Genomic DNA, 54,526 nt, shown 5'->3' on the forward strand with positions numbered 1-54,526 from the left:
CCCACCTCGGCCCGCCCGGTCGACCTCGAGGCCCTCCCCGACCTCTCCGCCGAGAGCGGACGCGGCCTCTTCCTCATCCACGCCCTCACCGACCACGTCCAGCTCCGCAACCACCCCCTCCGCGGCGCCATCGTGAGCTTCGACAAGGTCCTCAAGTGGCAGGACGACGCCCTGCTGCGGGCTGCTTCCTGAAAACTCCCCGACCTCCCGTCAGCTCCGGCCGTACGCTCGCCGGATGACGAACGCGCAGCTGCCCGAACCCACCGCCACCCTGCACCGGATCGGGGAACGGCTGGCCAGGCTGCCCGGGATCACCGGGGTGGTGCTCGGCGGCTCGCGGGCCAGGGGAGAGGCCAGGCCGGACTCGGACCTGGACATCGGGCTGTACTACGACCCCGCCGCCGTGCCCGACTTCGGACAGGTGCTGGCGGCGGCGGCCGAGCTGGACGACCAAGGAGCCCCGGCCGGGCACGGCGGGTACGGCGAGTGGGGGCCGTGGATCAACGGCGGGGTCTGGCTCGCCGTGGACGGGCTGAAGACCGACGTCCTGCTGCGCGACCACGCGAGGGTGGAGCGGGTGGTCCGCGAGGCGGCCGCCGGACGCTTCACCGTCGACTACCAACCGGGCCACCCGCACGGCTTCGTCTCCACCGTCTACGCGGGCGAGGTGCGGCACAACCTCCCGCTGCACGACCCCGAGGGCCGGCTCGCCGCGCTGCGCGCCCTGGTCGACCCGTACCCGCAGGCGCTGGCGGAGGCCGTGGTGGCCCGTTTCGGCTGGGAGGCCGGCTTCTCCCTCGACGGGGCGCTCTCACCGGCCCGCCGGGGCGACCTGCACCAGGTCACCGGTCTGCTGCACCGCGCGGTGGCCTGCCTGAACCAGGTGGTCTTCGCCCACAACGGCCGCTTCCTGTTGAACGAGAAGGGCGCCCTCGCCGAGGCCGCCGCGATGCCCCGCACCCCGGCCGGCTACCGGCCCCGCACCGAGGCCGCCCTGAGCGGGCTCTCGACCGACCCGCGGACCCTGAGGTCCGCCGTGGACGCCGTGCGCGGGCTGCACGAGGAGCTGACGGCCCGTCGGCCGTGAGGGTCAGGGGGTGTCCTCCCGGAGGACGCCGGTGAGGTCGGCCGTGATCTGACGGGCGATCACCTCGCGGTGCTCGCGCAGGTAGAAGTGGTCCCCGGGGTGGAGGTGCAGGCCGGTGAGGCGGGGCAGCCGTCCGGCCAGCACCGTCACGGCGGCGGCGGGCGTCACGGGGTCGTCCTGGCCGCCGAAGAGGGACTGGGGCAGCTCGGGCAGCGGCGCGCGCAGCCCCGCCGGGGCGGTGTCCACCAGCTGGAAGTCGCCGCGGATCGCGGGGGAGAACAGGTCCCACAGCTCCGGCACGGCCAGCAGCTCGGCGGGTGTGCCGCCCATCGTGGCCAGCAACTCGCGCAGCGCCTCGTCGGAGCGCAGGTAGCGGGGCTCCTCCGCGTCGCCGGGACGGGCCAGGTCGGCCGCCCAGGCCGAGAGGCCGAGCCAGCGCGGCCCCGGCTCCCCGTCCGCCCGTATCCGCCGGGCGAGCTCGGTGGCGACCAGGCCGCCCATGCTGTGCCCGAAGAAGGCGTACGGCCCCTCCAGGCTGCCGCGCAGGTCGGCCCGGAAGCGCTCGACCAGCGCGTCCAGCTCGGTGATGAGCGGCTCGCTGCCGCCGAGGCCACGGCCGGGGGCCTCCATCAGCACCACGTCCCAGTCGGCCGGGAAGAGCGCGCACCACTCCCGGAAGAACAGGTGCGAGCCCCCGGCGTGGTGGAAGAGGAAGAGCCGCACGGCGGGTGCCTCGACCGGCCGGGTGCGGATCACGGTGCGGGCGGGGCGGAACGCGGCGGTCATGCGGGGGTCCTCCGGGGTCGGTCGCTGCATGGTGGGTACCAGTCTGGGGCGGGGCCCCTGGCGGCCGGGAGCCGGGGCGACCGTCCTGACGGGTGCTCAGGAATTGCCGGTCCGGAGCGGGCGGAGCAGCCTTGGGGCATGGAGCACCAGATGCGGGCCGAGTACGGTCCTGACGGTCAGTCCGGTGGCGTGAAGAGCTGGCACATCACCACGGTGGGCACCTCCACCGCGATGTGCGGCCACGAGCTGGAGAGCGGCGCGGAGACCCGGGAGCCGACCCGGTGGTCGGAACAGCCCGACCTCAACTGCCACACCTGCGGAGCCCTCTTCCTCCGCGAGGTGCCGTACCTCCCCAGCGAACACACCTACACCGAGCAGCCCTAGCCCGCCGCGCCCGTGGACCCGACAGGCGCGGACCGGACAGACGCGGACCCGGCAGCCGTGGACCCGGAGGGCGCGGTCGAGGCGCTCTGCGCCCGGATCGACCGGCTCGACCCGATGCTGCGCTCCTTCACCCCGGAGCCCGGCCGCTACGCACGCCTCGCCGCCGAGGCCCGCGCGCTGGCCCACTCCCACCCCGACCGCCCCCCGCTGTACGGGGTGCCGGTCGGGGTGAAGGACGTCCTGCACGTGGACGGACTGCCGACCCACGCCGGCTCCGCCCTGCCGCCCGGCGTCCTGGCCGGGCCGGAGGCCACGGCGGTGCGGCGGCTGCGGCGGGCCGACGCCCTGGTCGCCGGCAAGACCGTCACCGCCGAGTTCTCCCTCGGCGCCCCCGGCCCGACCCGCAACCCGCACGACCCGACGCGCACCCCGGGCGGCTCCAGCAGCGGCTCGGCGGCGGCGGTCGCGGCCGGACTGGTCCCGCTCGCCCTCGGCACCCAGACCCTCGGCTCGGTGATCCGCCCCGCCGCCTACTGCGGCGTCGTCGGCTTCCGCCCCACCTACGGACGCATCCCCCCGGACGGGATGATCGCCTGCGCCCCCTCCCTCGACACCATCGGCGTCCTGGCCGCCGGCCTCGCCGACGCGGAACGGGCGGCGGCGCTGCTCTGCGACGGCTGGGCCCCCGTGCGCGGGAGCCTGCCCGCGCCGGTGCTCGGCGTCCCCGACCCCTACCTCGACCCGGTCGATCCGGCCGCGCTGGCGGTCTTCGAAACGGTCCTCGGCGAACTGGGCCTGACGGTGCGCCGGCTGGCCCCGGCGGGTGGCCTGGATCCGCTGGTCGAGGCCGTGGAGGTGGTCACCCGGTACGAACTGGCCCGGGTGCACAGCGAGTTGTTCCCCCGCTTCGGCCGCCTCTACCGGCCCGAGACGGCGGCGGCCATCCGGCACGGGCAGGAGATCACCACGGCCGAGTACGCCGCCGCCCACCGCGACCTCACCCGCCACCGCCGCGACCTCACCGCCCTCACCACCACCGAGGGCATCGACCTCTGGGCCACCCCCGCGGCCACCGGCCCGCCCCCACCCGGCCTGGAATCCACCGGCGACCCGGTCATGTCCACCCCCTGGAGCGCCCTGGGCTGGCCCGCCCTGACCCTCCCCACCACCCCCGCGGACTCCCTCCCCCTCGGCCTCCAACTCATCGCCCCGGCCCACCACGACGAACGCCTCCTGACCTGGGCCGGGGAGTGCGGCGGACGCAGGCGGTGAGGCCGGAGGCGCGAGGAACCGCGCGAGTGCGGAAGGCGGCCCACCGCTGGATCGGGGCACACGAGCCAGTTGTACGTGCTGCCGTTCCCCCGCGCCTCCGTGGGCGTAGCCGGGTCCCGCCCGTCGCACCTGGGCCGGGGGGTGCGGCGGACGCAGGCGGTGAGGCCGGGGGCGCGAGGAACCGCGCGAGTGCGGAAGGCGGCCCACCGCTGGATCGGGGTACACGAGCCAGTTGCACGTGCTGCCGTTCCCCCGCGCGCAGTTCCCCGCGCCCCTGCGGGCCGCAGCGAAGCCCTACCCTGGAGGGCCTGATGCGGAGTGAGGTGGGAGCAGTGGCCGGAACAGCCACCGACGGGCGGGTGCAGCGGGGCAACGAGACCCGTCGCGCGGTGCTCGGCCGGGCCGTCGAGGTGGCCTCGATCGAGGGCCTGGGGGCGCTGTCGATCGGGCGCCTGGCCACCGACCTGGGGCTGAGCAAGAGCGGGGTGTTCGCCGCCTTCGGGTCGAAGGAGGAACTCCAGCTCTCCACCGTCCGGGCCGCCCGCCGGATCTTCTACGACGCCGTGATCGCCCCGCACGAGCAGGAGGCCCCCGGTCTGCCGAAGCTGCGTGCCCTGTGTGCGAGCTGGGTCGGGTACGCCCGCGACCGGGTCTTCCCGGGCGGCTGCTTCTTCCAGTCGGTCTCGGCGGAGTTCAACACCCAGCCCGGCCCGATCCGGGACGCCCTCGCCGAGGCCGCCCGCGACTGGGAGGGCCTCCTCCTCGACCTGATCCGGGCCGCCCGCGCCGCCGACGAACTGACCCCCGCCGCCGAGCCCGAGCAGCTCGCCTTCCTCCTGGTCGCCGCGATGGAGACCGCCAACGCGCAGAGCCTGCTGCTCGACGACCCGTCCCGCTTCGACCGCGCCGCCGCCGTCATCGACCGGACCCTCACCACCTTCGCCTCCTGACCGACGCACCTCCTCCGAAGGCCCTCCTGTCTCAAAAACTGCACGAACGGTCGTGCTAATATCTCCCCACAGAGAGGCCGCACACCCATGCCGCGGCCCGACCGGGGAGTGCCCATGGACCTGTCCGTCGCCCTGATCCGCACCACCCTGAACGCCACGGCGGCCCTCTCGCCCCTCCTGGCCGGCCGCGCCGCCTTCGCGGTGTTCCGCCGTCCGGTCCGCCGCAGCCGCCTGCGCCCCGAGGAGCGCGAACTGCACGCCGCCGCCGCAGTCGAACGCATCGAGGTGCACGGCACCGCCGTCACCACCTACCGCTGGGGCGACGGCGCACGGCCGGTGCTGCTGCTGCACGGCTGGCGGTCCCGCGCCTCCCGCTACGCCGCCCTGATACCCCGCCTGCGCGTGCTCGGCCTCACCGTGGTCACCTTCGACGCCCCCGGGCACGGCGAGTCCGCGGGCCGGACGGTCACCGTCCTCGACTACCGCGAGGCGATCCGTCAACTGCACGACCGCCACGGGCCGTTCGAGGCGGTGGTGGCCCACTCGCTCGCGGTCCCGGCGGCCGTCCTCGCGCTGCGCGACACCGCCAAGGCCGAGCGCCTGGTGGCCATCGCCGGCCCGGGCGACTTCGACCTCTTCCCGCGGGCCTTCTCCGCCGGCCTCGGGCTCGGCGGCTGGGCGGTCCCCGAACTGCGCCGCCGGATCACCGCCATGCTCCCGCCCGGCCTGGAGTACCCGGGCCTCAGCCCGGTGCACCGCCCGGAGGAGCTCGCCCTCCCCGTCCTCCTGGTGCACGACGAGGACGACCGCGTCATCCCGTACGACCAGTCCGGCCCGCTCCACGCGGCCTACGAGCCCTACGGCGCCCGCCTGCTGACCACCCGTGGGCTCGGGCACAACCGGGTGCTCACCGAGCCGGCCGTACTCGACAACGTGCTCGGCTTCCTCTCCGAACCCCTCCCCGCCGAACCCCTCCCTACTCCCACTCCCTGAACACGGAAAGGGGCGGCCCTCCCCGGAGGGAGGACCGCCCTGCTGCGTCCCGAAGGGTCGTCAGCCGCCGCTCTTGCGGCGGAAGTTCCGCTTGCCGCCGGCCGCCGCGTGGGTGCCGTGGATCTTCGACTCCCCGCCCTGGCCGCCACCGTTGCCGCCCTTGGCCCCCTGCTTGCGGGCGAGCGCGGCGAGGAACTTCGCCTTCTGGTCGTCGGCCTCGGCGACGGTCTCCTCGGCCGCCGCCGTCGGCTCGACGGGCTCGGGTGTGGCGCTCATGTGTGACCTCCAGGAACCGGTACCGGTGTTACGGGGCCACCCTGTCACGCCCGGGCCCTCCTGGCTGGCCATTTCCCGTCGAGCCGACGGCGGCGGCCCGGGTCAGTGCGGCCGGTCGCGGTACTGCGGGCCGCCGATCAGGTAGAGCAGGGCGAGCGTGGGGAAGCCGATCGAGGCGATCAGCAGGACGAAGAACTCCAGCACCATCACGTGAGGCTCCTGAAAAGGTGACAGAACAGGACATTCACGACGCTATCCCGTCGGTCCCCTGTCCGCTCGCCCGCTCCGCCGCCACACTGTCGGGATGCAGGTAGAGCTCGCGGGCGAACCGCAGAAACCGGGCCGGGAGAGCGAGGACTTCGCCGCCGCCAGTCCGGAGGCACTGGTACTGCTGGACGGGTCGAGCAGCCCGGAGGACTTCGAGTCCGGCTGCCGCCACGGCACCCCCTGGTACGTCCGGCGCCTCGGCGTCCACCTCCTGGCCAGACTCACCGACCGGGCCGACCGCTCGATCGCCGAGTGCCTGGCCGACGCGATCGTGGAGACGGCCGCGCTGCACGGCGGCCGCTGCGACCTGGCCCATCCCAACACCCCGGCCGCCATGGTGGTGGCGGCCCGGGTGCACGGCAGTTCGCTGGAGTACCTGGTGCTCGGCGACTCGCTGCTGGTGCTGGACCTCAAGGACGGCCCGCCCCGGGTGATCGGGGACAACCAGCGCTTCCCCGCCGGTGAGCTGCTGCGCCGTCAGATCTGGTCCACCGTCCCGGGCTCGGCCGAACGGGCCGAACTCCACCTCCGCTACGCCCACGCCGTCCGGGCCGCCCGGAACACCGGCCACGGCCCCTGGATCGCCGCCGCCTCCCCCCGCGCGGCCGGCCACGCCGAGACCGGCTTCGTCCGCCTCACCGCCCTGCGCGCCGTCGCCGCCCTCAGCGACGGCGCCTCCCGCTGGACCGAACGCTTCGGCCTCGGCAGCTGGTCCGACGCCGTCCACCTGCTCGCCGAACAGGGCCCAGCCGAACTCATCTCCCAGGTCCGCGCCACCGAACACTCCGACGCCCACTGCCGCCGCTGGCCCCGCGGCAAGGCCCACGACGACGCCTCCGCCCTCTACGCCCGGATCTGACGCAACACCAGAGGCCGGGACCCCGTCCAGGGTCCCGGCCTCCGCTCCGACGGCCTGGCGGCCTGAAGGCCCGCCGGCTTGACGGCGGGTCAGTCCGTCGGCTGCCCGAAGGCGCCCGACTGGAAGTCCCGCATCGCCTGCTCCAGCTCGCGGTGGCTGTTCATCACGAACGGCCCGTAGTGCGCGACCGGCTCCCGGATCGGCTGCCCGCCCAGGATGATCACGTCCAGGTTGGGGTGCCGGGAGTCCTGCTTGGCGTCGGCCGCGATGGTGAGGGTGTCGCCCTCGCCGAAGACCGCCGACTGGCCGGTGCGGATCGGCCGGTGCTCGGCGCCGATCGTGCCGTCGCCGTTGAGGACGTACGCCAGGGCGTTGAAGTCCTTGCGCCACGGGATGGTGATCTCCGCGCCCGGGGTGACGGTGGCGTGCAGCAGGGTGATCGGGGTGTGGGTGATGCCGGGACCCTCGTGGCCGTCCAGCCGGCCCGCGATCAGGCGGAGCACCGCGCCGCCGTCCGGCGTGGTGAGCAGCTTGACGTGGCCGCCGTGGATGTCCTGGTACCGGGGCTGGGTCATCTTGTCCGCGGCCGGCAGGTTCACCCAGAGCTGGATGCCGTGGAACAGGCCGCCGGTCAGCACCAGCGACTCCGGCGGGGTCTCGATGTGCAGGATGCCCGAGCCGGCCGTCATCCACTGGGTGTCGCCGCCGCCGAGGTGGCCGCCGCCGCCGTGCGAGTCCTTGTGGATGAACTCGCCGTCGATCAGGTAGGTGACGGTCTCGAAGCCGCGGTGCGGGTGCCACGGGGTGCCCTTGGGCTCTCCGGCGGCGTACTCCACCTCGCCCATCTGGTCCATCATGATGAACGGGTCGAGGTACTTGGTGTTGATCTTGGCGAAGGCCCGGCGGACCGGGAAGCCCTCGCCCTCGAAGCCCTCCGGGGCGGTGACCACCGCGAGCACCGGCCGAGGGGTGTTGGTCGCGGCGTCCGGGGTGGCGACGCGCGGAAGGGTCAGCGGGTTCTCGACGGTCACGGCGGGCATGTCGGCCTCCTTCTTCGGTTTCTCTGGCCTACGTCGGCCAATGTAGTTCAACTCTCAACAACAATCAAGTTGAAAGTTGAACCATTGGGTCATGGGTCGCCCCTGAGGGGTCCCCGGAGGGGCTCAGCCGTACATCCGCCGCATGGTGAAGTCGACCATCTGCTCCACGGCCTTGGCGTCGAACACCATCCGGTGCTCGCCCTCCATGTCCAGGGCGAAGCCGTAGCCGGTCGGCAGCAGGTCGAGCACCTCGGCGCCGGTGACGCTGAAGTGCTTGGAGTCCTTGCCCGCGTACCGGCGCAGCTCCTTGAGCGAGCTGAACATCGGGATCACCGGCGTCGGCGTGTTGTGCAGCGCCAGGAAGCCGGGACGGTCGCCGCGCGGGCAGTGCACCTTGGAGGTGATGAAGATCGCCTGGAAGTCCTCGACCGGCATGGCGCCGGTGGTGAAGGCCCGGACCGCGTCCGCGAGGGATGGCGGCGAGGGTTCCGGGTAGAGAGACTGCTGGGGGGCGGCCTGCGGAGGCTGTTCGCTGTACTGGCCGGGGCCCGGCATGCCGTTCATCCCCTGCTGCTGGGCGTGCTGCTGCTGCGCCTGCTGCTGGTAGGGGTCGCCCTGGTACCCGGTCTGCTCGTAGCCGTACACGGGGTCAAGGTTATCGGCGGACGTGACCCTCTTCATAGCCCCTTGGGCTCCAGGGGCTTGTGCATGTTACTTACGGGTAGCATCATGGTGCCTACTGGTGGGTAAGTGGGGCGCTCGAAGGTGGCGGACCCGCGGAAGCGACGAACCGGAGAAACGGTCATGGGTCACTACAAGTCCAACCTGCGCGACGTGGAGTTCAACCTCTTCGAGGTGTTCGGTCGTGACCAGGTCTACGGCACCGGTCCGTACGCCGACATGGACGTCGAGACCGCGAAGAACATCCTCAGCGAGATCTCCCGGCTGGCCGAGAACGACCTGGCCGCCTCCTTCGCCGACACCGACCGCAACCCGCCGGTCTTCGACCCGGAGACCAACACCGCTCCGATCCCGGAGACCTTCAAGAAGAGCTACCAGGCGTACATGGACGCCGAGTGGTGGCGTCTGGGCATCCCGGAGGCGATCGGTGGCCAGGTCACCCCGTCCTCGCTGATCTGGGCCTACGCCGAGCAGATCCTGGGCTCCAACCCGGCCATCTGGATGTACTCCTCCGGCCCGGCCTTCGCCGGCGTCGTCTACGACGAGGGCACCGAGGAGCAGCACAAGGTCGCCAAGCACATGGTGGACCGCCAGTGGGGCGCCACCATGGTGCTGACCGAGCCGGACGCCGGTTCGGACGTGGGCGCCGGCCGCACCAAGGCGATCAAGCAGGAGGACGGCTCCTGGCACATCGAGGGCGTCAAGCGCTTCATCACCTCGGGCGAGCACGACATGTCCGAGAACATCATCCACCTGGTGCTGGCCCGCCCCGAGGGCGGCAAGCCGGGCACCAAGGGCCTGGGCCTGTACATCGTCCCCAAGTTCGACTTCGACTGGGAGACCGGCGAGCTGGGCGAGCGCAACGGCGCCTACGCCACCAACGTCGAGCACAAGATGGGCCTCAAGGCCTCGAACACCTGCGAGATGACCTTCGGCGCCAAGCACCCCGCCAAGGGCTGGCTGGTCGGCGAGACCGTCGACGGCATCCGCCAGATGTTCAAGATCATCGAGTTCGCCCGGATGATGGTCGGCACGAAGGCCATCGCCACCCTCTCCACCGGCTACCTGAACGCGCTGGAGTACGCCAAGGAGCGCGTGCAGGGCGCCGACATCTCGCAGTTCCTGGACAAGACCGCGCCGCGCGTCACCATCACCCACCACCCGGACGTGCGCCGTTCGCTGCTGACCCAGAAGGCGTACGCCGAGGGCATGCGCGCCCTGGTGCTCTACACCGCCTCGGTCCAGGACGACGTGATGGCGGCCCGCCTGCGCGGCGAGCACGACGACGCGGCCGAGCGCCTGAACGACCTGCTGCTCCCGATCGTCAAGGGCTACGGCTCGGAGAAGTCCTACGAGCAGCTCGCCCAGTCCCTGCAGACCTTCGGCGGCTCCGGCTTCCTGCAGGAGTACCCGATCGAGCAGTACATCCGCGACGCCAAGATCGACACCCTGTACGAGGGCACCACCGCGATCCAGGGCCTGGACTTCTTCTTCCGGAAGATCGTCAAGGACGGCGGCCAGGCGCTCACCGTGGTCTCCGAGATGATCAAGAAGTTCCTCGCGGCCAACGAGGGCGGCGCGGCGCTGGAGGCCGAGCGCAAGCTGCTCGGCAAGGCGGCCGGTGACCTGGAGGCGATCGTCGGCAAGCTGCTGGCCGACCTCTCCGCGGTCGAGCAGGACGTCAAGAACATGTACAAGGTGGGCCAGAACACCACCCGCCTGCTGATGGCCTCGGGCGACGTGGTGGTCGGCTGGCTGCTGCTCCGTCAGGCCTCCGTGGCGCTGGCCAAGCTGGAGGCCGGTGCCACCGCCAAGGACGTGCCGTTCTACCAGGGCAAGGTCGCGGCCGCGAAGTTCTTCGCCCGCAACGTCCTGCCGACCGTCACCCCGCAGCGCCTGATCGCCGAGGGCATCGACAACGAGCTCATGGAGCTGGCGGAGGAGGCCTTCTAGGCCTCCCGCAAGACTGCCTGACACACCCTCAGTACCCGGGGCCCGGTCCGACTGGACCGGGCCCCGCGGTGCGTCCGGGGCCGGGCGGGGCCCCGGCTCAGCCGCTGCCGCGCAGGGCCTTCAGCGGGTCGGTGCGGGCCGCCCGCAGGGCCGGGTAGAGCCCGGCCAGCAGACCGGTCGCGGAGCCGATCAGCGGGGCCGGCAGGGTGGCGGCCGGGTGCATCACCGCCGTCCAGTCCCGGGCGGCCGCCACCGCCAGCACCGTCAGCACGCCGAGACCGGTGCCGACCAGGCCGCCGAGGGTGCCCAGCACCGTCGACTCGGTGAGGAACTGGGCGGCGACGTGCCTGGTCCGGGCGCCCAGCGCGCGGCGCAGGCCGATCTCCTCGGTGCGCTCCAGCACGGCCACCAGGGTGGTGTTGGCGATGCCCACCGCGCCCACCAGCAGGCAGAGGGCGGCCAGGGCCAGGAAGAGCCCGGTCAGGTCGGAGGTCACCCGGTCGCGCAGGCCGTGCGGGTCGGTCGGCGGGGTGACGGCGAAGGAGCCGGGGGAGTCCGGGCGCAGGGCGGTCGCGACCTGCGCGGCCACCACGGGGGCCGCGCCCGGCCGGGTGGCGACCAGGCCCTGGGCGGCGCGGTCGGGATCGGCACCGGGGTTGCCGTACCGCTCCAGCGCCGTACTGGCCGGGACGATCGCCCCGAGCAGGGTGGCGGGCAGCCGCCGGACGTCCGAGTAGATCCCGATCACGGTGTACGGCAGCCCGTCCAGGAAGACGGCCGGCCGGACGTCCAGGCGGCTCACCCCGAGCCTGCGGGCGGCGGCCTGACTGAGCATCACCACCGGCTGCGCGGTGCGCTGCGCGAAGGCGTCCATGGTCACGCCGCCCACCAGGACGGGGGCCATCGCGGCGACCGCGCCCGGGGTGGCGGCGAAGACGGTGAGGCCGGTGCCGGCCTGCTGCCCGCCGGTGGGCCGGGCGGAGAGCACCGGGTCGGCGGGGAGCGGCCACCAGACGCCGGCCGCGGTGACGCCGTCGATCCGGGCCAGCCGGGCGTCCGCGTCCTCGGGGAAGCTCGGCGGGGGGTTGGTGCCGGGGCGGACGCCGTCGGTCCTCGGGCGGTCGGCGAGGTGCACCGTGGTGGCCTTGGTCAGGTCGAACCGCTCCCCGATCCGGCCGGCCGCGGTCGCGGTCAGGCCCAGCACCGCCACGAAGGCGCCGATGCCCAGCACCGTCCCCAGCACGGTCAGCGCGGACCGGCCGGGCCGCTGGAGGACGCCGGCCAGCGCCTCGGAGCACAGGTCCCGCAGGCCGAGCCGGGAGCCCGGCCCCGGCAGCACGCCACGGGCCATCAGAGCACCGCCCCGGCGGGTTCGGAGAGCACGCCGTCCCGGATCGCCACCCGCCGCCCGGCCCGGGCCGCGACCGCCGGGTCGTGGGTGATGACCACCAGGGTGTAGCCGAGGCCGTGCAGTTCGTCGAACCGCGCGAGCACGGCCTCGGCGTTGGCGGAGTCCAGGTTGCCGGTCGGTTCGTCGCAGAGCAGCAGGCTGGGCCGGTTCACCAGGGCCCGGGCGATGGCGACCCGCTGGCGCTCGCCGCCGGACATGGTGGCCGGCAGCGCGTCCAGCCGGTGGCCCAGCCCGACCGTCCGCAGGGCCTCCCGGGCCGCCCCGGCCCGCTCGGCCCGGGGCACCCGGTGGTAGACCTGGGCCAGCACCACGTTCTCCTCGGCGGTGCGGTGCGGCAGCAGGTGGAAGGACTGGAAGACGAAGCCGATCCGGCGCCCGCGCAGCGCGGACCTGTCCCGGTCGCGCAGCGCGCCGGTGTCGATGCCGTCGAGCTCGTACCGGCCCCGGGTGGGCGTGTCGAGCAGGCCGAGCAGGTGCAGCAGGGTGGACTTCCCCGAGCCGGACGGGCCGGTGACCGAGAGGTACTCGCCCCGGTGGACGGTCAGATCGGTCGGTCGGAGGGCGGGCACGGGCGGCTGGCCGGGGAAGCTGCGGCCCACGCCGGAGAGCCGGATGACGGGCGTCCCGGTCACGTGCCCACCACCACCCGGTCGCCGGCCTTCAGCGCGCCCTCGACGTCCGGGACGACGCCGACCAGTCCGTCGGCGGTGACCCCGGTGGTGACCTCCACGTCGGCCCGCCGGCCGTCCGCGGCCACGGTGGTGACCGAGGTCCGTCCGTTCGCGCCGGTGAAGACCGCCGCCACCGGGACGGCGGTCACCGGGGGGCCGGCGGCGTCCTTGAGGACGGTGATCCGGACGTTCCGGCCGCTCAGCGCGGCCGGCGGCGGGGCGTCGGGGGTGACGGTGACCGGGACGTACGAGGGCCCGGCCGGTGCGCCGCCCGGGGCCTGGCCGGGGGCGGGCGCCGGGGCGGCCCCGCCCAGCGGGACCACCCTCCCGGCGGGCGGGGCGGTGGTCGGCGCGCCCAGTTCGGCGACCCTGCCGGTGAGCCTGGTGCCGGTCTCCTCGTCCAGGAGCTCCACCGCCATGCCGGGCCGGACCGCGGCCGCCTGGGCCGGCGTCAGCTGGCCGGTGACGGTCAGTCCGCCGCTGGTCAGCGAGAGCAGGGTGCCGGCCACCGGCAGGCCGACCGAGCTGTTCACCGCGGTGACGGCGGCCGGCAGCGCGGGCAGGAAGACCACGTGGGCGGCCGGCACCATCGGGCCGTTCACCGCGACGGCCCGGGCCAGCGCCGCGCGGTCGGCGGTCAGCTGGCGGCCGGCCGCCCTGAGCTGCTCGTCGAGGTCGGGCGCGCCGTCCGGCTGCTCGGCCGCGGGCGCGGACGGGAAAGCGGACGGAGGAGCGGTGGACGGGGGAGCGGCCGGCCGGCCGGAGTTCTTCCGGGCGGTCAGCGCCTCCACGGTCCGGCGTCCGGCGTCCACCGCCTTCTGCGCGGCGTCCACCGCCTGCTGGGTCGCGGCCCCGGTGAGCGGCACGGGGTGGCCGAGGGCGCGGTAGAAGGAGGCCACCGCCTGTTTCGTGCCCGGTCCGAAGCCGCCCCGTTCGTCCTCTCCGCTGGAGTGCCCCAACTCCCGCAGTGCGTCCTGTAGTTCGGCCACGTCGGGCCCGGTCGAGCCCGGCTTGAGGTCGCGGTACGCGGGGACCGGGCCGCGCAGCACGTAGAGCGGCTGGCCGGAGACCTCGGCGAGCAGCCGGCCGGCGGTGACCGCCTCGCCGGTCCGCACGTGCAGCCCGGACAGGAAGAGCTGGGTGATCTCGGTCGAGGCGGCGGACGGCACCACGTCGTACCTGGTCGGCGGGTAGACCGAGGCCCGGGCCGTCACCGAGGGGCTCAGCACCCGGCTGACCACCGGGGCGGTGAGCAGGGTGCGCGGCGGCGGCGCGGCCCCGGCGGCGCGCTCGGCCGGGGACCTGACCAGCGCGGTGGCGGCCAGCCCGCCGGTCGATAGCAGGGCCGAGGCCACCGCGACCACCAGGACGGCCCGTTGCCGGCGGGCGGTCCGCGACCGCCCGGGCCGGGGTGTCCGTTCGGGCCGGGGTGCCCCTTCGGGCAGTTCGCCGGCGTCCGGGCCGGGCCGGTCGTTCCTGCGCGTCACGAACACCGTCGTCCCCCCGTGCGGCCCCGCGGCCGTGTACGCGGGCCGCTCCGGGGGAATTGTTGTTGATGCGCGGTCAGTTGGAGGGGGGAACGGGGTGATTGCGTCCGGCGGGCCGGACGGGCCCGGGCGTCACCACTGTCAGGACGCCGATGGGACGATGTAGGACACGGCCGCTTCACCGTTGTGTCACCGTTGTTGAGTTCACAGCGTCATGTCCGTGTACGGGCATATGCTCAGGTGCGAAGACCGGTCCCCCATCGGGCTTCAGCCCTCCCTCGACCCAGGAGCAGCATGTCGACCGCCGTCCGCCCGGCCTCCTTCGACCGAACGCACACCGACGACCTGATCGCCTTCCTCAGCGCATCGCCGTCGCCGTTCCACGCGGTGGCCAGCGCGGCCGAGCGGCTGGAGAAGGCCGGCTTCCGCCGGGTGGCCGAGACCGACGCCTGGGACGCCTCGGCCGGTGGCCGGTACGTGGTCCGGGGCGGTGCGCTGATCGCCTGGTACGTGCCGGAGGGCGCGGGCCCGGAGACCCCGTTCCGGGTGGTGGGCACCCACACCGACTCGCCGAACCTGCGGGTCAAGCCGGTGCCGGACACCGGCTCGGCCGGCTGGCGCCAGGTCGCGGTCGAGATCTACGGCGGCGTCCCGCTGAACACCTGGCTGGACCGTGACCTCGGCCTCTCCGGCCGGCTCGCCCTGCGCGACGGCAGCGTGACGCTGGTTCAGCTGGACGAGCCGCTGCTGCGCGTCCCGCAGCTCGCCATCCACCTGGACCGCCAGGTCAACGACGGCATGAAGCTCGACAAGCAGCGCCACCTCACGCCGATCTGGGGGCTCGGCAAGGTCACCGAGGGCTCCCTGATCGAGTACGTCGCCGAGCGGGCCGGCCTGGCCGCCTCCGACGTGATCGGCTGGGACTTGATGACCCACGACGTCCAGCCGCCCGCCTACCTGGGCAAGGATCGCGAGCTGCTGGCCGCGCCCCGGCTGGACAACCTGCTCTCGGTGCACGCCGGCACCGCCGCGCTGGCCGCGGTGGCCGCGGCCGGCGGCGAGCTCGGCTGCATCCCGGTGCTGGCCGCCTTCGACCACGAGGAGACCGGCAGCGAGTCCGACACCGGCGCCCAGGGCCCCCTGCTGGGGAACGTGCTGGAGCGCAGTGTCTACGCGCGGGGAGGCACCCCGGAGGACCGCGCCCGCGCGCTGGCCGGCACCGTCTGCCTCTCCTCCGACATGGGCCACGCCGTCCACCCGAACTACACCGAGCGCCACGAGCCCGGCCACCAGCCGATGCCCAACGGCGGTCCGATCCTCAAGGTCAACGTCAACAACCGGTACGCCACCGACGCGCTCGGCCGCGCCGTCTTCACCGCCGCCTGCGAGAAGGCCGGCGTGCCGTGGCAGACCTTCGTCTCCAACAACTCGATGCCCTGCGGCACCACCATCGGCCCGATCACCGCGGCCCGGCTCGGCATCACCACCGTGGACTGCGGCATCGCCGCGCTCTCCATGCACTCCGCCCGCGAGCTCTGCGGCGCCGACGACCCGTACCTGCTGGCCGCCGCCCTCAAGGCCTTCCTGGAGGGCTGACGGAACGACAGAACCCCCTGGAGCGCGGCTCCAGGGGGTTCTGTCGTTCCGTCGTGCCGGGTCAGGCGATCGAGGCGGCGATGATCGCGGCCACCGCGATGTTGCAGCTGGCGGTCACCCAGACCGCCGGGTGCGGCTCCGGGTCGACCAGGATGGCGCCGAGCTTGCCGGGCGTCAGGATGTCCAGCAGCCAGAAGGCGACCGCCATCAGCACCAGGCCGAGCACGCCGTAGACCGCGGTGGAGGCCAGGCCCTTGCCGAAGTCGTCGTAGGTGTACTTGATCGCGCTGAACACCACGCCGCCGGTGCCGAGCAGGGCCGAGGAGAGCACCACGGTGGCGTTCCGGTTCCGCTCCACCCAGATCTGGTGGCCGAGCTTGCCGGGGGTGAGCAGGTCCACCAGGCCGAAGCCGAGGAGCAGCAGCAGCACACCGACCCCGCCGAAGACGGCGGCCGGGCCGAGGCCGTTGACGATGTCGCTCACGTGTGAACCCCCTGTGCGGAACGGGTCGGTGCTGCCCGAGGTCCGGCAAAAGATATCCCATCGGGTCGGTTTTCAGCCCTACCCCAGTAGCATCGTCGGCCATGACCACCTCTCCGCCTCCCGCGCGCCGTAGATCGGGCTTCGTCGCCCTCGGCATGGTCGGCACCCTGGCGCTGGCCCTCTCCGGCTGCTCCTCCAGCGGCAGCACGCCCCGCCGCTGTGTCGACCCGGGCAGCCTCAAGGTGCTGGACAACCACTCCTGCACCGACAGCAAGACCTCGGCCGGCCGCTGGTACTACTGCGGCTCCGGCTCGCTCAGCGCCACCGGCGGCACCTTCGTCAAGGCCGACACCAAGCGCGGCGGCTTCGGCTGCCCGTCCGGTTCCTCCGGCTCCGGCGGGGGCTGAGCAGCCGATGCGCCGTCACACCATCACCCCGCGCCCCGACTGGCAGCCCACCGTGGAGTCCCAGGGCCTGATCTACGCCGTCTGCCAGGACCCCTGCAACCAGGGCGGCCCGCACGCCTACTGGGACGAGAGCGCCTACTACGAGTTCTCGCTGCCCGAGGTGGAGGCGCTGGAGGAGGTGGTCGAGGAGCTGCACGAGCTCTGTCTGGAGGCCGCCGACCACGTGGTGCGGACGGAGCGGTACGCCGACTACGGCCTGACCGACCCCCGGGTGACCGCGATGATCGCCGAGTCCTGGCGGCGCCGGGACGAACAGCCCTCCGTGTACGGGCGGTTCGACCTGGCCTACGACGGCACCGGCCCGGCCAAGCTGTTCGAGTACAACGCGGACACCCCGACCTCGCTGATCGAGGCGGCCGGCCCGCAGTGGTTCTGGATGGAGCAGCTCTTCCCCGGAGCCGACCAGTGGAACTCGCTGCACGAGCGCCTGGTCGCCTCCTGGGAGCGGCAGAAGCACCTGCTGCCGCCCGGCCCGGTGCACTTCGCCCACTCCCGGGGCGACACCGAGGGCGAGGACTGGATGACCACCCTCTACCTCCAGGAGACCGCCGAGCAGGCCGGCCTGGAGACCGTCGGCATCGCCATGGAGGACATCGGCCTGGACGGCCTCAGCGGCCGCTTCGTCGACCTGGAGCAGCGCTACATCCGCTCGCTCTTCAAGCTCTACCCCTGGGAGTGGCTCACCGAGGAGGAGTTCACCCCGGCCATGCTCTCCGGCATCGACCTGGGCGGCTCCACCGGCAACACCCTGTGGATCGAGCCGCCGTGGAAGATGCTGCTCTCCAACAAGGCCCTGCTCGCGGTCCTCTGGGAGCTCAACCCCGGCCACCCCAACCTGCTCCCCGCCTACCTGGACGGCCCGCGCGAGCTGGCCGCCACCGGCTACGCGATGAAGCCGCTGCTCGGCCGGGAGGGCGCGGGCGTGCGGATCGTCGAACCCGACGGCCACGAGACCAGGCTGGCCGAGTGGGCCGGAGATCCGGACCGCTACGGCAAGGAGGGCTTCTGCTACCAGCAGCTCTGCCCCCTCCCCGACTTCGACGGCAACCGCCCGGTGCTCGGCACCTGGGTGGTCGACGGCGAGGCCGCCGGCCTCGGCATCCGGGAGACCGACGACTCCCCGATCACCCACCAGGGCGCCCGCTTCCTCCCCCACCTGATCCGCTGACGCGGCGTCAGAAATGGTCAGAGGGAGGGGACTTGCTGCCTTGCGTCGCAGGGATGCGTCGGCTCCGTCGGCCACGACGCCGGGGGCTCCGGTCCACCGGTACTTCCGGGAACTGGTGAAAAGCCACCCCCTGCCCACGGTTCTGTCCTGGCCGAGGTGTATGAATCATGGGCTCACGGACGTCCGTGAGCCCATGATTCGAGGGGCACCCACACATGCGCAAGAACGTCCTCAGACGGGCCACCGCGGTCCTGCTCAGTGCGGCGGCCATCGCCCTGGCGGCCCCGGCCGTGACGGCCTCGGCCGACGGCGTGCAGGCCGCGTTCCTGCAGTCCGGGCAGCGCCTCAACCCGGGCGAGAAGCTGGTCAGCGGGGGCTCCGCCCTGGTGATGCAGTGGGACGGCAACCTGGTCGTGCGCCTGGTCAACGACCAGGGCGACCTCGGCCCGGAGCTCTGGGCCAGCGGCACCTACAACAACTGGGCCGCGTACGCGTACATGCAGCCCGACGGCAACTTCGTGATCTACCGTCAGAACGGCGGCCCCGACCAGGGCGGCGCGATCTGGCACACCGGCAGCTGGGGCCACCCGGGCAGCTACATCAGCCTCTACGAGGGCAGCCTGCGCGGCAACGGCTTCTCCTGGGAGACCCAGTCCGGCATGGCCATCGCGGTGTCGAACGGCGGCTGGCACCCGGAGAGCGTCTTCAACTCCGGCCGCGGCGTGGCGCCCGGCTACTTCCTCCGCTCGAACTCGGTCTGGCTGGTCAACCAGCGGGACGGCAACATGGTGCTCTACCGCAAGCGGGACGGCGCCGCGCTCTGGTCCACCGGCACCTGGAACCAGCCGGCTTCGACCTTCTACGCCGCCGACGTCTACGGCGGCAGCCAGATGTACCTTCGGGTCCCCAACAGCACCAGGATGACCTGGTCGGTCTCCTTCCGGGGCCAGACCAACGTCCAGGGAAAACTGCAGGACGACGGTAACTTCGTGATCTACAGTCAGGGCGGCCAAGCCCTCTGGTCCACCGGGACTTACGGCAACTGGTAATCAACAAGACCATCACAAGGGGGAGTTCGGGAATGCGCAAGACCATGCTCAGACGGGCCGCGGCTCTGATCGGCGCGGCAGTGTTCGCCTGTGCGGTGCCCGCGGTGTCGGCCACCCCGGCCGCCGCCGCGGACTCCGCCTACCTGCGCGGCGGGGAGCAGCTCGATCCCGGCGCGAGCCTCACCAGCGGCCGGTCCCGTCTGGTGATGCAGTGGGACGGCAACCTGGTGCTGTACCTGGTCAACGACCAGGGCGCCAACGGCCCGGCGCTCTGGAGCAGCGGGACGTACAACAACTGGGGTGCGCACGCGTCCATGCAGGCCGACGGCAACTTCGTGGTCTACGACGCCTCGGGCCGCGCGCTCTGGTCGACCTGGACCTGGAACGACGCCGGTGCGTACATCCAGTTGCTGGACGGCTCGCTCTACCTGAACAGCCCTCAGCGCGGCCCGGCCACCTGGCAGAGCAACACCGGCTCGGTCCTCCGCTTCGACAACATGTCGGGCCTGGGCTCCGGCTACTGGACCGAGTCCAACTCGGTCTGGCTGGTGATGCAGCACGACGGCAACCTGGTGCTCTACCGCAAGCGGGACGGTGCCGCCCTCTGGTCCACCGGCACCTGGGGCCACCCGGGCGCGGTGGCGACCGTCAGCTCCACGGGCGAGCTCCGGGTCTTCGAGAGCCGTGGGCCCGCCACGTTCTTCTCGAACCACGTCACCAACCGCACCGGCGCCCAGCCGAAGGTCCAGGCCGACGGCAACTTCGTCATCTACGACGGCCAGGGTCGCGCGGTCTGGGCCACCGGCACCTACGGCAACTGGTAATCGAGGAAAGATCCACCACATGCGCAAGAACGTTTTCAAGCGGGCCACCGCGGTCCTGCTCAGCGCGGCGGCCATCGCCCTGGCGGCCCCGGCGGTCACGGCTTCGGCCGCCCCTGCCGAGGAGTTCGTCCACCTGAAGTCCGGCCAGCGCCTCAACCCGGGGGAGACGCTGCGCAGCGGCGACGCCGCCCTGGTGATGCAGTGGGACGGCAACCTGGTGCTGCGCCTGGTGAACGACCAGGGGCAGCTCGGCCCCGAGGCCTGGGCCAGCGGTACGTACAACAACTGGGCCGCGTACGCGTACATGCAGCCCGACGGCAACCTGGTGATCTACCGTCAGAACGGCGGCCCGGACCAGGGCGGCGCGGTCTGGCACACCGGCAGCTGGGGCCACCAGGGCGCCGAGCTGACGATGCTGGGCGGCCAGCTCTCGATCAGCGACCCCTCCTCCTACCAGCGCCTCTGGTCCCTCGACGCAGGATTCAACCCGGTCAGGATGGGTGACGGCGCCTCCCAGGAGAGCTTCATCAACCAGAACCGCGGCGCCCTCACGGCCGGCCAGTGGCTCCGGTCGAACTCGGTCTGGCTGCTCATGCAGCAGGACGGCAACCTGGTGCTCTACCGCAAGCGGGACGGCGCCGCCCTCTGGTCCACCGGCACCTACGGCAAGCCGGACCAGGCCCTGTTCGTGGCCAACACCAAGGGCAACATGTACCTGCGCGGCCTCAAGAACGGCGTCCTGACCTGGACCCTGTCCGTCCCGCAGTCGGACGGCGCCTACGCCAGGCTCCAGAACGACGGCAACTTCGTCCTCTACACCGGGGGCGGCCAGCCGCTCTGGTCCTCCGGCACCTACGGCAACTGGTAGGACGCCCCGCACCACGAGGAATGCGGCCGTGCCCCCATGCGGTTGGATGGGGGCATGGCTACTCGTGCTCGTGTCCGCGCCCCCGAACTCGTGGGGAAGGGCGGCTGGCTGAACACCGGCGGCAAGGACCTGTCGCTGGCTGACTTCCGCGGCAAGATCCTGGTCCTCGACTTCTGGACCTTCTGCTGCATCAACTGCCTCCACGTCCTGGACGAACTCCGGGAGCTGGAGGAGAAGCACCGCGACACCCTGGTGATCGTCGGCGTCCACTCGCCCAAGTTCGTCCACGAGGCCGAGCACCAGGCCGTGGTGGACGCGGTGGCCCGGTACGAGGTGCACCACCCGGTGCTGGACGACCCGGAGCTGGTCACCTGGAAGCAGTACGCCGTCCGGGCCTGGCCGACGCTGGTGGTGATCGACCCCGAGGGGTACGTGGTCGCCCAGCACGCCGGCGAGGGGCACGCGCACGCCATCGCCCGCCTGGTCGAGGAGCTGGAGCAGGAGCACGCCGCCAAGGGCACCCTGCGCCGCGGCGACGGCCCGTACGTGGCGCCGGAGCCGGTGGCCGGGGACCTGAAGTTCCCGGGCAAGGCCGTCCTGCTGCCGAACGGCAACTACCTGGTCGCCGACTCGGGCCACCACTCGCTGGTCGAACTGGCCGAGGACGGCGAGACCGTGGTGCGCCGGATCGGCGACGGCGAGCGCGGCTTCACCGACGGCACCGCGCCCCGGTTCAGCGAGCCGCAGGGCCTGGCGCTCGCCCCCGAGGGCCTCGGCTACGACGTGGTGGTGGCCGACACGGTCAACCACGCGCTGCGCGGGGTGCGGCTCTCCGACGGTTCGGTGACCACCCTGGCCGGCACCGGCAAGCAGTGGTGGCAGGGCTCGCCCACCTCCGGCCCCGGCCGCGAGGTCGACCTCTCCTCGCCCTGGGACGTGGCCTTCTTCGACGGCCGCGTCTGGATCGCGATGGCCGGCGTGCACCAGCTCTGGGCCTGGGACCCGGCCACGGGCGAGGTCGCGGTGGCGGCCGGCACCACCAACGAGGGCCTGGTGGACGGCCCGGTGGCCGAGGCCTGGTTCGCCCAGCCCTCCGGTCTGGCGGTCTCCGCCGACGGCGAGCGGCTCTGGGTCGCCGACTCCGAGACCTCGGCCGTCCGCTGGGTCTCGCGCGGGACGCGGACCGTGCACACCGCCGTCGGCACCGGCCTGTTCGACTTCGGCCACCGCGACGGCGAGGCCGGCCAGGCCCTGCTCCAGCACCCGCTCGGCGTCACCGTGCTGCCCGACGGCTCGGTGGCGATCGCCGACACCTACAACCACGCGCTGCGCCGCTTCACCCCGCCGACCGAGGAGGGCGCCACCGGCGAGGTCACCACCCTGGCCACCGACCTGCGCGAGCCCTCCGGCGCGGTGCTGGTCGGCGGCGACATCGTGGTGGTCGAGTCGGCCCGGCACCGGCTCACCCGGCTCCGCCTGCCCGAGGAGGCCGTCCGGGTCGAGGCGGTGGCCCACCGTACCCAGCGCGCCGCCACCGAGGTGGCCCCCGGCCCGCTCCGCCTGGACGTGGTCTTCCAGGCCCCCACCGGCCAGAAGCTGGACGAGCGCTACGGCCCGTCCACCCGGCTGCTGGTCTCCTCCACCCCGCCCGAGCTGCTGCTCTCCGGCGCCGGCGCGGAGAGCGACCTCACCCGCGAGCTGGTGCTCAACGGCGAGCTCACCGAGGGCGTGCTGCACGTCTCGGCGATGGCCGCCTCCTGCGACGACGACCCGGAGATCGAGTACCCGGCCTGCCACGTGCACCAGCAGGACTGGGGCGTCCCGGTGAAGCTGGTGTCCGGCGGCGCCACCCGGCTGCCGCTGGTGCTGGCCGGGATGGAGTAGCGGCGCCCTCGACGGACCGTCAGCCCGCGAGCAGACGGTCCGTCAGCCGGTCCTTCGCCGCGGGCCACTCGTCCGCGAGCATCGAGAAGTACACGCTGTCCCGCCAGCTGCCGTCCCGGCGGCGGCGGGCCCGGCGGAGGGTTCCCTCGTACTGCGCGCCCAGGCGGCGGATGGCGTTCTGCGAGCGCTCGTTGAGGTGGTCGGTCTTCCAGCAGACCCGGCCCATGCCGAGCTCCTCGAAGGCGTGGGTCAGCAGCAGCAGCTTGGACTCGGTGTTCACCGCCGTCCGCCAGGCGGACCGGGCGTACCAGGTGCCGCCGATCTCCAGGTGCTCGTCCTCGGCCGAGGCGTCGAAGTAGCAGGTCATGCCGATCGCCCGGCCGGTCTCCGGCACGATCACCGCGAACGGCACGCAGTCCGGGTCACCGGTCCGCGTCTCCACCGTCCCCACCATCTCCGCGGGCGTGCCCGGCACCGGGCCCGGGAGCCAGCGGAACACCTCCTCGTCGCCCCCGGCCGCCTCGAACAGGTCGGCCGCGTGCGCGGTGGTGAGCGGCTCCAGCCGGACGTGACGGCCGGTCAGGACGGTGGGGGAAGGCAGCTTCGCGGTCATGTACCGGTACGTTAGCCCCGCTTTGCACTAGCAGCAAGGCTGCTATGTACTAGTGCAAAAGCAAAGGGCCCCACCCGGAGGTGGGGCCCTGCTCTCAACTACCCGATCAGATGAAGGAGTTGATCTGGATCGTCTCGGTCCGGCCGGGGCCGACGCCGATCGCGGAGATCGGGGCGCCCGACATCTCCTCCAGCGCCTTCACGTACGCCTGCGCGTTCTTCGGCAGGTCGGCGAAGGTCTTCGCCTTCGAGATGTCCTCGGACCAGCCGGGGAAGTTCTCGTAGATCGGCTTGGCGTGGTGGAAGTCGCTCTGGTTGTACGGGAGTTCCTCGACGCGCTTGCCGTCGATCTCGTACGCGACGCAGACCGGGATCTGCTCCCAGCCGGTCAGCACGTCCAGCTTGGTGAGGAAGAAGTCGGTCATGCCGTTCACCCGGGTCGCGTAGCGCGCGATCACCGCGTCGAACCAGCCGCAGCGGCGGTCACGGCCGGTGGTGACACCGCGCTCGCCACCGATCCGGCGCAGCGCCTCGCCGTCGGCGTCCAGCAGCTCGGTCGGGAACGGGCCCGAGCCGACGCGGGTGGTGTACGCCTTCAGGATGCCGATGACCCGGTCGATCTTGGTCGGGCCGATGCCCGAGCCGGTGCAGGCGCCGCCGGCGGTCGGGTTCGAGGAGGTGACGAAGGGGTACGTGCCGTGGTCGACGTCGAGCAGGGTGCCCTGGCCGCCCTCCAGCAGGACCACCTTGTTCGCCTTCAGCGCCTCGTCCAGGACCAGGGTGGTGTCGGCCAGGAAGGGCTTGATCTTCTCGGCGTAGCCCAGGTACTCCTGCACCACCAGGTCGGCCGGGATGGCGCGGCGGTTGTAGAGCTTGACCAGCAGCTGGTTCTTGTCGTGCAGCGCGGCTTCGACCTTCTGGATCAGGATCGACTCGTCGAAGAGGTCCTGGACCCGGATGCCGACGCGGTTGATCTTGTCCGCGTAGGTGGGGCCGATGCCGCGGCCGGTGGTGCCGATCCGGCGCTTGCCGAGGAAGCGCTCGGTGACCTTGTCGAGGGTCCGGTGGTACGGCGTGATCAGGTGGGCGTTGCCCGAGATCAGCAGCTTCGAGGTGTCGATGCCGCGCTCGTTCAGACCGTTGAGCTCGGAGAGCAGCACGCCTGGGTCGATCACGACGCCGTTGCCGATCACCGGAACGACGTTCGGGCTGAGGATGCCGGAGGGCAGCAGGTGCAGGGCGTACTTCTGATCGCCGATGATCACCGTGTGACCGGCGTTGTTACCACCCTGGTAGCGGACGACGTAGTCGACGGAGCCGCCGAGGAGGTCCGTCGCCTTCCCCTTGCCCTCGTCTCCCCACTGGGCACCAACGATCACGAGTGCCGGCACAGGCGTACACCCCTTCGGGTTGGGGCATCCTGCGTAGGCCGCAGTCTGCCCCGAGATAGACGAAGCCCCTGGCGCAATAGCGCAAGGGGCTCTTGCACCGAGAGATTACCTGAGGAAGGACGGGTCGTGTCGTCTGTGTCCACGCCCGAGGGCCGTGCCGTCGACCCGGGCGCGCCGGGCCAGTTGCTGCTCCTCCTCGACCCGGCCGCCCGACGGGCCGACGGCGAGTCGGTCCGGATCGCCCGGGACGTGCTGGCCGGCGGGGCCGACGTGAAGCTGGCACTGCCCGAGAGCCCGTCCGAACTCGACCGGGTGCTGGCGCACCGTGGCCGCCGCCGACCGGTGGTGATCGGTTCCGATCTGGCCCTGCAACGGGTGCTCCAAGCCCTGCACCGCCAGCGGGACCTGGGGTCCGACCCGCTCGGCGTGGTCCCGGTCGGCCGCCCCGAGGCGGTGGCCTCGGCCCGCGCGCTCGGCGTCCCGGCCCAGCCGGTGGCGGCCGCCCGGGCGGTGCTCTGCGGCAGTGCCCGCAAGCTCGACCTGCTGGTGGACGACGGCGGCGGAGTGGTGCTCGGGGAGGTCAGGGTGCACGGCGGCTGGTCCGGCCGCCCGGGGGCACTGCGTTCGCTATGGGCGAAACTGGCTGCGGCCGAGCAGGGGACCCCTCCCGTCCCGGACGCCCACCGCCTGCGGATCGAGGCCGACGGCCGCCTGCTGGCCGACCTCCCGCACGCCGTGCACCGCCTCCGGGTCAGCCTCCCCGCCGGGGCCGGCGAGATGGAGCTCCGCCTGCACACCCCCGACGGCCCGCGCACCCTGCGCGCCGCCCGCCTCACGGTGGCCGGCCGCGGCTTCGGCTACGAGGCCGACGGTTACCGGGTCGGCCCGGTCCGCACCCGGGTCTGGACCCTCCATCCGGGCGTCTGGCAGCTCCTCGTCCCGGCCGCGTGAGCAGCGTCACGTCCGACCCCGCGGCCGGCTGTCCCGCCGAAGATCGGGAATGGCCGGAGTCCGCGTACGCCAAGGCGAGCCGCGCATTCAACGAATTGTGTCCGGGAAAAGCCCCACCCCGGTAAGGGGTTTTGTCTACGCGCGTTGCTATTCGATCGCCCAATACCCGTACGGTCCCCCGTTCGGGAAGGCGTACGGAACTGCCCTAGACTCGTTGACGTGCCACGTGGTGACGGAAGACTCAACCACGATCTTCTTCCCGGCGAGAAAGGCCCCCAGGACGCTTGCGGCGTCTTCGGGGTCTGGGCTCCCGGCGAGGAGGTCGCCAAGCTCACGTACTTCGGCCTCTATGCCCTGCAGCACCGCGGTCAGGAATCCGCGGGCATCGCAGTGAGCAACGGCTCCCAGATTCTCGTCTTCAAGGACATGGGGCTCGTGTCCCAGGTCTTCGACGAGACCTCCCTGGGGTCGTTGCACGGGCATATCGCCGTCGGACATGCCCGCTACTCGACCACCGGGTCCTCGGTCTGGGAGAACGCCCAGCCGACCTTCCGGGCGACCGTGCACGGCTCGCTCGCGCTCGGTCACAACGGGAACCTGGTCAACACCGCGGAGCTCGCCGCGATGGTCGCCGAGCTGCCCGGTGAGGAGCACGTCTCGCGCTCCGGCCGGTCCGCCGCGACCAACGACACCGACCTGGTGACGGCGCTGCTCGCGGGCTACCCGGAGCTCTCCATCGAGGAGACCGCCAAGCAGGTGCTGCCCAAGGTCAAGGGCGCCTTCTCGCTGGTCTTCATGGACGAGCACACCCTCTACGCGGCCCGCGACCCGCAGGGCATCCGCCCGCTGGTGCTCGGCCGCCTGGAGCGCGGCTGGGTGGTCGCCTCCGAGACGGCGGCGCTCGACATCTGCGGCGCCTCCTTCATCCGCGAGGTGGAGCCCGGCGAGCTGATCGCCATCGACGAGAACGGCATGCGGACCTCCCGCTTCGCCGAGGCCAAGCCCAAGGGCTGCGTCTTCGAGTACGTCTACCTGGCCCGCCCGGACACCACCATCGCCGGCCGCAACGTGCACCTCTCCCGCGTGGAGATGGGCCGTCGGCTGGCCAAGGAGGCGCCCGTCGAGGCCGACCTGGTGATAGCCACCCCCGAGTCCGGCACCCCCGCCGCGATCGGGTACGCGGAGGCCAGCGGCATCCCGTACGGCTCCGGCCTGGTGAAGAACGCCTACGTGGGCCGCACCTTCATCCAGCCCAGCCAGACCATCCGGCAGCTCGGCATCCGCCTCAAGCTCAACCCGCTGCGCGAGGTCATCCAGGGCAAGCGCCTGGTGGTCGTGGACGACTCGATCGTCCGCGGCAACACCCAGCGCGCGCTGGTCCGGATGCTCCGCGAGGCCGGCGCGGCCGAGGTCCACATCCGGATCTCCTCGCCGCCGGTGAAGTGGCCGTGCTTCTTCGGCATCGACTTCGCCACCCGCGCGGAGCTGATCGCCAACGGCATGACGGTGGAGGAGATCGGCCGCACCCTCGGTGCGGACTCGCTCGCCTACATCTCGATCGACGGCATGATCGAGGCCACCACCATCCCCAAGGACCGGCTCTGCCGGGCCTGCTTCGACGGCGAGTACCCGATGGAGCTGCCGGACCCGGCGCTGCTCGGCAAGCTCCTGCTGGAGGCGGAGATCGCCGGCAGCAAGCAGCAGCCCGCCGTCCGGGGCAAGTCCACCGGCTCCGACCTGGACGGCGTCCAGTCGCTGCTGGGCGGCCACGGCGCGGCGGACGCGCTCCGTCGCCCCTGATCCACCCGCCGCCCCGGCCCCCAAGGCCGGGGCGGTGCAGTTCTCGTACCCCCACCCCTGACCCGAAAGGGCCACAGCACGTGACCAGCAACCAGAGCGGTGCCACCTACGCCGCCGCAGGTGTCGACATCGAGGCCGGCGACCGCGCGGTCGAGCTGATGAAGCAGTGGGTGAAGAAGGCCGACCGCCCCGAGGTGGTCGGCGGCCTCGGCGGCTTCGCCGGGCTCTTCGACGCCTCCGCCTTCAAGCGCTACGAGCGTCCGCTGCTGGCCTCGGCGACCGACGGGGTCGGGACCAAGGTGGCCATCGCCCAGGCGATGGACAAGCACGACACCATCGGCCACGACCTGGTCGGCATGGTCGTCGACGACCTGGTGGTCTGCGGCGCCGAGCCGCTCTTCATGACCGACTACATCTGCGTGGGCAAGGTCGTCCCGGAGCGGGTCGCGGCGATCGTCAAGGGCATCGCCGAGGGCTGCACGCTGGCCGGCTGTGCGCTGGTCGGCGGCGAGACCGCCGAGCACCCGGGCCTGCTCGGGCCGGACGACTACGACGTCGCGGGCGCCGGCACCGGTGTGGTGGAGGCCGACAAGCTGCTGGGCGCCGACCGCGTCCGGGCCGGCGACGTGGTGATCGCGATGGCCGCCTCGGGCCTGCACTCCAACGGCTACTCGCTGGTGCGCCACGTGCTGCTGAACCAGGCCAAGTGGTCGCTGGACCGCCAGGTCGAGGAGTTCGGCCGGACCCTCGGCGAGGAACTGCTGGAGCCGACCCGGATCTACTCGCTGGACTGCTTGGCGCTCACCCGGGCGACCGAGATCCACGCCTTCTCGCACGTCACCGGCGGCGGCCTGGCGGCCAACCTGGCCCGGGTGATCCCGGCCGGCCTGCACGCCCGCCTGGACCGCGGCACCTGGTCCCCGCTGCCGGTCTTCCAGACCGTGGCGAAGGTCGGCAACATGGCCGCCCTGGAGATCGAGAAGACCCTGAACATGGGCGTCGGCATGGTGGCCGTGGTGCCGCCGGAGTCGGTCGACGTGGTGCTCTCGGTCCTGGCGGACCGGGGCGTCGAGGCCTGGCTGCTGGGCGACGTGGTGGACCGCACCGACGAGCACGCGGACGGCGCGGCGCTGTACAACTCCTACGACGGCTTCGAGCTGGTCTGACCGTAGGTCCGAGGGGCCCCTCCGGGGGCCCTTCGGCGTGTCCGGGGCAGGCCGGTGCCGGGGAACGCCGAAGACCGGCCCGTCACCCTGCGGGGTGGTCGAGCCGGTCTTCCGAAGGCGTGGTCAGCGACGACCGGGCTGACTGCCCGAGTCCGCTTCCTCGTCGTCGTAGTCGTTGTAACGATCCGCGTACGCCGCGTACGGGTCGTCGTCCTCCTCGATGGGCTCCGGCTTGACCGGAGCGGGAGGCGGTGTTGATACGCCCAGCTCGCTGGAGAGACGGTTTGCGTCGAACCCGCCGCTGTTGTACTTCAGCTCGCGGGCGACCTTCGTCTGCTTGGCCTTGGCCCGGCCGCGCCCCATGGGTCGACCCCCTCAACGATGGGGCTCACGGCCCCGAGTCTGACACGTATCCATGATCAGGTGCGGTCCTACCCGAAGTGGGAGAACCGTCCCTTGGAGCATTAACGGTACCTGTTTCCGTCGCCGAACGGTACGTCGCCCGTGTGACGTGGCGCGCACCGACACCCCCCGAAACCAGGTCCTTCCAGGTCACACGGGGGTTTTCGGGCTTTCACAGGCCGTTCAGAGCCTGCCCAGGTCCGTTGTTCCGTGACCGATTATCCCCCGGCGGGGGGCCCAGGATCGCCCGATCGGGCTACCGAACGAGAATCCGGTTCCACATCGTGACCCTGGGCCCGGGGGCGTCAGCCCCGGCGCGCGCCGGGCAGCAGCACCGAGCGGAGCGCGCTGATCTCGCGCATCCGCTTCTCGGCCAGGCGGTCGGCCGCGACGGCCGGCGGGACGCCGTCGGCGGCGGCCCGGGTGAAGATCTCCAGGGTGGTGTCGAAGATCTTCGTGGCCTTGTTCTTGGCACGCTCGAAGTTGAAGCCCTCGATCTCGTCGGCCACCTGGATCACGCCGCCGGAGTTCACCAGGTAGTCGGGCGCGTAGAGGATGCCGCGGCCGGCCAGGTCCTTCTCCACGCCCGGGTGGGCCAGCTGGTTGTTGGCCGCGCCGCAGACCACCGAGGTGCCGGCCTCGCCGAGGGCGGCGACGGTGTGGTCGTCCAGCGCGCCGCCGAGCGCGCAGGGGGCGTAGACGTCCAGCCGGGAGCCGAGCAGGGCCGCGGTGTCCGCGACCACCTCGACGTCCGGGTGGGCGGCCCGGACCCGGTTCACGGCGGCCTCGGAGACGTCCGTGACGACCACGGTGGCGCCGTCCGCGACCAGGTGGCCGACCAGGTAGTGGCCGACCTTGCCGACGCCCGAGACGCCGACCCGCTTGCCGCGCAGGGTGGGCTGGCCCCAGCGGGCCTGGGCGGAGGCGCGCATGCCCTGGAAGACGCCGAAGGCGGTGAGGATGGAGGAGTCGCCGGCGCCGCCGTGCTCGGGCGAGCGGCCGGTGACGAACTCGGTCTCGCGGGCGATCACGTCCATGTCCTGGACGTAGGTGCCCACGTCGCAGGCGGTGATGTAGCGGCCGCGCAGCGACTCGACGAAGCGCCCGTAGGCACGGAGCATCGCCTCGTTCTTGACCTTGTTCGGGTCGCCGATGATGACGGCCTTGCCGCCGCCCAGGTCGAGGCCGGCCAGCGCGTTCTTGTAGCTCATCCCGCGCGAGAGGTTGAGCGCGTCCTCGAGCGCCGCCTCCTCGGAGGCGTACGGGTAGAAGCGGGTGCCGCCGAGGGCCGGGCCCAGGGCGGTGGAGTGGATGGCGATGATGGCCTTCAGGCCGGAGGAGCGGTCGTGGCAGAGGACGACCTGCTCGTGGCCGTCGCCGGGGGCGCCGTCCTGCTCGGTACGGAAGATCCTGCTCAGCACACCGGGTGCGGGGTGCGTGGCGGACGAGATCTGTACGTCGGTCACTGTGGTGACTCCAGTATCTGTGGCCCACTGCTGTGGTGTGGGCGCCTGCCGGAATGCTAGCTCCGGCGGGGGTGCCCGAGCTGCCCCCCTGCGGCGGTCCGCCGTGCGACGATGCGAGGCGTGACCGCTGTGCGCACATCAGTGCTCCCGCCCTACGCCGCGCACCTGCGCGTGTACGAGCCGTTGGCCGCCTACGAGGGGCCGGAACGGGCCCGCTGGCAGTCCTACGCGGCCCGCTACGGGCCGGACGCGGCGGAACCGGGCCAGGCGGTGGCCCCGGCGGTGCTGGCCGAGCAGCGCGCGGCGCTGGCCGAGCTGCTCTCCCGGACGCCCCGGCCGCTGCCGGAGCGGGAGAGCGAGCGGGCCTTCGTGCGGGTGGTGGACGGGGTGACGTACGTCTGCCCGTGGGCCACCCGGCTGCGCAGCTGGCAGGCGTTGGAGGAGCTGGCCGAGGAGCTGCCGGCCTCGCTGCTGGACACCGTGCTGCCACCCGCCGTGCGGGCCGCCGCGCAGGCCGACCGGGAGCGCTGGCGGGCCGGGCACCCGGACGCCCGGCCGTGGATCCTGACGAGCCGTTGGGAGGTGCCGGTGCGCTGGTTCCTGCCGCTCGGCACCGAGGACCGCTGCCACCTGCCGGCCGAGCCGGGCGGGCCGCCGGCCGCCCTCTTCTACCTGACCCCGATGGCGCAGGCCCGCCGCCGGGTGGCCCGGGGGTACCGGGCGCTGCGCGAGCGGGTGCCGAGCGCGGCGCTGGCGGGAGGGGTGGAGGAACTGGGGCGCTGGCTGGAGGAGTTCCACCCGCGCTCGCTGGTGGAGCTGGACTACGGCGGCCTGGTGCACCTGCTCGGCGCGGCGGCGCTGGCCGAGGAGGACTCGGTGGGGGAGATCGAGGCCGGGGTGGCCGCGCTGCGGGCCGGCGACGGGCGCGAGGCGGCCCGGATGTACGAGTCGGTCACCGATCGCTGGCGGCGGGTCCACGCACTTCGGTACGCCAGCTGACGGTAGGTCAGCCCCCGGAGCGGGCAGGGGTGTCAGCAGGACGGGTGATGATGGTTGGGACCTTTGGTGTCGATGGTCGGGACCTAGGTCCCGGTTCGGGTCAATACCCCTCGAACGTGACACTACTCACCGTTGACGCTTACTTACGCCTATGTGTAAAAATGGGACAACCAGCCCAAGTTCACTCGGGTGTGTCCACTTTTGGGTGGATCTGACGGCAGTGCGCTCTTTGCGGGGAATCAGTTGGGTCTGGTCCTCCATAACCGCTTGTCACCATTTGGTGACTGTCCGTTATGGGGTGGTCCATGGCCATCCGTCGCGCTTGAACCCGTGAGGGGTCAATTTTGGCGGTTTGGCCGATGGGGCTGGACGAATGGTGTAGTTGTAGACACCAGGACAAGCCGTTCGTCCTATTACCGACTCGGCCCGTCTATGCCATTTCGGGCATCGCGGGTCAAGGTGCAGAATTTGAAGGATAGAACCGCCCTGGTTCGGTTCTCCCGAGGAGGCCGCTCATGACCGCTCGTACCCCTGACGCCGAGCCCCTGCTGACGCCGGCAGAGGTCGCCACCATGTTCCGCGTGGACCCGAAGACGGTCACCCGCTGGGCCAAGGCGGGCAAGCTCACGTCCATCCGCACCCTCGGCGGCCACCGCCGGTACCGCGAGGCGGAGGTGCGTGCCCTGCTGGCCGGTATTCCGGCGCAGCGTACCGAGGCCTGAGAGGGGCCCTCAGGGGCCTTTTAAGACGTTCACCGCAAGGGGCCGTGTGCCTGACTCCGCCGGGTCAGGGATGCGGCCCCTTCGGCATGTCCGGAATGCAGTGTTCCTATTGGGGCGTGTGGGGGTGGGGGGAAATAGGGGTAATTACATGTGCAATTTTACATATTAAATTAGACGACCCTCGGAGGGGGGCTGGAGTGTCCGGCCTCAAGAAAAGATAAGTGACGACGGTCACAGGCCCGTTACCTTGTGGTCTAGACCTTCCTGACGTACCGGCCAGGGCCGCTGCGAGGGCAACGCGAAGAGGCCCGGAACCTGACGGTTCCGGGCCTCTCCTGCACTGCGATCCTGACGGGACTTGAACCCGCGACCTCCACCTTGACAGGGTGGCGAGCTAACCAACTGCTCCACAGGACCAGGATGTTGCTTGGTCGATCTGTCTTGTTCGCCTGCTCCCGCTTGCGAACAAGACAGATCGTACTGCATGCCTGGGGTCCAGGTAAAACCGGCTCTAGAGCGTGCTCGCCGCGGCCTCCATCGCCTTGAGGATCCGCTTCTCCGAGACGGGCGTCGGAGTGCCCAGGCCCTGGGCGAAGAAGCTGACCCGGAGCTCCTCGATCATCCAGCGGACCGCCCGCAGTTCGGCCGAGGGCTCCTGGCCGGCCGGGACCTTGGCGAGCAGGTCGCCGTAGGCGTCCTGGAGCTGCTGGACCTTGGCCAGGTGCTGGAGGTCGCGCTGGGGGTGGTTGGGCAGGGCCTCCAGGCGGCGGTCGACGGCCAGCAGGTAGCGCTTGAGGTCGGGCAGGCGCTGCCAGCCGGTGTCGGTGACGAAGCCGGGGTGGACCAGCGAGGCCAGGTGCAGGCGGACGTCGTTGACGGCGCTGAGCAGGACCGGGCTGGAGACCGACTTGAGCCGGGTGGAGGCCTTGTGGAAGGCGATCAGGGCGGTGGCGGTCTTCAGGGTGGTGTCGGCGGCCAGCTCGTACAGGTCGGCGCGGACCTTGTCGTAGAGCTTGGTGAAGGCCGCCTCGTCCCAGGCCGGCCCGCCGTGAAGGGTCATCAGGCGGTCGGTGGCGGCCGAGACGATGTCCTCGAACAGCGCCGGGATCGAGCCGTGCGGGCTGTGCGAGAGGGCCAGCTTGGCCTGGTTGCCCAGACGGCCCTGGATGGACTTGGCGGGGGAGTTGACGGTCAGCATCAGCAGCCGCCGGGTGCCCGCCCACATCGCCTGCTGCTGGGCCTCGGGGGTGTCGAACAGCCGGATGGCCACCGAGTCCTTCTCGTCCACCAACGCCGGGTAGGCGCGCAGCGAGTGGCCGCGGGAGCGCTGCTCGAAGGTGCGCTGGAGCACCGGCAGGCCGGCCGGCCAGGAGGTCAGGCCGGTGCGCTCGATGCCCTGGCCGGAGGCGGCCGAGGAGAGGGTCTCCTTGAGCTTGGGCTTGAGCTTCAGGCGCAGGTCCTCGAGGTCCTTGGACTCGGCCAGCTTCTTCTTGCCGTCCACCACCCGGAAGGTGATCCGCAGGTGGTCCGGGACGCGCTCGTCGTCCCAGGCCTCCGGCGGGATGGTGATGGCGGTCATCCGCTTGAGGATCCGTTCCAGGGTGGGCAGCAGCGGCTCCTGACGGTCCTTCACCTGGCGCAGCGCGGCGGCGGCGAAGTCCGGGGCGGGCACGAAGTTGCGCCGGATCGCCTTGGGCAGGGCCCGGATGTACGCGGTGACCAGCTCGGCCCGCAGGCCGGGGATCTGCCAGTCGAAGCCCTCGGCGGTGACCTGGTTGAGCACCGGGAGCGGGATGTGGACGGTCACGCCGTCGGCGTCGCTGCCGGGCTCGAACTGGTAGGTCAGCTTGAACTTCAGCTTCCCCTGCTGCCAGTAGTCCGGGTAGTCCGCCTCGGTGACGCCGTCCGCCGAGTCGTTGATGAGCATCGACTTCTCGAAGTTGAGCAGGTCCGGCTGCTCGTGCCGGGCCTTCTTCCACCAGGAGTCGAAGTGCCGGGTGGAGACGATCTCCTCCGGCAGCCGGGCGTCGTAGAAGTCGAACAGGGTCTGGTCGTCCACCATGATGTCGCGGCGGCGGGCCCGGTTCTCCAGTTCCTCGACCTCGCTGAGCAGCGTGCGGTTCTCGCCCCAGAAGCGGTGGTGGGTCTCCCAGTCGCCCTCGACCAGGGCGTTGCGGATGAACAGCTCGCGGCAGAGCTCGGGGTCGATCCGGCCGTAGTTGATCTTGCGCTGGGCGACGATCGGCATCCCGTAGAGGGTGACCTTCTCGAAGGCCATCACCGCGCCGGCCTTCTTCTCCCAGTGCGGCTCGCTGTAGCTGCGCTTGATCAGGTGGCCGGCCAGCGGCTCGACCCACTCGGGCTCGATCTTGGCGTTCATCCGCGCCCACAGGCGGGAGGTCTCCACCAGCTCGGCGGACATCACCCAGCGCGGGGGCTTCTTGAACAGGCCCGAGCCGGGGAAGATCGCGAACCGGGCGCCGCGGGCGCCGCCGTACTCGCGCTTCTCCACGTCGTACAGGCCGAGGTGGGAGAGCAGGCCGGTGAGCAGCGCCTGGTGGATCCGGTCGGCGTCCGGCTCCTGGTCGTCGTGCGGCTCCTCGAAGGTGACGCCGAGCTGCTTGGCGACGGTGCGGAGCTGGGTGTAGAGGTCCTGCCACTCCCGTATCCGCAGGTAGTTGAGGAACTCGGTCTTGCACATCCGGCGGAACGCGGAGGAGGAGAGCTCCTTCTGCTGCTCCCTGACGTAGCGCCACATCGCCAGGTAGGCCAGGAAGTCGGAGGTCTCCGAGTTGAACCGGCGGTGCCGGTCGTCGGCGGCCTGGCGCTTCTCGGCCGGGCGCTCGCGCGGGTCCTGGATGGAGAGCGCGGCGGCGATCACCATGACGTCCCGGACCACGCCCAGGCGGTCGGCCTCCAGCACCATGCGGGCCATCCGCGGGTCCACCGGGAGCTGGGCCAGCTTGCGGCCGAGCGGGGTGAGCCGCTTGCGGTGGTCCTTCTCGTCCGGGTCGATGGCGCCCAGCTCGTGGAGCAGGTTGACGCCGTCCTTGATGTTGCGCGAGTCCGGCGGGTCGAGGAACGGGAAGGCGGCGATGTCGCCGAGGCCGGCCGCGGTCATCTGGAGGATGACCGAGGCGAGGTTGGTGCGCAGGATCTCGGCGTCGGTGAACTCGGGGCGGGAGAGGAAGTCCTCCTCCGAGTAGAGCCGGATGCAGATGCCGTCCGAGGTGCGGCCGCAGCGGCCCTTGCGCTGGTTGGCGCTGGCCTGGCTGACCGCCTCGATCGGGAGGCGCTGGACCTTGGTGCGGTGGCTGTAGCGGGAGATCCGGGCGGTGCCCGGGTCGATCACGTACTTGATGCCGGGGACGGTCAGCGAGGTCTCGGCGACGTTGGTGGCCAGCACGATCCGGCGGGAGTTGGAGCGCTGGAAGACCCGGTGCTGCTCGGCGGAGCTGAGCCGGGCGTAGAGCGGGAGGACCTCGGTGAACTTGAGCTTGAGCTTGTTGAGGGCGTCGGCGGTGTCGCGGATCTCGCGCTCGCCGGAGAGGAAGACCAGGATGTCGCCGGGGCCCTCGGCCTGGAGCTCCTGGGCCGCGTCGCAGATCGCCTGGACCTGGTCCCGGTCGCGGTCGATCTCCTCGCCGTCCTCGTCCTCCTCCAGGACCGGGCGGTAGCGGACCTCGACCGGATAGGTGCGGCCGGAGACCTCGATGATCGGGGCGTCGTCGAAGTGCTCGGCGAAGCGTTCCGGGTCGATGGTCGCGGAGGTGATCACGACCTTGAGGTCGGGGCGGCGGGGGAGCAGCTGCTTGAGGTAGCCGAGCAGGAAGTCGATGTTGAGGCTGCGCTCGTGGGCCTCGTCGATGATCAGGGTGTCGTACTGGCGCAGGTCCCGGTCGGTCTGGATCTCGGCCAGCAGGATGCCGTCCGTCATCAGCTTGACCAGGGTGTTCGGCCCGGCCTGGTCGGTGAACCGGACCTTCCAGCCGACCGCCTCGCCGAGCGGGGTGTCCAGCTCCTCGGCGACGCGCTCGGCCACCGTGCGGGCCGCGATCCGGCGCGGCTGGGTGTGGCCGATCAGGCCCTTCACACCGCGGCCGAGCTCCAGGCAGATCTTCGGGATCTGGGTGGTCTTGCCGGAGCCGGTCTCGCCCGCGACGATCACCACCTGGTGGTCGCGGACGGCCGCCAGGATGTCGTCCTTCTTCTGACTGACCGGCAGCTCGGCGGGGTAGCGGATCACCGGCACCGAGGCGCGGCGCTGGGCCATCCGCTGCTCGGCCCGGTCGATCTCGGTGGCCAGCTCGGCCGCGATGGCCTCCCGGGCCTCGGGCTTGCGGACCCGGCGGGCGCCGTCCAGGCGGCGGCCGATCCGCTGCTGGTCACGCAGCGTCAGCTCGGGCAGCCGGGCGGCCAGCTCCCCGATGCTGGGCGCCTTCGGGGCCTCGGCGGGCTGGGCTACGGGAGAACTCACTGCGGACATCCCTCTAGGTTCGCAAGGAGGAGCGGGCGGGCGCACCTCGGTTTTCGAGCCCCTCCAGTGTCACAGACCGCCCGCCGCACCCTCCGCCCGCAGGGCGTTCCTGCTGTTCGGCCGGCCCGGGAGGGAGCCGGACGGCGTCCGGCTGCGTCCTCTTCCGGTGGACCATCGATCGACGGCAGGAGCGGGTGTGCAGGACTTCGACGTGCACGAGCGGCGGATGTGGGGCGGCGACGGGGTGGCGCAGGCGTACTCCCGGGGGTTCGCGGGGCTCTGCGCCGGGTCGCTGCCGGCCCTGCTGGCGGCGGCCGGGGCCGGCCCCGGGGTGCGGCTGCTGGACGTCGGCACCGGCACGGGCAACGCGGCGGCGGCCGCGCTGGCCCTGGGGGCCGAGGTGACGGCGGTGGACGCCGAGCCGCAGATGGTGAAGGTGGCGGCCGAGCGGCTGCCCGAGGTGCCGGTCTCGCTCGCCCAGCTGCCGGAACTCCCCTTCGGGGACGGTGAGTTCGATGCGGTGGTGGCCAACTTCGTGGTCAACCACGTGGCCGACCCGGTGGCCGCGCTGGCCGAGCTGCGCCGGGTCGTGCGCCCCGGCGGGCGGGTGGCCGTCACGCTCTGGCACGCGACCGGGAACCACGCGATGGACCTGTTCAACCAGGCGCTGGAGGCCGGAGAGGTGGAGCGCCCCGCCTTCCCGGCGGTGCCGGTGGCCTTCGAGCGCACTCCGGAGGGGCTGGCCGGGCTGCTCGCGGAGGCGGGCTGGGCGGAGCCGGCCGGCCGGGAGCTGGCCTGGACGTACGAGGTGGACCCGGAGGACTGGTGGGCCGGCCCGGCCGGCGGGGTGGCCAACATCGGTCTGGTGGTGGCCGGACTGCCGGCCCAGCGGGCCGCCGGGCTCAAGCGGGAGTACGACCGGCTGGCCGCGGCCCAGGCCGGGCCGGACGGGCGGCTCGCGCTGGAGGCGGTCGCCGTGCTGGCGTCCGGGGTCCGCTCGTTGTAGCAGTGCCGTGCGGCTCGGGCCACCCCTGCGTGCTCCGCACTGGCAGGGCGGTCCGATAGCCTTTTGACGGATTGTCATCCTTTTCTTTTCGACGTGAGGTTCCGGGGGAGCGGCTTTGAACTTCTTCAGTGCGGCATGGGACGACGCCGTGGGTCTGGTGACCTCGGGCGCCAAGCTGGTCAAGGACATCGTGATGGCCCCGGCCGAGATCGCCCGGTGGGCGCTCGGCGAGATGTTCGGCGGCGGCGAGGACGAACTGAACCAGATCGCCGCCGAACTGGCCGAGCTGGGCAAGGAGTTCGACAAGCTCGGCAAGGACGTCAACACCGCCCTCGGCCACCTGACCTGGCACGGCCCGGCGGCCGACGCCTTCGTCAACCACGCCCAGGGCCGGGTCCGCGAGATCTCCGGCGTGGCCGACGAGCTCGAAGGACTGAGCCAGGCGGTCAAGCGGCTCGCCAGCTTCTGACCGACAGCGCATTCACCAGGACGACAAGGGGTACGGGGACCATGGCCGGTGAGCAGTTCGGCGTCCAGTTGCAGGAGCTCGGCAGGATCCAGAAGGACTGGCAGGAGACCAGTCGGAGGATGGCGGAGCTCCAGGCGAAGCTCGGGAAGATCCAGTCCACCCTGGCCAAGGCGGTCGCCGTCGACCTGTCGGTCAGCCCGCTGGCCGGCATAGCCGGCTTCGCCATCGCGTACGACGTGCTGAGTGACGCGAAGGAGGTGGAGAAGCGGGCTCGGCACCTGATGGAGACCAAGGAGAAGCTCAGCCAGGGCATCGCCCAGGACGCCGAGAAGATCAAGTCGGTCATCAAGGAGTACACCGAAGCGGAGCGGAAGGTGCACGACGAGATGAAGGACAAGGAGAAGCAGCAACCCCCCGCCCCCACCGAGATAGCCGGCAACGGCAATGGCAAGGGCAGCGGGAACGGCGGTGGCGGCGGCCACGGCAGCGGCGGTGGCGGGGGCCACGGGACCGGTGGCGGGGACGGCGGCGGTGGCGGCAGCACCCGCCCCGACGGCAACGGCGACCACAGCAAGTACAAGGACCACACCACCGGGGACAAGAACGTCCGCTACATCAACGGTGACAGCTGGGAGGACTGGGCCCGCGGCAAGGACTCCTACGGCAAGCACCCGCACAACGGCGAGGGCAAGGGCGCCCTGGTCCGCCCCCAGATGGACGGCCTCTCGGACGAGCGGCACGACATCCTGGAGCGCGCCATGAAGCGCGTCGACATGAAGCTCGGCTACAGCCAGGGCGCCATCACCGACCACTACCGGGTCGACTGCTCCGGCTTCGTCAGCGCCGCCTGGGGTCTCGACCCCGGCTCCTACGGCGGGCTCAACACCACCGCCCTGATGGACCCGAGCGTCTCGGAGAAGATCTCCAAGAACGACCTCAAGCCGGGCGACGCCCTGATCAACGACGGCCACACCATCCTCTTCGGCGGCTGGGTGGACGAGTCCCACACCAAGTACATCGCGATCGAGAACGCCAGCCGCTCCGGCACCGTCTCGCGGGTGGCCACCATGGGGACCGAGTACGGCTTCTACCGCCGCAAGGACCTCTGACGCACCCTCAGCGCCCCCGGCACGCCGGCCGGGGCCCTGCGGGGCCCCGGGTCGGAGCGGGGTGACGGGGCGCCAGGAGCCGGGAAACAGAAGAGCCCCGAAGCTTCCGCTTCGGGGCTCACGCTGTGGCCAGGGCCGGGGTCGAACCGGCGACCTTCCGCTTTTCAGGCGGACGCTCGTACCAACTGAGCTACCTGGCCGTACTGCACCGTCCCTCGCGGGACGAGCGATCCTGACGGGACTTGAACCCGCGACCTCCACCTTGACAGGGTGGCGAGCTAACCAACTGCTCCACAGGACCTTGGTCGGACTTGCGTCCGGTCTTGCTGCACTGACTGTACTACGGGTACTGCGTGCCCCCAACGGGATTCGAACCCGTGCTACCGCCTTGAAAGGGCGACGTCCTGGGCCACTAGACGATGAGGGCTTGCGGCCCGTCCGGGTGACTCGCACCGGTCGGGGACGTGAGAAGCATATGGGATGCCGGTCGGGAACGCCAAAACGGTTACGGCGGAGGTGGGCGGGTCGCGGGCTCAGGACCAGCCGAGTTCGTGCAGCTCGTGGTCGTCGAAGCCGAAGTGGTGGGCCACTTCGTGGATCACGGTGGTGCGGACCTCGGCCACCATCTCCTCCCGGGTGTCGCACATCCGGAGGGTCGGGCCCATGTAGACGATGATCCGGTCGGGCAGCACCCCGGCGTACCACTCGCCGCGTTCGGTCAGCGGCGTGCCCTCGTAGAGCCCGAGCAGGTCGGGGTCGGAGGGGTCGGGCTCGTCCTCGACGAAGACCGCGACGTTGTCCATCATCGCCGCGAGCTGCGGCGGGATCTGGTCCAGGGCATCGGCGACCAGCGTCTCGAACTCGTCCCGGGTCATGTCCACCGGTCCATTGTCGGGCGTGGGGTGACGGTGTGCCAGATCATCGGCGACGGTGGTTCGCCGGACGGTCGGCGTGTCGGTGCTTCACTGGGGTGGTGCGGGTGAGGGCGGAGCGGCGGGAGTGGCGGCAGGGCGAGGGCCCGGTCGTCCTGGTGGTCGCGCTCGGCGGGGTGCTCGGGGCGCTGGCGCGGTACGGGGCCGGGCTGCTCCGGCCGGCGGCGGCCGGGGCCTTCCCCTGGTCCACCTGGGCGGTCAACGTGCTGGGCTGCGCCGCGATGGGCGTGCTGATGGTGCTGGTCACCGAGGTGCGGCAGCCGCACCGGCTGGTCCGGCCGTTCCTCGGCACCGGGGTGCTCGGCGGCTTCACCACCTTCTCCGCCTACGCGCTGGACGTGCACCGGCTGGCCGACGGCGGCCGGCTGCCGCTCGCGGCGGCGTACGCGGCGGCCACCCTGCTGGGGGCGCTGGCGGCGGTGTGGGCGGCGGCCGCGGTGACCAGGCGGCTGGCGGGGCGGGGGAGGGCGGGGTGAACTGGCTGCTGGTGGCGGCGGGCGCGCTGGCCGGCGCCCCGCTGCGGTACCTGACGGACCGTACGCTGCGGGCCCGCTACGGGGCGGCGCTGCCCTGGGGCACCTTCGCGGTGAACGTGGCCGGCTCGCTGCTGCTCGGGCTGGTGGCCGGGGTCTGCGGCGCCCGGGGGCAGTTGCTGCTCGGCACCGGGTTCTGCGGGGCGCTCACCACGTACTCGACCTTCTCCTGGGAGACGCTGCGGCTGGCCGAGGCCGGGCCCCGGCGGGCGGCGCTGCTGAACGCGCTCGGCACGGTGGCGGCCGGGCTGGCGGCGGTCTGGGCCGGGGCGGCGCTGGCCGGGGCGTTCTGACCCGGCGCCCGGGCGTCCGTCCCGTACGGGCGTTCGTCCGGTGCGGGGGCGGCGGCGGCCTTGGCGCACGGGTGTTCTGACGGTCGGTCGGATGCCGGTGCCCTGGTGGGGCGTTCGGGGGACGCCCGTGTCCTGGCCGACCGGTGCGCGTTGGTCACCGCAGGTGGACCGGGCGCGGCGGGTGCCGCGTCGGCGCGTGCCGCCGAGCAGGGGAGGTGCCCAGGTGACGGCGGATCAGATGGCGGGCCAGGGTGCGCGGATGGCACGGGTGGTCCGGGCGGCCCGGGCCGGGGCGGTGCTGGCGCTGGCCGGGGTGGGCATGGCCGGCTGCATGTCGGTCGGCGGCTCGCCCTCCTCGGACGCGCAGGTGAGCGGCCGTCCGGTCGGCCAGACCGGCGCGCCGGGGAAGGGCACGGGCGGGACGCACGCCCCCGGGAAGACGGTGACCGGCCAGCGGGTGGAGCGTGCGGGGGGCGCGAGCGCCTCGGCGCAGGCCGGAGCGCCCGGGGCCACGCCCGGCGCGGAGGTGCCCGGGGCCGGCCAGCCGGCGCCCGTGCCGGTGATGGTGGGAAGCGCCCCGGCCAGCCCCGGCGACCCGGTCGCCTCGGCCTCCCCCTCGCCGTCCAGGGGCTCGGGCGGCGAGCACGGTCAGCCCAGTCCCTCGCCCACGGCCGCCGCCTCCCCGACCCCGGAACCCACCTCCAGCCCCACCCCGCCGGCCGCCTCGCCGACCCCGGACCCCACCCCGATCGACCCCGGAACCACTGCCCCGAGTGCCAGTCCGGCTGGCTGATAACGGCCTGGCCAGCAGGTTTGCCTTTGATCCGGAGGTTCCCGTATGGTGGTAGATCGTTAGTTTGATCCATTTGATTGGCGCCCTACTCCCATCTGGCGCCCTTGGCGCGTTCCGGCGATCCGTGGCTGACCGCATAGAGGCGGTTGTGAACAGAACCCCGGACTTTGGCGCGTGCCACTTCCGGAAGGTTTTGCATGTCTCTCGTTGACGACGACCGCTTCAGCATGCCCGCGAACGGTTCGGACGCCGCCGACACCGCCTCCCTCGAGACCGAGGTCGAGGCCACCGACTCCATCGACACCCCCGAGGCCGTCGAGACCGAGGCCACCGAGGCCGAGGCCGCCGAGCCCACCCTCACCTTCGGTGACCTGGGTCTGCCGGACGACGTCGTCCGGGCGCTCGCCAAGCGCGGCGTCACCACCCCGTTCCCGATCCAGGCCGCCACCATCCCGGACGCGCTGGCCGGCAAGGACGTCCTCGGTCGTGGCCGCACCGGCTCCGGCAAGACCCTGAGCTTCGGCCTCCCGCTGCTGACCCGCCTGGCGGACGGCGAGCGCACCAAGCCCAAGCACCCGCGCGGCCTGATCCTGGTCCCGACCCGTGAGCTGGCCATGCAGGTCGCCGACGCCCTGGAGCCGTTCGGCTCGGTGCTCGGCCTCAAGCTCAAGGTCGTCTGCGGCGGCACCTCGATGTCGAACCAGATCTACGCGCTGGAGCGCGGCGTCGACGTGCTGGTGGCCACCCCCGGCCGTCTGCGCGACCTGATCAACCGCAACTCCGCCAAGCTCGACGACGTCCAGGTCGCGGTGCTCGACGAGGCCGACCAGATGGCCGACATGGGCTTCCTGCCCGAGGTCACCGAGATCCTCGACCAGGTGCCGGCCGGCGGCCAGCGCCTGCTGTTCTCCGCCACCCTGGAGAACGAGATCGACACCCTGGTCAAGCGCTACCTGAACAGCCCGGTCACCCACGAGGTCGACCCCTCGGCCGGCGCGGTCACCACCATGACCCACCACATCCTCGTGGTGAAGCCCAAGGACAAGGCGCCGATCACCAACGCGATCGCCGCCCGCAAGGGCCGCACCATCATCTTCGTCCGCACCCAGATGGGCGCCGACCGCGTCGCCGAGCAGCTCATCGAGGCCGGCGTGAAGGCCGACGCGCTGCACGGCGGGATGACCCAGGGCGCCCGTACCCGCGTCCTCGGCGACTTCAAGGACGGCTACGTCAACGTGGTCGTCGCCACCGACGTCGCCGCCCGCGGCATCCACGTCGACGGCATCGACCTGGTCCTCAACGTGGACCCGGCCGGTGACCACAAGGACTACCTGCACCGCTCCGGCCGCACCGCCCGTGCCGGCCGCTCCGGCACCGTCGTCACCCTGGTGCTCCCGCACCAGCGCCGCGGCGTCTTCCGCCTGATGGAGGACGCGGGCGTCGACGCCTCGCGCCACATCCTCGACCACGCCTTCGACGCCGAGGTGGCCCGGATCACCGGTGCCCGCTCGCTGGTCGAGGTGCAGGCCGAGTCGGCCTCCGGCATCGCCGGTGCCGCCGAGCGCGAGGTCGCCGAGATGACCCGTCAGCTGGAGCGCGCGCAGCGCCGCGCCACCGAGCTGCGCGAGGAGGCCGACCGCCTGGCCGCCCGTGCGGCGCGCGAGCGGGCCGAGCTGGGCATCGAGGACGAGCCGGCCGCCGAGGCCGACGCCGAGGCGCCGGAGGGCGCGGCCGTCGAGACCGCCGCCCCGGTGGCCGCCGAGGCCGCCGCCGAGCGGACCCCGTCGTACCGCGAGGCGCGCAACGAGCGTCCGTCCTTCGGCGACCGTGACCGGGACCGCGACCGCGGCTTCGGCCGGGACCGTGACGACCGTGGTGGCCGTTCCTTCGGCGGCGACCGCGACCGTGCCCCGCGCACCGGCGGTTTCAACCGTGACGACCGTGGCGGCCGTTCCTTCGGTGGCGACCGTGACCGCGGCTTCGGCCGGGACCGTGACGACCGTGGTGGCCGTTCCTTCGGTGGCGACCGTGACAACCGTTCGGGCGGCTTCAACCGTGACGACCGTGGCGGCCGTTCCTTCGGTGGCGACCGCGACCGTGCCCCGCGCACCGGTGGCTTCAACCGTGACGAGCGTTCCGGTGGCTTCAACCGCGACCGTGACAACCGTTCGGGCGGCTTCAACCGTGACGACCGTGGTGGCCGTTCCTTCGGTGGCGACCGCGACAACCGCTCGGGCGGCTTCAACCGCGACGACCGCGGCGGCCGCTCCTTCGGTGGCGACCGTCCGTCCTTCGGTGACCGCGACAACCGTGGCGGCGGCAGCCGTCCGTTCGCCCGCCGCGACGACCACCGCTCCGGTGGCCGTCCGCAGGGTGGCTTCAACCGTGACGACCGTGGCGGCCGTTCCTTCGGCGGCGACCGCGACCGCGGCTTCAACCGCGACCGCGACAACCGCTCGGGCAGCTTCAACGGCGGCGACCGCAAGCCGCGTTGGAAGAGCTGACGCTCCGTAGGTTCCCGACGGGCCCGTTCCACTCCGGTGGGGCGGGCCCGTCCGCGTTTATCCGGGTGACGGGGGGTCGGACGTCCCCTAGCGTCGGGCGGTATGAGTAGCAGACTGCACCAAGTCGCCGTCGTGAACGAGGAGATCGCCGCAGCGGGCGAGTACCGGCTGCCCGGGAGCGGGCAGGGCGTCGGGATCGGGGAGGCGCTCGCGGCCGCGCGGGCCGGCACCGTCTCGTACGGGCCGGAACAGGACTTCGACGGGGAGGGGTCGTTCACCGGGGCGGTGGAGGTGACCGCCGAGGGCAGCATGGCCGCCGCCGAGCGGCTCTCCGTGCCGGGCGGCGGCGGCCCGGTGGCGGTGCTCAACTTCGCCTCGGCCCGCAACCCCGGCGGCGGCTACCTGCGCGGCGCCCGCGCCCAGGAGGAGGACCTCTGCCGGTCCGCCCTGCTCTACCACTGCCTGCTGGCCGCCCCCGACTACTACGAGGCGCACCGGGCCTCCACCGACCTGCGCTACAGCCACCGGGTGATCTGGTCGCCGGACGTGCCGGTGATCCGGGACGGGCACGGCGCCCTGCGCGCCCGGCCGTACACCGTCTCCTTCCTCACCTCACCCGCCCCCAACGCCGGCCAGCTGGCGCGGCGGGCGGAGGGGGCGGGGCAGAAGGTGGACGTGCGGGAGGTGCTGGTGGAGCGGGCCCGGCGGGTGCTCGGGGTCGCGGCGGCGCACGGGGTGCGGGAGCTGGTGCTCGGCGCCTGGGGCTGCGGCGTCTTCGCCAACGACCCGGCCGAGGTCGCCGAGGCCTTCGACCAGGCCCTGGCCACCCACGGCGCCCCCTTCACCCGGGTGGTCTTCGCCGTCTGGGACCGTACCCCGGTCTCCGCCAACCGCGCCGCCTTCGAGGCCCGCTTCGCCTCCTGACGTTCCTTCAGCGGCAACCGGCTCCCAGCGGCTCCTGGCAGCCGCTCCGGTACGTGCTCAGCGGCGCCCGGCCGCCGCCCCGGCCACGGTCGAGGCGGCGGCCACCACCCCGGTCACCGCGAACACCGACGGCCAGGCCCCGATCCTCTTCGCCAGCGGGTGCGAGCCGCCGAAGGCCGCCACGTACAGCCCCGTCAGCCCGGCCGCCACCGCCGCCCCCGACTGCCGCTTCCACCCCACCGCCGCAGCCGCCCCGGCCGCCGCCAGCACCGCCCCGCCCAGCTCCCGCCGTCCGCTCCACCGGGCCGCCCCGTAGCCGCCGATCAGACCGGCCGCCGCGACCGCCGTGCTGGCCGTACCGGTGGGGAAGTTCGCCATGCCGCTCAACTCCTGGGTGCTGGAAGGGTGCTACGCCGTTCCCAACGTCCGGGGGCCGGGCGGGGTGCCCGGCCGTCCGGGTCAGGCGCGCAGCAGGGCGCCGACGGTGGTGATCTCGGCGGGGGTGACGCCGTGGGATTCGAGGTAGGCGGGGAGGGAGCCGTGGGTGGTGCGGAGGTGGTCGAGGGCGAGGTGGAGGAGTTCGGGGGCGACGGGGAGGGAGCGGTGGCGGGTGCCGTGCTCGTCGTAGTAGTAGACGGGCTCGTCGGTGTCGAGGCCGAGGTGGGGGTTGGAGCGGACGAAGTCCTCGAGGATGTCGGCTTCGGAGAGGCCGGCCAGGGACTGGAGGACGGCGATGGTGAGGCCGGTGCGGTCCTTGCCGACGGCGCAGTGCACGAGGGTGGGGCCGGATTCGGCGGCGGCGAAGTGGCGGACGGTGGCGGCGATGGAGGGGCCGCCGAGTTCGGCCATCGCCCGGTAGGTGGCCTCCATGGTCTTCGGCCAGGTGAAGGCGGAGTCCTGGTCGGGGAGGAGGGGGTGGTGGAGGTCCTCCAGGTCGAGGTGGTGGTGGAGGTCGGGCCAGGCGGCGCGCTCGGCGGTGGTGCGCAGGTCGATGACGGTGCGGATGCCGAGCCGTTCGAGCTGGCGGGCGCCCTCGGGGGTGAGGGTGTTGAGGGAGGCGGAGCGGTAGAGCAGGCCGGGGCGCAGGCCGGCGATGCCTGCGTCGCGGAAGTTGCGGACGTCGGAGACGGTGAGGGCGGGCGGGGCGGCGTCGAACTCACGAGCGGTCATGAGTCGTACGGTAGCGGCCGGGTGGCACCTGGTAGCGGTGCTATCCGGGTGGCGGTGGTGGTGGCGGGGACGGGGCTCAGCGGCCGCCGGCCACGTCGATGAAGGCGCCCGTGACGTACGAGGCGACGGGGGAGAGCAGGTACAGGATGGTCTCGGCGACCTCCTCGGGCTGACCGCCCCGGCGCATGGGGAGCTGGGGGCCGACCCGGTCGACCCGGCGGGGTTCGCCGCCGAGGGCGTGGATCTCGGTGTGGATCAGGCCGGGGCGGACGGCGTTGACCCGGATGCCCTCGGCGGCGACCTCCAGGGAGAGGCCGGTGGTCATGGTGTCCAGGGCGCCCTTGGAGGCGGCGTAGTCGACGTACTCGTTGGGCGAGCCGATCCGGGAGGCGGCGGAGGAGACGTTGACGATGGCGCCGCCCTTGCCGCCGTGGCGGGTGGACATCCGGCGGACGGCGGCGCCGGCGCAGAGGAACGGGCCGGTGATGTTGGCGGTCCAGATCCGGGCCAGGCGCTCCTCGTCCAGGTCCTCCAGGCGGCACTGCTTCTCGAGGGTGCCGGCGTTGTTGACCAGGGAGGTGAGGGTGCCGAGCTCGCGGTCCACGGTGTCGAAGAGCCGCTCGACCTCGGCGGTGCGGGTGACGTCGGCCCGGACCGCCAGCGCGGTGCCGCCGCTGGCGGTGATCCGCTCGACCACGGAGGCCGCGGAGGCCTCGTCGGAGCGGTAGTTGACGCAGACCCGGTAGCCGCGTTCGGCGGCCAGCAGGGCGGTGGCGGCGCCGATGCCACGGCCGGCGCCGGTGATCAGGATCACGTTCTCGTCGCTCATGGGGCGACGGTAGTCCACGGGGCGGGTACGGAGCACCGGCGGGTCAGCCGGTGGACGCGGCGGCGCGGAGGGCGGCGATCCTCGGGGCGCGGCTCTTGGGGGAGTCCAGGCCGAACCCCCGGGCGTCGCCGAGCTGTTCGCGGATGAACCGTTCGGTGCGGTCGACCGCCTCGCGCAGCGGCTCGTCGGCGGGGACGAAGAGCTGGTGGACGATCTCCTCCCGCTCCGGGTCGTACTCCCAGAGGCCGACGATCCGGCCCCGGTCGAGGACGAGGTGGCTCTGCGGGTCGGCCTCGGTGCCGAAGCCGCGGCCGTCCTTGGCGGTGGGGGAGGGGCGGGCGGCGTCGGCCGGGTCGAGCAGCCGGGGGAGGTCGCGGTGCAGCAGGTGGATGCCGTCGATCCCGGCGAGCAGGGTGGGGTACGGGTCGGCCGGGACGGCGAACTCCCGGAACTCCTCGGCGAGTTCGGTGGGGAGGAGGAGGTCGGTGCCGGGCAGCGGGGTGAGGTCGAGCGGGGCCAGCGCGGCCTTGGCGGTGGCGGCGGTGAAGCCGGAGAACCAGCGGAAGTGCTTCACCGAGGCCGGGGCGGCCCAGGAGAAGTACCGTTCGGCCAGTTCGGCGGCCGAGCCGACCACCGGTTGGTCCCAGGCCGCGTAGGCGTAACGCTGTTGGTCCAGGCGGCCGTTGAGCGGCACCCGGCGGATCAGTCCGCGCGCCTGGAGCAGGCCCAGGGCCAGCGGGAGGGTGGTGGACTGGCCGCGCTTCCGCCCCGCCTCGCCCAGGCTCCGGGAGGCGTCGCCGACCCCGGAGCGGATCGCCGACGGCTCCGACGGACCTTCCCGGGTGAGGAGTTGGGAGATCGCCAGGCAGAGCTTCTCGATCTCGTGCCTGGTCACGCCCAGGTGCTTCTCGGCCGCCGCCAGCTCGCCCTCCGGGGCGCCCGCGCCGGCGGCCAGGCCGAGCGCGAAGTCGGCGGCGGGCAGCAGGTAGGCGCAGCCCCGGGCGGAGGGCAGCTCGTGCACCTCCAGCGCGGCGACCGCCCCGTCGACCGCCTCCCGGCCCAGCCCCGCCCGGGCGAACAGGCCCAGGTACGGGGCCGCGCCGCCGACCGAGCGGGCCCAGCCGGTGGCCGTCAGCACCTCGGCGGGCGTGGCTCCGGTGTGCGCCCCGTCCAGCCACTGCCGGTGGGCCCACCAGGCGCGGAGCTTCTCGATCGGGACGGGCGCGGGCTCGGGGTTCGCCATGGGGTCAGTATCGGCGCGAGGTGCGGCGACGGCGCGGAGCGGCCGCCCGGGCGGGTCGTGGCGGGACGGCCGGTACGGACGGTCGGCCGGATAACCGTTCGACTCGACGGGCCGGCCGCCCCCAGACTGAACGGGTCCCGCGAACCCGCCGCCGAGGAGGCGACACCCGTGAACGTCCTGCTCTCCGGCATCGTCGGTTCCACCGCGTACGGCCTGGCGCACGCCGGCTCCGACCTCGACCGGCTCGGCCTGTTCGCCGCGCCCACCGAGGAGTTCCACGGCCTGCACCGCCCCGCCGAGTCGCACGTCACCACCACGCCCGACCGCACCCTGCATGAGGCCGCCAAGTGGTGCCGCCTCGCGCTCGGCGGCAATCCGACCGCCTCCGAGCTGGTCTGGCTGCCCGAGGAGCTCCACGAGGTGCGCACGCCCCTCGGCGAGGAGCTGATCGGCATCCGCACCTCCTTCCTCAGCGCCCGGGCGGTCCGCAACTCCTACCTCGGCTACGCCACCCAGCAGTTCCGGAAACTGACCACCCGTGACCCCTCCGACACGGCCTCCCGCGCCCGGGCCGCCAAGCACGCCCGCCACCTGATCCGCCTGGTCCGCCAGGGCGTCACCCTGCACGAGACCGGCCACCTGGAGATCCGCCTCCCCGACCCGGACGCCGTCCGCGCCCGGGCCGAGCGGATCGCCGACGATGCCTCGCTGGCCACCACCCTGCTCTCCGACGCCGAGGACCGCTTCTCCCGCCCCGGCGTCCTCCCCGAGGCACCCGACGAGGCGCCGGCCGAGGCCTGGCTCCGCCGCGTCCGCGCCGCCCACCTCACCCCCGCCTGACCACCCCCGCCTGACGGACCACCAGCGCGAACCGCCCGGAGGCAAACGGGTGGCCGCCGCCGAGGGATCACCGGGTAGGATCACCGTGGCAGCGCCCAGGCACCACGGTGGCGCAGGCCGAACGGGCCGCTAGCTCAATTGGCAGAGCTGCGGACTTTTAATCCGTAGGTTCAGGGTTCGAACCCCTGGCGGCCCACCCGACAAGGATCCAGCTCAACGACGTTGAGCTGGATCCTGTCATTCCGGCGGGAGTCAGGCGTCCTCGGCCCGGATTCTCGCGGCCTCGTGCTCTCGAGCCCCACCGGTGCACCGGTCAACCGGCCTTGTCGACGCAGGAGAAGCGTGTGATGTCCAGCCGGTGTGGACGGAAGCGTTCGGGGTCCTCGATGTCGGGCATGACGGACTGCAGGTCGCGGGTCCAGTCGCTGCCGGGCACGTAGTCCTCGAAGAAGTCCCTGATCCGCCGACAGTCCTCCGTACGGTCCTTGCGGATGCCCACCCCGTAGTAGTTCTTCGCGCCGATGGTCACCTTCGGAACGACCTTCAGCCCGGGGTCGCGCTGGGCCAGTCCGTACAGCAGCAGCTGGTCGGTGGATACCGCGAAGGCCCGGCCGGCCATCAGTTCCACCCGGCACTGCTCCACGTCCGACATCTCCATCACCTTGATGAACCCGCCGCTCGCCAGGATCTTGAGCTCCTCCAGGGAGGTGGTACCGGTCCAACTGCAGACGGTCTTGTCCTTGAACGCTTCGAGGTTGTCGATCCCGCCGTTCTCCGCCCGGACCATGAAGCCCTGCCGGGTGACCGCGTACGGTCCGACGAAGTGGACCACGTCCATGCGGGCCGGTGTGATCGAGTAGGTGGCGACCACCAGGTCGTCGGCCCCGCTGACGAGCACCTGCTCCCGGTCCGCCGAGGCCACGTCGTTGAAGAAGGGTGCCGACCCGAGCGCCTTGGTGATCCGGTTCGCGATCTGGACGTCGAAGCCCTCCCAATTGTGATCGGTGTTCAGCATGCTGGTGCCCGGCTGGTTGTTCTTGGTCCCCACGTGGACGACCTTCTGCTCGAACATTGACTCCTGCTGCTCCGAGCAGCCGCTCAGTGCCAACAGCCCCACCAGCGCACCGGCAAGGAGCAGCCTGCCTTTCCCCCGCACCGCATCCCCCTCTAGTCGTTGGTGAGGACCATCCGCGCGACACCTACGTCGATGTGGCACCCCGGGCCGCCCTTCACCGTCAGCAGCAGGCGGGGCCGGTCGCTGACGGCGAGCGGGATGACCACCGGCTTGCCGTTCAGCGCGGTGGCGACCTCCTTCGTCGTCAGTGCGGTCTCCGGTACCGCCGTCCCGTCGTCCGACCGGATGGCCACGGAGGCGTCCGGCAGGCAGAGTTGACTCTTCGGACGGCCCTCGGCCAGTGCCAGGGTGAGCCGGAGGTGACTGCGCTTCGGCGGCCCGTCCAGCCGGAGCGTGAGCACCCCGTCGACCGGTGTCGGACGATCGCCTTCGAGCCGCGCGAGTGAGGTGACGTCGAGATCCCGGTTGGCTTCCCACCAGATCCGGCCGCCCCAGACGGCGGTGGCCAGGAGCAGGAGTACGGCCAGCCCGACCAGCAGCCTGTTCCAGTGCACCGACATCCTGACGGAGTCGAAATGCAGGTGGACCGTGCCCTCGTTGACGTCTATGCCGGCGCCTTGGGTGATGCCGAACTCGTTCCTCGGACCGGGGGCTCCCAGGGTCAACTCAGGTGCCCTGGGAGAAGTTCAGCGTGACCTGGCCGTGGTTGGTGCCCACCGCCATGCCCTGTCCGACGTTGAACACGTTCCCGCCCCGCATCAGCGCTTCCAACCGCCCCAGCAGGGCCGGGTCCGCCAGCAAGGCCTGCCGGACGGCCTCCCTGACCAGTTCGTGGGCCTCCGGCGACAGGGAGGCCGACGAGGCAGGTACGACCTCGCCGGACCTCGCCCCGAACAGCCGCTCCAGCAGGCGCCGTCCCAGGTCGGCGCTGGTCCGGGTGACCGCCTCGCCGGCCCCCGCCAGGACCGGCCCCGCCACGGCGAGCAGGGCCGGCATCGCCGCTTCCACCGTCTGTGCCACGTCCATCGTGTTCCCCCTAGATCACGATCGCTCGAATCGAGCCGGTACGGCGTGCAGGTGTGATCCGGCCGGCCCCCGATCCCGGCACGGCACCCGCCCCCGCGCCCGAAGGTAGCGGGGTGCGGCCGTGTTCGGATTGGACGAATGTGACCTCGGATCAGAGGTCGAGGGCTTCGTCGACCGGGCGGGCGGCGGTCGCCATCCGGCCGGGGGTGAGGCCGGCCAGCGCGCGGAACTCCCGGGTGAGGTGGGCCTGGTCGTAGTAGCCGCAGTCGGTGGCGAGTGCGGCGAGATCAACCGGCCCGTGAGCGAGCAGGTCGGCGGCGCGGCGGAACCGGAGCACCCGGGCCGAGGTCTTCGGGGTGAGTCCGACCTGCTCGGTGAACCGGCGCACCAGGTGGCCGCGGCTCCAACCGACCTCCTCGGCGAGCCGGGCGACGGGGAGCGTCCCGGCCGAGCGGGCGAGCAGGTGCCAGGCGTGTGCGACCTCGGCCGCCGGCTCCGGGCCGTGTTCGAGCCGCGGCAGCAGCACGGCGTCGAGCAGGTCGAACCTGGCGGCCCAGCCAGGAGTGGCTGCCAGGCGCTCCACCAGCAGGCCGGCCGCAGGGCCCAGGACGTCGACCAGCTCGACCGCGAGGTTGGTCAACTCCCGCATGGGCAGGGCGAGCAGCCGGTAGGCACCGAGCGGGGTGAACTCCAGGCGGATCACCTCCTGCAGGCCACCCGCATGGGCGCAGCACGCGGGCCGGTCCTCCATGCCGACCACCATCGAACCGATCCGCCCGGTACCCGGATCCGGCGCCCCGAGGCGGCGGACCTGGCTGAACGGCTCGGCCAGGTTGACGCTCACGGTGACGCGGCCGGTCGGCACCATCCGGACCCGGTAGGGCGGGGCGTGGTGGGAGTAGCCGGTACGGCCGCGCAGGTAGCGCCGTAGTCCGGGGTGCAGGGGGCGGGTGATCCGTCGCAGGTCACCGATCCGGGAGACGGTGACCCCCCGGTCTGCTCCGCCGCGGTGTCCGAACACGCGGTCCACGAGACAACTCCTTCGCCCAGGGCGCGCCGGGCGGGGCTCCGCCGGGCGCGGTGGACCGCCGCCGTCGGCCCCGCTCGTGCCCACGATAGGCAGCGCGGGGCGGCGCTTCACAGGAGTACGGATGTTGGCAAGTCCATTGGTGCTCAAGGATGTTGATCCTGCATCGCCCTGCCCGTCCTGCCAGGCTTCGGGCAGGGCCTCGGGGCGTCCCGGAGTGGCGGTGGGTGCCTGGTTCGGGGTGGCTCGCGACGGTCAGGTGGTGGTGCGGGCCGGGGTGGTCTGGTCGAGCCAGCCGAGTTGGGTGGCGATGACGCCGGCTTGGAAGCGGCTGTCGGCGCCGAGGCGTTGGGTGATCTCGGCGACCAGGCGGCGGATGGTGCGTTCGGAGACGGCGAGGCGGCGGGCCATGGATTCGTCGGTGAGGCCGGAGGCGAGCATGCGGAGGATCTCGTGGTGGCGCTCGGTGAGGTCGGGGTCGGGGGCGGCGGGGCCGGTGTGGGTGGGGGCGAAGTCGGCGGAGAGGGACCAGCAGTGCTCGAAGAGCTGGCGGAAGACGGCGACGAGTTGTTCGCCGTGGACCACCAGGGCGGCGATCTCGTCGGGGACGGCGGGGGCGGGGAGCACGGCGAGGGAGCCGTCGACCAGGATCATCCGCATGGGGAGGGTCTGCGCGGTGCGCACCCGGGCCCCGGCCCAGGAGAGTTCGGCGAGGTAGCCGTGCAGGGCGGGGGTGGCGGCGGAGGAGCCGAGGTGGACGGAGCGGATGGTGACGCCGCGTTCGAGGAGGAGCTTGTCGCGGGAGAGGCCGGCTTCCAGCATTTCGCGGGCCACCGGGGGGCCGGGGTGGAGGGAGAGGAAGTCGGAGCGGGCGCGTCGGACGACGTCCTCCAGCATGGCGGTGACCCGGGCCGGGCCGATCACCAATTCGGTTGCTGCGCCGGACAGTTGGTCGGCGTGCAGTGGGTGGAAGTCGGTGAGCAGCCGGGCCAGGGTGTGCCGGGCGGCGGCGGCCTCGGCCAGCCGGGTGCTGACGCGCCGCTCCTCGTCGGCCAGCAGGCGGCTGATCGCGCTGGTCGGTGAGAGCGTGGTCCAGCCGCTGGGCGTGGTCGCGGCGGGGGCCAACAGGCCCATGGTGTCGAGGAGTTCGATGGCCCGGATGAAGCGGTCGTCGTCCCAGCCGAGCCGGGCCCGGGCCGGGGACGGGTCCCACTCCGGGTCGGCCAGCGCGCGGCGGTAGAGCTCGCGGGCGTCGGCCAGGGTGGTGCTGTCCTCGGCCAGGGCCGCGGTCAGCGTGCCGTAGTCCTCGGCGAGCGAGGGGTGCGGGGCGGGCGGGGCGTGCAAGGCGTGCGAGGTGAGTGGGGTGTGCGGGGTGAGTGGCTGGTCGGCGCCGGTGGGCCGCCCGTCCCGCTCGGCCGTCCGGCGCTGGTGGGGCGGGGTCGCCGCCTTCTGAGCGCTCTGCTGGATCACCCGAGTAAGTGTCCGCGACCGGCCGTGGCCTGTACAGGAAAGGCGTACGTACTGTTCCAAGTCGCCGAGGCGGGTGACCATGGACGTACCGGCCGGCGCACGGCGCTGAACAGGCCGGATTCCCTGACGAATGGTCCGACGAGGAGGCGTAGTCATGCGGCGATCTGACCTACTGGGTGGCGTTCTCGGTCAGAAGTCCGGTGGGGCGCGGGAGTTCGGCGGGCGCGGTGTGTCCGGTGCCGGACGTCTGCGGATCCTGACCGGTCTGCTGCTGAGTGCCGTCCTGCTGGCCGGGGTGCAGCTGGCGCAGCCGGTGCAGTCCTCGGCGATCTGGGGATAGCCCCGATGGAGTTCGCGAGAGCGGGCGGCGCGGCGGGCGGTCCCCGGATCGCCCTGGTGCTGCCGGCCACCGGCCCCCGGGCCGCCTGGGGGCGGACGCTGCGGGCGGTGGCCAGGGGCGGCACCGGGCCGGCGATCGAGTGGGTGCTGCACGACGAGTCGGCGGCACTGGACGGGGCCCGCCGGGTGGCCCGCAAGGTGGTGGAGAGCGGCGGGTACCGGGCCGTGGTCGGCCACCTGGGCAGCCGGGGCGCTGCTGCCGCGCTGCCGCTCTACCGGGCGGCGGGGCTGCCCTGTCTGCTGCCGGTGACGGCGCTGCCGACCGGTCCCGGACACCCGGGCGGTGGGAGCGGCGGGACCGGCGGGCAGCCGCTGGCGCTGAGTTGGGCGCCGGACGAGGCCGGTCAGGCCAAGGCCCTGCTGGCGGCGCTGGACTCGCTGGGCGCCACCGGGGTCGGGGTGCTGACCGACGGCAGTGCGTACGGCTACCGGCTCGGGGTC

The 54,526-nt window shown here is 72.4% G+C and carries 54 protein-coding genes and 5 tRNA genes (2 of these 59 running past the window's edge); 32 read left to right on the forward strand and 27 right to left on the reverse strand.

Annotation, left to right across the window (positions count from 1 at the left end):
* Nucleotides 1-192, forward strand: partial view of an ATP-binding protein gene (locus ACIA8O_RS10785; RefSeq protein WP_396293311.1) — the end only. 459 nt of this gene lie to the left of the window's left edge; the window shows 192 of its 651 coding nt (coding positions 460-651); its start codon lies beyond the left edge, outside the window; it ends in the stop codon at nt 190-192.
* A 43-nt stretch (nt 193-235) separates the two neighbouring features.
* Nucleotides 236-1,087 carry a nucleotidyltransferase family protein gene (locus ACIA8O_RS10790; protein ID WP_396293312.1) on the forward strand — a complete coding sequence of 284 codons (852 nt, stop codon included), beginning with the start codon at nt 236-238 and terminating at the stop codon, nt 1,085-1,087.
* Between the two features lie 3 nt (nt 1,088-1,090).
* On the opposite strand, the gene ACIA8O_RS10795 is transcribed toward ACIA8O_RS10790, so the two are convergent.
* Nucleotides 1,091-1,873 carry a thioesterase II family protein gene (locus tag ACIA8O_RS10795; protein ID WP_396293313.1) on the reverse strand — a complete coding sequence of 261 codons (783 nt, stop codon included), beginning with the start codon at nt 1,871-1,873 and terminating at the stop codon, nt 1,091-1,093.
* Nucleotides 1,874-2,011: 138 nt separating this feature from the next.
* Between ACIA8O_RS10795 and ACIA8O_RS10800 the strand changes: the two genes are divergently transcribed.
* From ACIA8O_RS10800 to ACIA8O_RS10815, 4 genes are all read left to right on the forward strand, one after another.
* Nucleotides 2,012-2,257 (forward strand): hypothetical protein, encoded by a 246-nt coding sequence (locus ACIA8O_RS10800; RefSeq protein WP_396293314.1) that lies wholly within the window; start codon nt 2,012-2,014, stop codon nt 2,255-2,257.
* Nucleotides 2,258-2,314: 57 nt separating this feature from the next.
* On the forward strand, nt 2,315-3,529 hold the full coding sequence (locus ACIA8O_RS10805) for an amidase (protein WP_396293315.1): 1,215 nt from the start codon (nt 2,315-2,317) through the stop codon (nt 3,527-3,529).
* Between the two features lie 332 nt (nt 3,530-3,861).
* A complete protein-coding gene (locus tag ACIA8O_RS10810; RefSeq protein WP_396293317.1) occupies nt 3,862-4,479 on the forward strand; it encodes a TetR/AcrR family transcriptional regulator in 618 nt (205 codons plus the stop codon).
* Nucleotides 4,480-4,593: 114 nt separating this feature from the next.
* Nucleotides 4,594-5,472 (forward strand): alpha/beta fold hydrolase, encoded by an 879-nt coding sequence (locus ACIA8O_RS10815; RefSeq protein WP_396293318.1) that lies wholly within the window; start codon nt 4,594-4,596, stop codon nt 5,470-5,472.
* A 60-nt stretch (nt 5,473-5,532) separates the two neighbouring features.
* Here the strand turns inward: ACIA8O_RS10815 and ACIA8O_RS10820 are convergent, their stop codons facing one another.
* The gene (locus tag ACIA8O_RS10820) at nt 5,533-5,748 is read right to left on the reverse strand and encodes a DUF5302 domain-containing protein (protein ID WP_396293319.1); all 216 of its coding nucleotides are present in this window, start codon (nt 5,746-5,748) and stop codon (nt 5,533-5,535) included.
* 304 nt (nt 5,749-6,052) lie between these two features.
* On the opposite strand from ACIA8O_RS10820, the gene ACIA8O_RS10825 reads away from it, so the two are divergent.
* A complete protein-coding gene (locus ACIA8O_RS10825; protein ID WP_396293320.1) occupies nt 6,053-6,874 on the forward strand; it encodes an integrase in 822 nt (273 codons plus the stop codon).
* Between the two features lie 89 nt (nt 6,875-6,963).
* Here ACIA8O_RS10825 and ACIA8O_RS10830 read toward each other — a convergent pair whose 3' ends face one another.
* Nucleotides 6,964-7,914, reverse strand: a complete 951-nt coding sequence (locus ACIA8O_RS10830) for a pirin family protein (RefSeq protein WP_396293321.1) — start codon at nt 7,912-7,914, stop codon at nt 6,964-6,966.
* 123 nt (nt 7,915-8,037) lie between these two features.
* Complete coding sequence (locus tag ACIA8O_RS10835) at nt 8,038-8,559, reverse strand: SseB family protein (protein WP_396293322.1); 522 nt, start codon at nt 8,557-8,559, stop codon at nt 8,038-8,040.
* A gap of 159 nt (nt 8,560-8,718) precedes the next feature.
* Here ACIA8O_RS10835 and ACIA8O_RS10840 point away from each other — a divergent pair, with 159 nt between their 5' ends.
* Nucleotides 8,719-10,548 (forward strand): acyl-CoA dehydrogenase, encoded by a 1,830-nt coding sequence (locus ACIA8O_RS10840; protein WP_396293323.1) that lies wholly within the window; start codon nt 8,719-8,721, stop codon nt 10,546-10,548.
* 97 nt (nt 10,549-10,645) lie between these two features.
* Here the strand turns inward: ACIA8O_RS10840 and ACIA8O_RS10845 are convergent, their stop codons facing one another.
* Genes ACIA8O_RS10845 through ACIA8O_RS10855 form a run of 3 tightly spaced genes read right to left on the reverse strand, consistent with a single transcriptional unit; the run spans nt 10,646 to nt 14,117 of the window.
* Nucleotides 10,646-11,899: an ABC transporter permease gene (locus ACIA8O_RS10845; RefSeq protein WP_396293325.1), complete on the reverse strand. Its 1,254-nt coding sequence runs from the start codon at nt 11,897-11,899 to the stop codon at nt 10,646-10,648.
* Nucleotides 11,899-12,591: an ABC transporter ATP-binding protein gene (locus tag ACIA8O_RS10850; protein ID WP_396293327.1), complete on the reverse strand. Its 693-nt coding sequence runs from the start codon at nt 12,589-12,591 to the stop codon at nt 11,899-11,901. The genes ACIA8O_RS10845 and ACIA8O_RS10850 overlap by 1 nt, the downstream gene beginning before the upstream one ends.
* Nucleotides 12,588-14,117 (reverse strand): peptidoglycan-binding protein, encoded by a 1,530-nt coding sequence (locus ACIA8O_RS10855; protein WP_396293328.1) that lies wholly within the window; start codon nt 14,115-14,117, stop codon nt 12,588-12,590. The genes ACIA8O_RS10850 and ACIA8O_RS10855 overlap by 4 nt, the downstream gene beginning before the upstream one ends.
* 294 nt (nt 14,118-14,411) lie before the next feature.
* Between ACIA8O_RS10855 and ACIA8O_RS10860 the strand changes: the two genes are divergently transcribed.
* Nucleotides 14,412-15,713 carry a M18 family aminopeptidase gene (locus ACIA8O_RS10860; RefSeq protein ID WP_396293330.1) on the forward strand — a complete coding sequence of 434 codons (1,302 nt, stop codon included), beginning with the start codon at nt 14,412-14,414 and terminating at the stop codon, nt 15,711-15,713.
* 61 nt (nt 15,714-15,774) lie between these two features.
* On the opposite strand, the gene ACIA8O_RS10865 is transcribed toward ACIA8O_RS10860, so the two are convergent.
* A complete protein-coding gene (locus ACIA8O_RS10865) occupies nt 15,775-16,197 on the reverse strand; it encodes a DUF350 domain-containing protein (protein ID WP_396293331.1) in 423 nt (140 codons plus the stop codon).
* 101 nt (nt 16,198-16,298) lie between these two features.
* Between ACIA8O_RS10865 and ACIA8O_RS10870 the strand changes: the two genes are divergently transcribed.
* The 6 genes from ACIA8O_RS10870 (at nt 16,299) to ACIA8O_RS10895 (ending at nt 22,457) form a co-directional block, all read left to right on the forward strand.
* On the forward strand, nt 16,299-16,604 hold the full coding sequence (locus tag ACIA8O_RS10870; protein WP_396293332.1) for a hypothetical protein: 306 nt from the start codon (nt 16,299-16,301) through the stop codon (nt 16,602-16,604).
* Nucleotides 16,605-16,611: 7 nt separating this feature from the next.
* Complete coding sequence (locus ACIA8O_RS10875) at nt 16,612-17,832, forward strand: glutathionylspermidine synthase family protein (protein ID WP_396293333.1); 1,221 nt, start codon at nt 16,612-16,614, stop codon at nt 17,830-17,832.
* Between the two features lie 215 nt (nt 17,833-18,047).
* Nucleotides 18,048-18,881: a hypothetical protein gene (locus ACIA8O_RS10880; protein WP_396293335.1), complete on the forward strand. Its 834-nt coding sequence runs from the start codon at nt 18,048-18,050 to the stop codon at nt 18,879-18,881.
* A 32-nt stretch (nt 18,882-18,913) separates the two neighbouring features.
* A complete protein-coding gene (locus ACIA8O_RS10885) occupies nt 18,914-19,705 on the forward strand; it encodes a hypothetical protein (RefSeq protein WP_396293336.1) in 792 nt (263 codons plus the stop codon).
* Nucleotides 19,706-19,724: 19 nt separating this feature from the next.
* On the forward strand, nt 19,725-20,573 hold the full coding sequence (locus tag ACIA8O_RS10890; RefSeq protein WP_396293337.1) for a hypothetical protein: 849 nt from the start codon (nt 19,725-19,727) through the stop codon (nt 20,571-20,573).
* 54 nt (nt 20,574-20,627) lie between these two features.
* Nucleotides 20,628-22,457, forward strand: a complete 1,830-nt coding sequence (locus ACIA8O_RS10895) for an NHL domain-containing thioredoxin family protein (protein WP_396293339.1) — start codon at nt 20,628-20,630, stop codon at nt 22,455-22,457.
* Nucleotides 22,458-22,476: 19 nt separating this feature from the next.
* On the opposite strand, the gene ACIA8O_RS10900 is transcribed toward ACIA8O_RS10895, so the two are convergent.
* Together ACIA8O_RS10900 and ACIA8O_RS10905 are read right to left on the reverse strand one after the other, a co-directional pair.
* Nucleotides 22,477-23,070: a GNAT family N-acetyltransferase gene (locus ACIA8O_RS10900; protein ID WP_396293340.1), complete on the reverse strand. Its 594-nt coding sequence runs from the start codon at nt 23,068-23,070 to the stop codon at nt 22,477-22,479.
* Between the two features lie 106 nt (nt 23,071-23,176).
* Complete coding sequence (locus tag ACIA8O_RS10905; protein WP_396293341.1) at nt 23,177-24,460, reverse strand: adenylosuccinate synthase; 1,284 nt, start codon at nt 24,458-24,460, stop codon at nt 23,177-23,179.
* A 126-nt stretch (nt 24,461-24,586) separates the two neighbouring features.
* Here ACIA8O_RS10905 and ACIA8O_RS10910 point away from each other — a divergent pair, with 126 nt between their 5' ends.
* The 3 genes from ACIA8O_RS10910 (at nt 24,587) to purM (ending at nt 28,377) form a co-directional block, all read left to right on the forward strand.
* Nucleotides 24,587-25,411: a diacylglycerol kinase gene (locus ACIA8O_RS10910; RefSeq protein ID WP_396293342.1), complete on the forward strand. Its 825-nt coding sequence runs from the start codon at nt 24,587-24,589 to the stop codon at nt 25,409-25,411.
* A gap of 219 nt (nt 25,412-25,630) precedes the next feature.
* Nucleotides 25,631-27,211 carry an amidophosphoribosyltransferase gene (gene purF, locus ACIA8O_RS10915; RefSeq protein WP_396293343.1) on the forward strand — a complete coding sequence of 527 codons (1,581 nt, stop codon included), beginning with the start codon at nt 25,631-25,633 and terminating at the stop codon, nt 27,209-27,211.
* Nucleotides 27,212-27,291: 80 nt separating this feature from the next.
* A complete protein-coding gene (gene purM, locus ACIA8O_RS10920) occupies nt 27,292-28,377 on the forward strand; it encodes a phosphoribosylformylglycinamidine cyclo-ligase (RefSeq protein ID WP_396293344.1) in 1,086 nt (361 codons plus the stop codon).
* Between the two features lie 123 nt (nt 28,378-28,500).
* On the opposite strand, the gene ACIA8O_RS10925 is transcribed toward purM, so the two are convergent.
* Together ACIA8O_RS10925 and ACIA8O_RS10930 are read right to left on the reverse strand one after the other, a co-directional pair.
* Nucleotides 28,501-28,740, reverse strand: a complete 240-nt coding sequence (locus tag ACIA8O_RS10925; protein WP_396293345.1) for a DUF3073 domain-containing protein — start codon at nt 28,738-28,740, stop codon at nt 28,501-28,503.
* A 344-nt stretch (nt 28,741-29,084) separates the two neighbouring features.
* A complete protein-coding gene (locus ACIA8O_RS10930; protein WP_396293346.1) occupies nt 29,085-30,245 on the reverse strand; it encodes a Glu/Leu/Phe/Val dehydrogenase dimerization domain-containing protein in 1,161 nt (386 codons plus the stop codon).
* A 111-nt stretch (nt 30,246-30,356) separates the two neighbouring features.
* Here ACIA8O_RS10930 and ACIA8O_RS10935 point away from each other — a divergent pair, with 111 nt between their 5' ends.
* Complete coding sequence (locus ACIA8O_RS10935) at nt 30,357-31,244, forward strand: hypothetical protein (RefSeq protein WP_396293348.1); 888 nt, start codon at nt 30,357-30,359, stop codon at nt 31,242-31,244.
* A gap of 515 nt (nt 31,245-31,759) precedes the next feature.
* Complete coding sequence (gene bldC, locus ACIA8O_RS10940) at nt 31,760-31,966, forward strand: developmental transcriptional regulator BldC (RefSeq protein WP_014137253.1); 207 nt, start codon at nt 31,760-31,762, stop codon at nt 31,964-31,966.
* A gap of 343 nt (nt 31,967-32,309) precedes the next feature.
* Here bldC and ACIA8O_RS10945 read toward each other — a convergent pair.
* Both ACIA8O_RS10945 and hrpA read right to left on the reverse strand, forming a co-directional pair.
* A tRNA-Asp gene (locus ACIA8O_RS10945) sits at nt 32,310-32,383 on the reverse strand.
* Nucleotides 32,384-32,477: 94 nt separating this feature from the next.
* Complete coding sequence (gene hrpA, locus ACIA8O_RS10950; protein ID WP_396293349.1) at nt 32,478-36,452, reverse strand: ATP-dependent RNA helicase HrpA; 3,975 nt, start codon at nt 36,450-36,452, stop codon at nt 32,478-32,480.
* Nucleotides 36,453-36,639: 187 nt separating this feature from the next.
* Between hrpA and ACIA8O_RS10955 the strand changes: the two genes are divergently transcribed.
* The 3 genes from ACIA8O_RS10955 (at nt 36,640) to ACIA8O_RS10965 (ending at nt 39,027) form a co-directional block, all read left to right on the forward strand.
* Nucleotides 36,640-37,449, forward strand: coding sequence for a class I SAM-dependent methyltransferase (locus ACIA8O_RS10955; RefSeq protein ID WP_396293350.1), 810 nt, complete (start codon nt 36,640-36,642; stop codon nt 37,447-37,449).
* A 115-nt stretch (nt 37,450-37,564) separates the two neighbouring features.
* Nucleotides 37,565-37,918, forward strand: a complete 354-nt coding sequence (locus ACIA8O_RS10960; RefSeq protein WP_345290665.1) for a hypothetical protein — start codon at nt 37,565-37,567, stop codon at nt 37,916-37,918.
* Between the two features lie 41 nt (nt 37,919-37,959).
* A complete protein-coding gene (locus tag ACIA8O_RS10965) occupies nt 37,960-39,027 on the forward strand; it encodes a hypothetical protein (protein ID WP_396293351.1) in 1,068 nt (355 codons plus the stop codon).
* Nucleotides 39,028-39,153: 126 nt separating this feature from the next.
* On the opposite strand, the gene ACIA8O_RS10970 is transcribed toward ACIA8O_RS10965, so the two are convergent.
* The 4 genes from ACIA8O_RS10970 to ACIA8O_RS10985 all read right to left on the reverse strand — a co-directional run bounded on the left by ACIA8O_RS10970 (nt 39,154) and on the right by ACIA8O_RS10985 (nt 39,902).
* Nucleotides 39,154-39,227: transfer RNA gene (locus tag ACIA8O_RS10970), tRNA-Phe, on the reverse strand.
* A 27-nt stretch (nt 39,228-39,254) separates the two neighbouring features.
* Nucleotides 39,255-39,328 (reverse strand) — tRNA-Asp (locus ACIA8O_RS10975).
* 53 nt (nt 39,329-39,381) lie between these two features.
* Nucleotides 39,382-39,454, reverse strand: a tRNA-Glu gene (locus ACIA8O_RS10980).
* 106 nt (nt 39,455-39,560) lie between these two features.
* On the reverse strand, nt 39,561-39,902 hold the full coding sequence (locus tag ACIA8O_RS10985; protein ID WP_396293597.1) for a metallopeptidase family protein: 342 nt from the start codon (nt 39,900-39,902) through the stop codon (nt 39,561-39,563).
* 104 nt (nt 39,903-40,006) lie between these two features.
* Here ACIA8O_RS10985 and crcB (ACIA8O_RS10990) point away from each other — a divergent pair, with 104 nt between their 5' ends.
* The 5 genes from crcB (ACIA8O_RS10990) to ACIA8O_RS11010 all read left to right on the forward strand — a co-directional run bounded on the left by crcB (ACIA8O_RS10990) (nt 40,007) and on the right by ACIA8O_RS11010 (nt 45,006).
* Complete coding sequence (crcB, locus tag ACIA8O_RS10990) at nt 40,007-40,435, forward strand: fluoride efflux transporter CrcB (RefSeq protein ID WP_396293352.1); 429 nt, start codon at nt 40,007-40,009, stop codon at nt 40,433-40,435.
* The gene (gene crcB, locus ACIA8O_RS10995) at nt 40,432-40,785 is read left to right on the forward strand and encodes a fluoride efflux transporter CrcB (protein WP_396293353.1); all 354 of its coding nucleotides are present in this window, start codon (nt 40,432-40,434) and stop codon (nt 40,783-40,785) included. The genes crcB (ACIA8O_RS10990) and crcB (ACIA8O_RS10995) overlap by 4 nt, the downstream gene beginning before the upstream one ends.
* 223 nt (nt 40,786-41,008) lie before the next feature.
* Nucleotides 41,009-41,578 carry a hypothetical protein gene (locus ACIA8O_RS11000; RefSeq protein WP_396293354.1) on the forward strand — a complete coding sequence of 190 codons (570 nt, stop codon included), beginning with the start codon at nt 41,009-41,011 and terminating at the stop codon, nt 41,576-41,578.
* A gap of 197 nt (nt 41,579-41,775) precedes the next feature.
* Nucleotides 41,776-44,082, forward strand: a complete 2,307-nt coding sequence (locus tag ACIA8O_RS11005; protein WP_396293355.1) for a DEAD/DEAH box helicase — start codon at nt 41,776-41,778, stop codon at nt 44,080-44,082.
* Nucleotides 44,083-44,184: 102 nt separating this feature from the next.
* A complete protein-coding gene (locus ACIA8O_RS11010) occupies nt 44,185-45,006 on the forward strand; it encodes a TIGR02452 family protein (protein ID WP_396293356.1) in 822 nt (273 codons plus the stop codon).
* 57 nt (nt 45,007-45,063) lie between these two features.
* On the opposite strand, the gene ACIA8O_RS11015 is transcribed toward ACIA8O_RS11010, so the two are convergent.
* The 4 genes from ACIA8O_RS11015 to ACIA8O_RS11030 all read right to left on the reverse strand — a co-directional run bounded on the left by ACIA8O_RS11015 (nt 45,064) and on the right by ACIA8O_RS11030 (nt 48,248).
* Nucleotides 45,064-45,384: a hypothetical protein gene (locus tag ACIA8O_RS11015; protein WP_396293357.1), complete on the reverse strand. Its 321-nt coding sequence runs from the start codon at nt 45,382-45,384 to the stop codon at nt 45,064-45,066.
* Nucleotides 45,385-45,465: 81 nt separating this feature from the next.
* Complete coding sequence (locus tag ACIA8O_RS11020) at nt 45,466-46,176, reverse strand: tyrosine-protein phosphatase (protein WP_396293359.1); 711 nt, start codon at nt 46,174-46,176, stop codon at nt 45,466-45,468.
* 76 nt (nt 46,177-46,252) lie between these two features.
* Entirely contained in the window at nt 46,253-47,005 is a 753-nt protein-coding gene (locus tag ACIA8O_RS11025) for an SDR family oxidoreductase (RefSeq protein WP_396293360.1), read from the reverse strand.
* A gap of 43 nt (nt 47,006-47,048) precedes the next feature.
* The gene (locus ACIA8O_RS11030) at nt 47,049-48,248 is read right to left on the reverse strand and encodes a DNA glycosylase AlkZ-like family protein (protein ID WP_396293361.1); all 1,200 of its coding nucleotides are present in this window, start codon (nt 48,246-48,248) and stop codon (nt 47,049-47,051) included.
* Nucleotides 48,249-48,374: 126 nt separating this feature from the next.
* On the opposite strand from ACIA8O_RS11030, the gene ACIA8O_RS11035 reads away from it, so the two are divergent.
* Together ACIA8O_RS11035 and ACIA8O_RS11040 are read left to right on the forward strand one after the other, a co-directional pair.
* Nucleotides 48,375-49,088, forward strand: a complete 714-nt coding sequence (locus ACIA8O_RS11035) for a DNA polymerase beta superfamily protein (RefSeq protein WP_396293598.1) — start codon at nt 48,375-48,377, stop codon at nt 49,086-49,088.
* A gap of 123 nt (nt 49,089-49,211) precedes the next feature.
* A tRNA-Lys gene (locus ACIA8O_RS11040) sits at nt 49,212-49,284 on the forward strand.
* A 117-nt stretch (nt 49,285-49,401) separates the two neighbouring features.
* On the opposite strand, the gene ACIA8O_RS11045 is transcribed toward ACIA8O_RS11040, so the two are convergent.
* The 5 genes from ACIA8O_RS11045 to ACIA8O_RS11065 all read right to left on the reverse strand — a co-directional run bounded on the left by ACIA8O_RS11045 (nt 49,402) and on the right by ACIA8O_RS11065 (nt 53,686).
* On the reverse strand, nt 49,402-50,160 hold the full coding sequence (locus ACIA8O_RS11045; RefSeq protein WP_396293362.1) for a transporter substrate-binding domain-containing protein: 759 nt from the start codon (nt 50,158-50,160) through the stop codon (nt 49,402-49,404).
* A 95-nt stretch (nt 50,161-50,255) separates the two neighbouring features.
* Nucleotides 50,256-50,828: a hypothetical protein gene (locus ACIA8O_RS11050; protein ID WP_396293363.1), complete on the reverse strand. Its 573-nt coding sequence runs from the start codon at nt 50,826-50,828 to the stop codon at nt 50,256-50,258.
* 1 nt (nt 50,829) lies between these two features.
* Nucleotides 50,830-51,189, reverse strand: coding sequence for a hypothetical protein (locus ACIA8O_RS11055; protein WP_396293364.1), 360 nt, complete (start codon nt 51,187-51,189; stop codon nt 50,830-50,832).
* Between the two features lie 151 nt (nt 51,190-51,340).
* Entirely contained in the window at nt 51,341-52,219 is an 879-nt protein-coding gene (locus tag ACIA8O_RS11060; protein WP_396293365.1) for a helix-turn-helix domain-containing protein, read from the reverse strand.
* Between the two features lie 252 nt (nt 52,220-52,471).
* Nucleotides 52,472-53,686 carry a LuxR C-terminal-related transcriptional regulator gene (locus ACIA8O_RS11065; RefSeq protein ID WP_396293366.1) on the reverse strand — a complete coding sequence of 405 codons (1,215 nt, stop codon included), beginning with the start codon at nt 53,684-53,686 and terminating at the stop codon, nt 52,472-52,474.
* A 154-nt stretch (nt 53,687-53,840) separates the two neighbouring features.
* Here ACIA8O_RS11065 and ACIA8O_RS11070 point away from each other — a divergent pair, with 154 nt between their 5' ends.
* Together ACIA8O_RS11070 and ACIA8O_RS11075 are read left to right on the forward strand one after the other, a co-directional pair.
* Nucleotides 53,841-54,026: a hypothetical protein gene (locus ACIA8O_RS11070; protein WP_396293367.1), complete on the forward strand. Its 186-nt coding sequence runs from the start codon at nt 53,841-53,843 to the stop codon at nt 54,024-54,026.
* A 5-nt stretch (nt 54,027-54,031) separates the two neighbouring features.
* Nucleotides 54,032-54,526, forward strand: partial view of an ABC transporter substrate-binding protein gene (locus tag ACIA8O_RS11075; RefSeq protein ID WP_396293368.1) — the 5' portion only. 426 nt of this gene lie beyond the right edge of the window; only the first 495 of its 921 coding nucleotides appear in the window; its start codon is at nt 54,032-54,034; its stop codon lies beyond the right edge, outside the window.

Origin of the sequence: Kitasatospora sp. NPDC051853 (assembly GCF_044452665.1) — a bacterium.
Taxonomy (GTDB): domain Bacteria; phylum Actinomycetota; class Actinomycetes; order Streptomycetales; family Streptomycetaceae; genus Kitasatospora.

Excerpts from the sequence above, each read along its gene's own strand:
- ACIA8O_RS10885 (WP_396293336.1), top strand. The coding sequence starts at position 18,914 with ATGCGCAAGACCATGCTCAGACGGGCCGCGGCTCTGATCGGCGCGGCA.
- ACIA8O_RS10860 (WP_396293330.1), top strand. The coding sequence starts at position 14,412 with ATGTCGACCGCCGTCCGCCCGGCCTCCTTCGACCGAACGCACACCGAC.
- ACIA8O_RS10895 (WP_396293339.1), top strand. The coding sequence starts at position 20,628 with ATGGCTACTCGTGCTCGTGTCCGCGCCCCCGAACTCGTGGGGAAGGGC.
- ACIA8O_RS10870 (WP_396293332.1), top strand. The coding sequence starts at position 16,299 with ATGACCACCTCTCCGCCTCCCGCGCGCCGTAGATCGGGCTTCGTCGCC.
- ACIA8O_RS10890 (WP_396293337.1), top strand. The coding sequence starts at position 19,725 with ATGCGCAAGAACGTTTTCAAGCGGGCCACCGCGGTCCTGCTCAGCGCG.
- ACIA8O_RS10965 (WP_396293351.1), top strand. The coding sequence starts at position 37,960 with ATGGCCGGTGAGCAGTTCGGCGTCCAGTTGCAGGAGCTCGGCAGGATC.
- ACIA8O_RS10875 (WP_396293333.1), top strand. The coding sequence starts at position 16,612 with ATGCGCCGTCACACCATCACCCCGCGCCCCGACTGGCAGCCCACCGTG.
- ACIA8O_RS10815 (WP_396293318.1), top strand. The coding sequence starts at position 4,594 with ATGGACCTGTCCGTCGCCCTGATCCGCACCACCCTGAACGCCACGGCG.
- ACIA8O_RS11055 (WP_396293364.1), bottom strand. The coding sequence starts at position 51,189 with ATGGACGTGGCACAGACGGTGGAAGCGGCGATGCCGGCCCTGCTCGCC.
- ACIA8O_RS10825 (WP_396293320.1), top strand. The coding sequence starts at position 6,053 with ATGCAGGTAGAGCTCGCGGGCGAACCGCAGAAACCGGGCCGGGAGAGC.
- ACIA8O_RS10925 (WP_396293345.1), bottom strand. The coding sequence starts at position 28,740 with ATGGGGCGCGGCCGGGCCAAGGCCAAGCAGACGAAGGTCGCCCGCGAG.
- ACIA8O_RS10880 (WP_396293335.1), top strand. The coding sequence starts at position 18,048 with ATGCGCAAGAACGTCCTCAGACGGGCCACCGCGGTCCTGCTCAGTGCG.
- ACIA8O_RS10800 (WP_396293314.1), top strand. The coding sequence starts at position 2,012 with ATGGAGCACCAGATGCGGGCCGAGTACGGTCCTGACGGTCAGTCCGGT.
- ACIA8O_RS11010 (WP_396293356.1), top strand. The coding sequence starts at position 44,185 with ATGAGTAGCAGACTGCACCAAGTCGCCGTCGTGAACGAGGAGATCGCC.
- ACIA8O_RS11020 (WP_396293359.1), bottom strand. The coding sequence starts at position 46,176 with ATGACCGCTCGTGAGTTCGACGCCGCCCCGCCCGCCCTCACCGTCTCC.
- ACIA8O_RS10820 (WP_396293319.1), bottom strand. The coding sequence starts at position 5,748 with ATGAGCGCCACACCCGAGCCCGTCGAGCCGACGGCGGCGGCCGAGGAG.
- ACIA8O_RS11030 (WP_396293361.1), bottom strand. The coding sequence starts at position 48,248 with ATGGCGAACCCCGAGCCCGCGCCCGTCCCGATCGAGAAGCTCCGCGCC.
- ACIA8O_RS10845 (WP_396293325.1), bottom strand. The coding sequence starts at position 11,899 with ATGGCCCGTGGCGTGCTGCCGGGGCCGGGCTCCCGGCTCGGCCTGCGG.
- ACIA8O_RS10840 (WP_396293323.1), top strand. The coding sequence starts at position 8,719 with ATGGGTCACTACAAGTCCAACCTGCGCGACGTGGAGTTCAACCTCTTC.
- ACIA8O_RS10795 (WP_396293313.1), bottom strand. The coding sequence starts at position 1,873 with ATGACCGCCGCGTTCCGCCCCGCCCGCACCGTGATCCGCACCCGGCCG.
- ACIA8O_RS11025 (WP_396293360.1), bottom strand. The coding sequence starts at position 47,005 with ATGAGCGACGAGAACGTGATCCTGATCACCGGCGCCGGCCGTGGCATC.
- ACIA8O_RS11015 (WP_396293357.1), bottom strand. The coding sequence starts at position 45,384 with ATGGCGAACTTCCCCACCGGTACGGCCAGCACGGCGGTCGCGGCGGCC.
- ACIA8O_RS10790 (WP_396293312.1), top strand. The coding sequence starts at position 236 with ATGACGAACGCGCAGCTGCCCGAACCCACCGCCACCCTGCACCGGATC.
- ACIA8O_RS11070 (WP_396293367.1), top strand. The coding sequence starts at position 53,841 with ATGCGGCGATCTGACCTACTGGGTGGCGTTCTCGGTCAGAAGTCCGGT.
- ACIA8O_RS10985 (WP_396293597.1), bottom strand. The coding sequence starts at position 39,902 with ATGACCCGGGACGAGTTCGAGACGCTGGTCGCCGATGCCCTGGACCAG.
- ACIA8O_RS11045 (WP_396293362.1), bottom strand. The coding sequence starts at position 50,160 with ATGTTCGAGCAGAAGGTCGTCCACGTGGGGACCAAGAACAACCAGCCG.
- bldC (WP_014137253.1), top strand. The coding sequence starts at position 31,760 with ATGACCGCTCGTACCCCTGACGCCGAGCCCCTGCTGACGCCGGCAGAG.
- ACIA8O_RS10900 (WP_396293340.1), bottom strand. The coding sequence starts at position 23,070 with ATGACCGCGAAGCTGCCTTCCCCCACCGTCCTGACCGGCCGTCACGTC.
- ACIA8O_RS10935 (WP_396293348.1), top strand. The coding sequence starts at position 30,357 with ATGCGAGGCGTGACCGCTGTGCGCACATCAGTGCTCCCGCCCTACGCC.
- ACIA8O_RS11005 (WP_396293355.1), top strand. The coding sequence starts at position 41,776 with ATGTCTCTCGTTGACGACGACCGCTTCAGCATGCCCGCGAACGGTTCG.
- hrpA (WP_396293349.1), bottom strand. The coding sequence starts at position 36,452 with ATGTCCGCAGTGAGTTCTCCCGTAGCCCAGCCCGCCGAGGCCCCGAAG.
- ACIA8O_RS10830 (WP_396293321.1), bottom strand. The coding sequence starts at position 7,914 with ATGCCCGCCGTGACCGTCGAGAACCCGCTGACCCTTCCGCGCGTCGCC.